The following is a 40,416-nucleotide window of genomic DNA, read 5'->3' as shown; positions in this document are numbered from 1 at the left end:
CTCTTATGCAAATATAGCCGCTAGATTTCCAAAAGGAGGATGCAAGACCAAGCCCTTCGGGGACACGAACATTTTTTACTACGAAAAAGAAAAACACACTAAAAAATAACCGCTGCCATCTTGCCCGTCATGCTTCGCGTCAATTATTGCACCGCTTTCGAGATCACAAAAGCCAAATGGATCGAAAAAGCATTAAAAATAAATGTTTAATCTTAAATATTAGAAATTATGGCAGGAACAGCAAAACAAAATGGAGTAGAAAAAAAGACTCCAGCAGCGAACACAAAAAATGGTGCAACATCAAAAACAACAACACCAGTGAAAACACTTGCACAAGAAGCAATTGACGTAAAAGTCACTAAATCTTTGGAAGAACGCATTACCAACTTTGAAAAGCTCAAAGGGTTAGCCAATCAAAGAGAGCGATTAACGACCACATTGGATGAGCTCAACAAGTTTAAATTCAATAACGGCGATAATTGTGTTTTTGCTCTTAAAGATGAAAATCATAAGGAGTTCAAAACATCTAATAATAATTTGATCCAGATTGTTACCGATGTTCTTCAGGAGACATTAACATCTCGAAAAACAGAGATTGAAAATGAAATTCTAAACTTTGATCTTTAAAAATTTTTTCTCAATAATCCTCTCACTTAATTGTGAGGGGATTTTTTATGTTTGTAGTTAAATACTCAAATCTTACCTCATTCACCCTTCACAAAATTACACTAAGTCAAAGCGAGTTTGCCTTATCTTAAATCTTTGCTTGGTTCATTTCGTTAAGAGCTGCATTTCTTATTTGATTTGCAATAGTGTGTTATGGGTGGTACACTTTCTATAGTGAAAGGAGATGCTTTATGCCAACAAATAAACCTAGAATTCAAGTAACACTTGACCAAGAAACAAATGGTTTGCTTTCTATGCTTGCTGATAATCAAGATCGTTCAATGTCTGCAACGGCGGCTGATTTAATACGTGAAGCTTTAGAACTTAGGGAAGACAAGCAGTTTTCTAAGATTAGTAATCAGCGCATTGCCGAAGATGATGGTCAGCGCCATAATCACAATGATGCTTGGGAATGACGCATGACTTTTCGCATTGAGTATCTTAGCTCTGTTATTTCAAAAGATATTCCCAAGCTTCCTAAATCTGCAAAAGCTCTTATTAAAAAAGCGATTGAAACACGTTTAACATTAGACCCTGTATCCTATGGTAAACCGTTACGATATGGCTTATCTGGGCAAAGACGTTTACGGGTTAGTGATTACAGAATAATTTATACCATCGATCATGATGAAAATATCGTCATTATTAATACAATTAAACATCGCAAAGATGTTTATGATTGAATAAATATGTATCGCCCCTGGCGATGAAGTTCATGTGAGTCATCCCAAGTATGGAATGGCTTTTTTTGTATCAGAATCCTTGTCTCTATCTGTCAAGAACCCTCGCTAAAGCGAGTAGCAAAGCTCTCAGCTAAAACTTTTTAAGTGCGTTTGAGTATCATTAGGCAAGGGTTGAACGATGAAATCTCAAGATAAAATCTGTAAAAAAACTTTTCGCTTCGGTTCTCAAAAATGACAGATACAGCCGCTTTGTAGCGACAATTCTTGTCGCCCCAAAAAAATTATGTTTTGGGGCGCAAGTTCATTTGGAGAGGCTTCTTACTCTAATAAGCAAACGTTCAGGCAAGCCGAGACTTAAACAACAACTTAAAAAAGGAAAAGTCTAATGACTAGATATGAGCAACCATTTCAAGAGTATTTTCAAAATGTCAAAGACATGCTTTTAGAACAATATGAAAGTTCTATAGATAGTGTGGATCAACGCCAGATTATAAAATCACATGATGTGAAGGAAAGCGTTCAACTCTGCGTACAAAAATTAGCAGTTCAGTATTCTTTGAGTGCAACTAAAGATGAATACCGTATCAAAACAGAACTTATTCAGTTTCAAAATGACCTTTTTAGAACCTCCCCAATAATAGCAGATGGATACGGTGTCAAAGGCACTGTTGTTATTACGCAAGGCATTGCAGCACTTTCAAAAGAAGATCAGGCGGCAATCATTCATAAAATAATCAATTTTGATGAGTTTTCAGAAGATAATGATCCGCATGGAGAGCATGATTTTGGGGCAATTGAACATGGAGGGGAAAAGATATTTTGGAAGATTGATTATTATAATATGAGCCTTGATATGGGTTCACCTGATGCGGCTGATCCTAAAGAAACTAAGCGTGTTTTAACGATCATGTTTGCATCCGAATATTAACAAGATTTCACCAACGAGCAGCCCGAAAAGGGCTGTTCCACGGTGCGATTTTGCATCGATCTATAAAGGAAAGCATAATGCGGATATTAACTGAAAATGATAAAATTACCGTTTTGAAAAGAGTATTGGAAGGATCATCTAAACGCCAAGAGGAATGGGAAAACTATGCACAAAAAGGATTGAGCGATACAGAACTAGAACAGTTTATAAAACAGATTTTAGGGATTGCAGGTGGAAGCGGTTGCAGAGATTCAATTCATGTTTCTTACCAAGGCTCAGGCTTGAAAATATGGGCAAGCTGTATATCCCAAAATCCAATGCACCCTTTAAAATGAATACCCTTATCCCTCGTAATATGGCATTCGAGGTACAAAAGGCGTTGAACAGCATTGTAAAGGAAAAAGGAAATATAGATCATTATGTTCGAAATGGACTTAAATATGTATCTACAGCGACCTTGTGGAAAGCACTTGCTGCAGAGCAAGTGGATGCCCTGGCATTATATTTAAAACAATTTGAACGTGGACAGGGAATTATAGTAGCAGATCAGACAGGAATAGGGAAAGGGAGACAGGCAGCAGCCGTATTACGTCACGCTGTAAAAAACGGATACTTACCTGTTTTCTTTACTAAGAAACCTGAACTTTTTTCTGATATGTATCGGGATTTAAAGGCCATTGGATTTTCAGACATTCATCCCTTTATTGTCAATACAGATACTAAGGGAAAAATCAAAGATGCCGATGGTAGTGTTGTGTTTTCTCCATTATCTGCCGATACCCAGTCAGCTTTACTAACCAAGGAAGACACCTATGACATTGAAAGCCCGGAAGCTATTGCCTGGCTTAAAAGAAATGCAATGTCAATGCCTAATCCAGAAGAAACCCCAACCTTAACTATTAAAAAAAGCATAGACTATTTACCTGTGGGCTATGATATGGTCTTTTGTACCTATTCACAGGTACAATCAGCACACCCGTACAAAAGAGATTGGATTGAGCAATTATGTATCAATGGCGTAGAAGGGAGTAAGAAGTATAAGAAAGTTGTATTCATTCTTGATGAATCCCATATGGCAGGAGGATTTGATTCTATTATTGGGAGATGGATGCGTAGTGTTTTACCGAATACTGTAGCCTGTTGTTTTTTAAGTGCCACGTTTGCGAAGTACCCTGAAGTCATGCCTTTTTACGCCAAGAAAACTGCCATTATGGAAACGGGTTTAAGTGACCCAAATTTTGTGAGTTCTATGGTGAGTGGTGGATTGGCGTTACAAGAAATTGTAGCCTCTAATCTGGCCGAAAGTGGGCAACTCATCAGGCGTCAACGCTCCAATGAAGGTATTAACATCGACTATATCGTATTAGATGAAGAACCGCAGCGTAGTAAACACCGTAAAAGTGTCAACCGCATCATAAAGTTGATGAACCGTGTAGTAGACTATGAAGCTACCTATATTACTCCTGAATTAAATCTAATTCACAGCCAAGCAAAGGCTATGGGAGAATTAGTAAAAAAGAAACCAAGAGCCCTTGGTGTTAAATCAGCACCCTTTTTCTCCAGGGTTTTCAATATTGTAGATCAGATGTTATTCGCATTAAAAGTACAAGATGCAGCACGAATTACCCTTGATATATTAAAACAAGATAAAAAGGTGGTCATTGCTTTCAAGTCTACTATGGGAACCTTTTTAAAAGACCTTAATGTTTCCAGTGGTGATGTGATACCCTTAGAAGAGTTGGATTTTGTTAGGACGATGGTAAAAAGTCTGGATGGTGTTTTTAACTATAACTACACCAATATTGATGGTACTAAAAGCAGACAGAAACTACAATTAGCCGAATTATCAGACCATGCGATAGCGGAATATCATGATATAAAGAGAGCCATGCTTTCTGAATCATCAGGGCTTATGGTATCACCAATTGACCAGCTTATTGATATCCTTACCCATACCAAAAAGCCAAAATCCATTGGAGGACATGACGGGGAGTATTTCAAAGTAGCGGAAGTGACCGGAAGAAACCAAAAGGTATATTTCGAAGGAGATGATGCTATCGTATCCTCTTTCCGTAGCGATGCTGAAAAATCATTCCGATTGTTCAATAGTGGAGATTATGACGTGCTACTCATCAATCAAAGTGGTAGTACAGGTTTTTCTGCACATTCCTCAAAAGATTTCAGAGATCAGCGACAACGACATATGATCATTCCACAGTTTGAGCTGGATGTGAATACGATGGTTCAAATTTTAGGAAGGGTAAACAGGACTTCACAAGTAAACTTGCCCGGATATTCATTTTTAACCAGTGACATTCCTATGGAGGTTCGCTTGATGACGATGATGAAAGCGAAATTAAAATCATTGGATGCCAATACTACAGGATCTCAAAACACCAATGATGATACCTTAAAGAGTGAAGATTTTCTGAATAAATATGGGGATAAAGTGGCGTGGCAATGGGTGGATGAACATCAGGAATTACTACCACAATTGGGATATCCAACGTACCATAGAAAGGTGGATAGTAAAACAGGAAATAGTTACTATGAACGTAATGAGACTAAAGAAGGTGCAATTCGTCAATTGACGGGTCGTGCAGGTTTACTTTTAGTGAAAGACCAGGAAAAGTTGTACAGTGAATTATTAGGAATGTACACCCAACAAATTATACTTGAAAAGCAAGAAGGAACGTATGATTTAGAAACGGAGTTCCTGCAATTAGATGCAGATGTCAAGAAACGATTTTTATATCAAAAGGGCAATGGAGGAAATACTCCTTTTGGAAAAGATACAGTGCGGGAACAATCTATCGTCAACAACCTTAATAGACCACTTACTAAGACTGAAATAGACAAACGTATTAAAGAAGTATTAGAAGGAAAAACCCCAAAAGATGGTAAACAGGAGTTGATAGATGCCATTGAAAAAGACTATCCAGAATTAATTGAGAAGCGGAAAGCTAAAAAACTCACCTCCATTGAAAAAACCCGTACGGAATTATCAAATCTGCCGGATTCCGGTTCAGGAAAGGATGAAAAGGAAAATGATAAGATTGCCAGTAAGAGGACAAAACTAACAGAGATTATAGAAGAAGAAACTAATGAGTTGAATTCTCTTGTCGCTAGATTAGAGCGTATCAAAACCGTTATTCTTCGGGCGATGAGTGCTTTTGAAATGGGTGATGTAGTAAAAGTCCCCAAAGTAGGTTCTATTACAGAACCTTCCTGGGGAATCTTCTTAGGAATTGCCATAGGAACATCAACAGGTAATCCTTATAAACTAAGTAATATTCGAATGCGATTTGCAGTTGCAGATCAGCGTAAAATACTAACCTACTCGTTGGTTTCAGAACAACAGGATTTTATCAATAGGATTTATCAGGAAAGTAAAGAGATTACAGAAGAGGAAAGAACAAATGTGCCTGGGCACTGGAATGAACTCATCAAAAAGGCATCATCTAAACGGGAGAAACGACAGATTCTGACAGAGAATATTGTAGCAGCTTCCAACGAAATAGGGTCGAAGAATAGATTGATCAAATACAATACAAAATCGGGAACCATTAAAAATGGCATACTGATGTCTTTTGACTTTGGCAAGGATGGGAATCATATGGCATTACTTCCTATATCATCAGCTCTTAAAGCTATAGAGATGTTACCATTGGATAACACCTTTTTAGACCACGCACAAGGGATTAAATTTAAACGTATCGGAGAAAACTATGTTCAGGTGTATATGAGTAAACGAGAACATTATAAGTTAGGGATTGATCCGAAGTTACGCCAATTAATCAGACGAGCAGAAGGGCAGAGTGAGGATGAGCTACCAGATTTTGTTCAAAACGCAGGAGATATGACAGGGGTGCTATCCCTTACAAAATTAGAAGCTTTCCTTGCAGAACTCGATACTCATGGCATTAAGATAGAAGGAGAAGCCAAAGAATTGGAAGATTGGGAAATTGAAAATCGAACAGATTGGGATGCCAGAACTACTGGAACTACTGGGAAATGGAAATACGAACTAGGTAGACCCTTTGGAGAGGGTAGTAATCCGAAATCTGGTTTTTTAGAGTATGAAGAACCGAAAGGAAACTATCCATTTGGAGTGGTCCTATATGAACGTAAGCTAACCGACAAAGAAAAATACTCTTTTACGCTGATTCCTATATTCAAAAATGTGGTTGTTCCCTATATAGAATGGAAAAACACGACTCAAGATACTCCTATCTATAAAGAATTTGAAGAAATCATAGATCAGACAAAGAAGGTTTCTATTCACGAAGCACAGGATGTATTAGGCTATTTTATCACTAACAATCCCCACGAAGACGGCAATCCTGAATTCGTATTTGGACGCTATAGCCCACAGCAATTAGGATTAGCGTGTTATGAAGATATGATTTCCGAAATCACTCCATTGGATGAAGTATTAGACAAACTTCGATTATACCATAAACTATTGGCTTCATAAACATAGGAACAACCGGACACAATTAATAGAAAGCACATGAAAAAAAGAATATTCACCTTAGACATACCTGAAATACAACAGCTTCCAAACTTTATGAAAATCCTTGACGATTTAAGTGTTGGTAACAATGTGTTTTTAGTAGGGATGAAAGGAACAGGCAAATCAAGATTACAGGAACAGGTAAGTTACTCCTATTTTGGGAGAAGGCGAAATGATCAAAAAGAACTGCCATACACGATCATTAATTGTAATCAATGGACTTCACCCATTGATATCATAGGTGGACAAACCTTAGACGGGTATCAGGAAGGTGCATTATCTAAAGCTTGGAGTGAAGGCAAGATTTTATTGCTGGATGAATTACCAAAATTAGATCCGAATACGGCAGGATTACTGAACTATGCCTTGGCAAAAACAGCAGATACCGATGCCGTTATTCTGAATGGCCAGAAAAGACCCATTAGAAAACATCCGGATTTCGGTTGTATAGCTTCAGGGAATACATTAGGTAAAGCGATTAGTCATTCCTATGTCGGAAATAATAAACAAGATGCTTCCTTATTAGACCGATTTAGTGGCAGTATTTATGAGATCGGCTTTAATGAAGCATTGGAACGACAAGTGGTTTATCCAGCCGTAGTATCGATTTGCATTAAGATACGAAACTCCATACTGGCATACGAAGGAGAAGGAAATATGGAGATGGATACCGAAGATATCATGACGCTAAGAACGATGATTAATATGCAACGCATTTATGAACTGGAGATGATGCGTGAGATGGGCATCAAAGATGCTAATGGTACGATTCACCACACTATTCTCAATGGGAAAACCTTAAAAGATTGTTTAGAAAGTTTCTTCTGGGCGATGAGTACTGAAAAAGCAGCTCGCATAAAAGATGACGTTGGATACGAAGATTTTATAAATAAGTATAAAGGGTCGGTAATGAAAGATGAATTTGTGGCAGAATATAATCGTAGAAAGTGATTGAGATGACAACTCCAAGGATACATACTAAAAGTAGTGAGGAAGGATATACGATAAACTATGCTTTTTATGAGAGCGTAATGTCTTTTCATGCTTTTGTAGATCAGCAAATACCAAAACTAAATCAGCGTAATGCACGGGCTTTTAGAGGTATTAATGATTGGGTGTCTTTGCAGATTAAAGCAAATTCTAATACCTATGGTTTCCCTCTTCCTAAGAATGTAGAAGAATTAAACAACCATAAAACATTTATGGGGATGCATATACTGGAAAAAATCCGACCTAAGATCAAATCAAAGCTACATTCTTTCTTACGGATGGCGGATTCACAAACGATAGCTAAGCCAAAACTTGCTTTCAATGATAAAGGGATTGGAGTATTTTCTTTTGATAGGGCAGCTTTAGGGTTATATCGAAGAATACCAATTATAGAAAGCAAAGAGAGTCCTTTAAAACAAAGTATAGAAAAACTAAAGATTGCCTTACACGTTGGAAATGTCGGGAGTTCTGTTAAGAAAGTATTTGCTCATTTTGAACAAAAAAAAGGAACCTATCCAGCATTAGAGCTATACCTAATGGGAGGAGGAAACGCAAAAATTGAAGGAGATGCCCTTATGTATGTTGGTGTTGCCTGCGGTGAGTTAGTAGATTATATGGAAGCCAGAGGAATACCAGTTGCCATTAATGTAGTTATAGCAACTTCATTTAACAAGCACATCATAGCAGGAATCATACGATTAAAACACTTCGAAGATCATCTGGACAAAAATCAATTGCTTTTACTGACAAGTGACCCCAAATACTTTAGATACAGGGGGTTTAAGGCATTAGTGTCATTAGGAGATTATTTCGGTTTTGACTTACCTGTAGGTTTAGGGACGCATTTCGAAGGTATGGACCAGTGTATTGTAAACACTATTACAAATAGCAGAGGAATGTCTTTTGGTCAGAGCTACTCCATAGAAGAATCGGTAAAGGAAATCATAAGCATCATCAAATCATATAAAGTAACCTTAAACGAATACGCATAGGATGGGAAGCAACATAGAAGAAACACTTGAAAAGAAGATCGTTGAAAAAATTATGAATAGAGCTATCGAGATTAACGATAGCTGTAAGGAACATTGTCGTGAGTTTAAAATTATGAAATCTAAGAAACATAAAAACACCCTCTTTCTAAGATGGCTAACTATCGATGTAAGCAATGTTGATCGTTTGTTTCAATGCTATCGGTATGAGTGTTTCGATGCGGACGGAACACCACAATACTGCTCGATTCATTACGCGAACCAAGAAGAAGCTAATGAATTTTTTAAAGGACTAAAACCCTTATATATCCAAGAATATGCAATAGACCATAAATCAAAATAAGCTATGTATAAAGTCAAAGATGTTACTCGCGAAGAATTAAAGAACCTACAAGTTCCCAATCAGGAAATGATAGAACGCTATCGAGGTAGTACACTAAATCCATTAGAAAGTTTTCAATTGATTAAGGAAAGTACAGAAGAGTTTACCAAAGATGATCCCGTAGCGAAAGAAGCAGATCAATTATTGTATTGGTTGATCTATCCAGATAAGCAAGAGAAGGAAATGAAACAAGTTCATGAAGAAGGAATAAAAGAGACAATGTCTCAAAAATCTTTTGAAGAAATGAAAATGAAGGAAAAAGAGCGAGTAAGGGAATTGGCATTGCTTGATTTGGAATTAGAACTAGAAATGGAATCCAAAAAGAAAACCGCATAATTATTTAAAACTAAAAGAGATGATAACGATTCAAGACCTATTAAAAATTGACCTAAACAAAATTGATAGTAAAAAAGTGAGATCCTTTGCTGAAGATGTTATAAAGGATTTTAAGGAAGCAGAGGATAAAGAAAAAGCAGCCGAAATATATCAGGGGAGTGTTGATAAGGTATATCAAATGATCAGCAAATATTCACCAGAAGCGTTGCCTTCTGCCTTGGAGAATCCTTGTGAAGATGTTACTGAAGTAAAAGATAAAAAGGCAAAAGAGAAGAAAAAGACTCAAAAAAAAGCAAATACCACTACCCAAAAGAAACCTTCCGAAACAGCTAAGAGTAAAAAAAAGAAAACCCCTACCTCAAAGCCTAAACAAGAGGCTACAAAGGCAGAAATCAATGAATTGGAGGAAGAAGTGAAGGTGTGTCGGGTAAAAATGAAAATGTACAGAGAAGAAAAACGAAAGTTAGAAGGGCCAAAACCCCAACCTACGCGATACGCTAAAATTAAAGGTCACTTTGTTTCATTAGGAAACCTAATTCCAAAAGGGTTAAAAGATGATTTGGAGGTTCAAAAGGAAGCTAATAAATTTTTAAGAAATGCGCATCGATCCCTGTTAAAAATTTATAAGATGAACGCTATAAAGGGACAAAAGGATAATGAAGAACTGAAGGAACGATATGAAAAAATCGAAGAAAAATTAGAACAATAATAAACGGTTAAAACAGAAAGTATGAAAATTGATAAAACAGTAGTAATCATAACAGGAGTTGGGTTAGCCATTGGATTTGCAGAAGCTTTGGTGTATTATAATCTCGGCACGAATGCCAATAGAAAAGAGTTCAAGTTTGGCATTCCTAAAGGAAAAGAACTTGCCAAAAATATGGGTGTAGTATTAGCGACATCTGCATTGACGGCATTGCTATCCTATCAAATCGAAAAATCAATAGAAGCCAAAACAGCGGGAAACCTTGTTGCAGCATAATTAAACATAACCTTTTTGAAATGAAAAAAATGAAAGAAGTAAAGTTTACTGTTTTTTTGGAGGCCAATGGCCTTAATAAAAATGATTTACCAAAACCACTAGTAGAGAAAATCAGTATTTTCTGGAAGCTACACAAACTCTTTGACGCTATCCAGGATTCAGACCGTAAGGAATTATTAGAGCAATTAGAGCAACTTGACTATGAAATCCTTGGCGATATAGAAGAAGAATACGAAGATCAGTTAGAAAATAATGATCGATTAGAGGAGCTTATGAAATCCCCTTTGGTTAAAGAATCTCTTAAAAAGAAAGTAAAAGCAAAGATACGTACCGATCAAACCATAGTACAAGAATTGGTTGCTATGGGGAGAACAAAAAATATTAGAAAATCAGAACTGATAGATATGGGTATAAAGGCAAAAATAGAAAGGGATGTCATTATTGGCAACTACATATTGAAAAGAATGTCAGTTTTCTTTCATGTATACAAAATTGTCTCCTTAAAAAAGTGATGGCTTAGTCTTGTAACGAATGTAAACAAATTAGAGATATGGGAGAAACAGCAGGAAAAGAGTATTCAGATTTACAACAAGGAATTGATAAGTTGGTTGGCAAATTTGGGGTGCCTAAAACTATAAAAATCATACGTCAATTATCGGGAACCACTAAGGTTCGGAAACATAAAAATCAGCGTATTAAGTTGATAACAGCTTTTGTGACTTCTGAAGCATTTAAAATTTTTGAAGTAGAACATAAAGAGTTAAATGGTAAGCTGACAAAACAGTTCAAAGAAGCTCGTATGGCAAGCTATCATATCCTAAATCAATTTACCAGATTAAGTTACAATGAGATAGGAAAGTATTTTGATCAAGGAAAGTTTGGAGCTTATTATCATATCAAAAGATGTAAAGAAACCCTATCTATTCCACAATTTAATAAATCCTTCGTTGGGCGATATGAAACTTTAGAAGAGAACCTTATTCAATTTATAGCAAAAATAAACTAAGAACACATGAAGAAAGAGTTAGAAAAAGAAGTGGTAGATGTATTAAAAAATCCAAACAATATAGGTTTTGAAGAGATACAAGATGAAGAACTTAGCCCATTAAATCAAGCAGTCATTGAAAAAGAAATAGCTGGAGTGGCAAAATCTGATGATTGGAATATATGGAAACCGGATAGACCGGGACAAAGGAATGACCCCAGAAGTGAAGAAGAAAATTCAAGAAAAGAAATGGAGCAAGAAAATTTTGAGGCGAGAAATGAAACACCTTTAGATGCACCAGAACAAGAAATTGGAGGAGGAAGTGAGGATGAGTCAAATATGGGTGATAAGAATTCGCATACTAATGATGATACGGAGAAGGAAGAATTTGAACTACCAACGGCTGCAGCCAAACAAGCTGCTGATAGTATTTTCGGAACGGTTAATAATCTCATTGATCTTGGAGGTGGATATTTTGTTAAGATCAAAAAGCATAAAGAGTTTTATGATTTTGATGAGATTATAGAATTAATTGATCTACAGAATGAAAAGAATGTAAAGCGGATAAAATTAGATAAGGAAGATAAAGCCTTACTAAAACCATTATTGGTTCAAATACTGAAAAGAAAAGCAAAAAAGCTTACTCCTGAAAAACAATTGATGGCTGTAGTATTATCGATTTTATTTAAAAAAGGGCGAGTGATTATGGAAATCAAAGCAGAAAATGATCTTTTAGTAGAAAGAATTTTGGATATCGTAAGAGAAGAGAAAGGGTATTCAGATCGGGATTTAGAATCAGATGACCCAAAAAAAGATATACTGGAAACAGCCTATGAGAACATCAATGGGGAACTAGAACCTAAACAAGAAGAAGAGCTATTAAAAGAAAAAGAAATTATTGACCCTGTTAGTGTTGAAGAACAATATGATGAAGAATCAAGAATGGAAAATGCGATTATGGAAGTGGCAGAAGATAGTGCAGAGTGATGAAGATATGATTACAAAATCTAGGACTAAGAAAAAAACTGCCAGAGGTAGAAAACCTATTGTCTATAGTAATGAGGACTTAGAACGAGATCCTTTTGTGATGCTTATTATTGGGGAAACCGGAGTTGGGAAAACATACCGCACCAATCAGGAGATCAAATATTATATGGCAGATAATCCGGAAATCGGTAAAAAAGGGAGAAAAGTTTTAGCATTTGATACGAATGGCCACGATTATCCTACTTTCCGTACCGTAAGCCCAAACTACATCAAAGCATTAACAAAGGTAGCTGTCAGAAGAATTCTTCCTTTTAATAGTGATGGGAATGCCATGAGCAATATAGAAAAGAGGGAAGTAGCAGAAAAGATCGTGAATCATTTTAAAAATGGACTTGTGGTACTGGATGATGTGGATAGTTATATGAGTGGAGCAAAAGGCCAGTCTATCATTGGAGCTTTAACTACAGTGAGACATAAAGGAATAGATATTTTGTTTTTACATCAATCTTTAGGTAAAGTTACAACGACACAATTTCAGGCATGCACCTGGATACGATTGCATCATCAACTTGACCCTATTACAAAATATAAAGAAAGAATCCCTAATTATTCGATTGTAAGAATAGCACAACTCATAATTAATGAACAGTACGATCTATGTTCTAAGGCTATGGATGAAGGTAGGTTTAAGACAGAAGATGAATATAAAAAACAGAGAAGTTTTTTTGTGTATATCGATATGCGCAGACGAAAAGTTAGTGGATGTACCAGAGCAGCCTATATCCGAGGGTGTAAACGGTTTATAGATCAGGAAGAAAAATCAACCATTCGTATGATGTTGAATGAACGAGATTTTTATGATAAACCCATTTATCCAAATCGAAATGCGGCTATTATTAAACTGATTGCAGATTACCTACGCTATCACGATGACAAATTTCATAGTCCAGTTTAAAACAAGATTAAAAGCTTAGAATAATCCAAATGAATAACTAATTCTTGGTACATTTATCTTTACTTATGACTATTAAAGTTGAGTAAGGAATTCTTTTTTTATAATTTTAATTTGGATAGCGTCGAATAACATTAATTATATTATAATCAAGAACATGAAATTTGAGAGAGCAATAAAATATGCATTAAATAGGGATACAGGAGAAGTAATTGATGCGAGTTTGATGTTTCAAGAGAGTAAGATTGCACATAAATATAGAGAGGCATACAATCGGGAAGAATTTGGTTTACATTGTTTGGAATGCGACAATCCACTGGTCATTTCTTCAAGTAAATATGATAAAATTTATTTACGACATTCTCCTGGTTCTTCAAATTGTATACTGAAAGATGAAAAATTCACATTAGAAGAAGAAAATCGCTACTATGATTGTCTAAAAAGTAAAGAGTCAGAGAGACATATCTTTCTTAAAAAAGTAATAGGAAAATATTTAAAGGATGTACCACAAATTCAAAATTTATGGATAGATAACAGATTTATTTATAACGATCAAGGAGATAAAAGAAAACCAGATATCTATTGTCAATATAAAGGAAAAGAAATAGTCTTTGAAATTCAACTATCGAATTTATCACAAAAGTACATTTTAAGCAGGTTTGATTTCTATAAACAAAAGGGAATATATCTTATCTGGATTCTTGATAATTTTGATGTGCTAGGCAATACACAAACTGAAAAAGATATAAAGTATCTATCCGTGCATCAGAACTACTTTAGATTTGATGATAAAGTTAAAGAGTTTAGGTTAAATTGTAAGTTCAAACAAACCCATCTATCCTCAGTTAATAAGTTTTATGATCAATGGAACGATGTAAATATAACATTGGATAAATTAACCTTTGATGAAAATAATAAAGAGGTTTATTTTTATAATTTTTTGAAGAATAAGGAGGATTTATTGATGATCCAAAGAAGGAATCAATTTAAAATCGATAAGAAAAAAAAGGAAATTGACAACCAGAGGAGAATAAATGAAGAGCAAGAAAAGATAACCTATAGGGTTTATGATTTTTTAGAAAAAATATCTGTTGAGAAAAAAAGAAAATATTCGGATTTTAAGGAGTTAAAGTATGAACTACAGTTATTTAAAGTATCAGAACTTGAATTGCTAAATAATCGATTACAGATAGACGAAAAAGAAAGATTGTTTAGGTGGGTACAAAATGGTGAGAATAGTGAATACGGATTTTTTGAATTTATATTGAATTCTAATATTCATTTTGATATCAATAAAACAGATAAAAATGGTAATGATGTTTTATATCATCTGTTTAAAAATGAAAACATTTATTCAAAAGAACAATTCTTAGAGCTTTTTTTTAAGAGAGGGTTTGTTTTTCTACAAAAACACGAAGCGATAGTCAAAAAGAGCTATGTCGAACAAGCAGATTACCAGCGTTTAATTTTAATTTGCCAACTAGCATCAAAAGTCCCTAAATGGCTACTTCAAGAATTATTTACGTTCAAATCACAACGTGTACTTTGTATAATTCATAGCTGCATCGAGAAACAAATTACAGGTTTTAAATTCAAGAATTGGATAGCCTTGTTGAATCACGCAATTTATAATTATCCTGAATATTGGAAATATATTGAGTCAACCCTAAAATCAACTGGCTTATTCAAGGAAGTAATTTCTTTAGATAAGAAAAAGACTTTTCAAAAAAAACTGAGTAATCATTCTCATAGTTCAGTAGAATATAATCAAGATTTTGCCCATCTTTATGGTCACTTATATCCTGAACTAATTTAAAGATACTTGTAATTACTAATTGTAGAGATATAAGTTGTAATCGTTAAGACTTAATCTGATAATTTTTTAGAATTAAATTAAATATAACCAAGCGATATTTTTAATCTGTTCTATACATAATAGACTTAAAAATGGATAAAGAGAAAGAGCCTACATACGAGGAACTAAAAAAAGAGAATGGTGTATTAAGGTCTGAACTCGATAAACGGAAAAAAAATAGCAAGTTTAAGAGAAAAACGGCCTTTTGGCTTGGTAGGACTTTTTTCGGATATTTTATAGGCAGAGACTTGAAAAGTTCAGTAGAGCTAGGAATTGATGAATATAACAGTACCAAAAAGATTTCATCTGAAAATCTATCAAATATTATTTCAAATATCATATGGCGGGTAACAAGAGTCAGTTTATTTACTGTTTTAATAGCACTACTTCCTTTTTTTATTTTGATAGCACAAACAAAGCTGTTGAGCAATCAGAATAACAAAATAGACAACCAAAATGTTCTAATCCAAAACCAAAATGACCTTATTCAGAACCAAAATAAACGATTAGATCAAGGAGTCTATCTACAGGAAGCTAACAGAAGATCATCTTTAGTTTATCAGTTTTCAAATGTTATGGATGCTATCAACGAAGAATTAAAAGATGAAAAGTTAAATCCAGATAGAAATTTGTCAAGGCAATTGGTAGGAAGAATCGTTTCTTTATCCAGAAGCCTGAAACCATACAGATATCTTACCAATGATACCCTTAGTTCATTAATAAGTCCTGAAAGATCTCAATTGCTGGTTAGTTTGGTTAATGCTGAATTAGGGGATTCCACTTATGAGAATATTTTTAGTGAAGGAGATTTTTCATATACAGAATTAAAAGATTACACCTTTAGATATATTCCTTTTGGAGGTATTCATTTTGATTATTCACATTTTGATAATGTGAATTTCATGTACTGTAACTTTACTGGTGCTACCTTAAATAATGTATTTTCTGATCATGTTAAATTTGAATATTGTGACTTTAATTCATTAACTATGAGAAATGCTCATTTTGAACACCTTGCAATTTTTACGTGTACCTTTAAAGAGGAAATACTTTTTAAGAACACTTATGTCAAGGATCTAAGATTTGAAGATACTAGCTCAAGAGTATCAAGTTTTGAAGACAATTTTTTTGAATCTTTGCTTATAATGAATTCCTATTCTACTTATTTTGATTACTCCTTTAACGAGAAAAGCGTTGCTAAATACTTCGGGAAAAATAAACCCGAAAAATATGATATACTGTCGGAAAACAAGAAAAATTTGATTTTTGATAATAATGCTATTGGCTTTTCAAATTCATATTTTCAACATATATCAACTGATGAAACTATATTCTCTAAATCCGGAAAAGACAAAGGGTTTAAATTTCAGAGGTTTTATCTTGAAAAGCTAAATCAAAAAGATACGATACATAATTTTTTAGATGTAAATGAATATTTATTAAAATATGAAAAAGAGCCTAAAGAATCCCTTGTTTTAATTGATACACTAAGAACGCCTGCGAAATATTTAAAGCGTTTAAAAAGCAATGGGTTAGATATCAATGGAAATAATTATTTGTCTTTTGATAGATTCATTAAAAACGTACAAGAACTTATTGATGTTGAAAAAGAACAAAGAAAAACGTATACTGTTGAATCTATAAATCTTTAATTAACGAATTTATGGATACATTATATAAGATTTGGTAACAATTAATAAAGCCTAAATTCGTTTTATCTATTAAGGGAAATTGAACATAAGTTATATGAATACAATGGGAATTGAAGAAACTTTACTAGCCTATCATAAAGAAACTGGAAAGAACCGCAATTATACAATTGTACCAGTGGATAAATTACCAAGTGATGCAAGAGAAGTTAGATCTGTCTGTTTAAATGGAACCTATATTCAATTTTATGAGAGGATAAATATAGAGCAAAACAGTAGCGAAATATTTTGGGTTTTAGAGTTTGTTAAAGAATACTAGTCAATTCAAGAAGTATAATTATCTTTCTAAAATTATTCAACATAGAATAACAAAAAATGATTTATTTTTGTTTAAGTTCAATAATAATAGTACATTATTCAAATGGGTATAAGCAGCTATAACGAATACAGATCACACCTGACTGAAATTGAATTAAAAAATTCACCTGAAGAACTTTATTTTGAAGGTAATTTTTGTTTAATATATGAGGGTCAAAGAGTTTCGGTTGTTGGTTCAAGAAAAGTTAGTCCAGAAGGTAAAGTTAGAGCCAAAATTATTACAAAGAAGCTTGTTGAAAAATCTATAACTGTAGTTAGCGGACTTGCTGAGGGAGTTGATACAATTGCTCATACCACTGCGATTGAGCAAGGAGGAAAGACTATTTCAGTATTGGGCACTCCTTTAGACAAGGTATATCCAAAAGAAAACAAAGATTTACTGGAGAGAATTAAAAAAGAACATCTTGCGATATCTCAATTTCCAATTAATTATCCTTCAAGACCTGCGAACTTTCCTATTAGAAATCGTACAATGGCTTTAATTAGTGATGCAACAATCATTATTGAAGCATCAGAAAAAAGTGGAACAAGACATCAGGGATGGGAAGCTTTAAGATTGGGTAGAACTGTTTTAATACTTGAAAACATTGCTATGGACAAATCATTAAAATGGCCATCAGAAATGATTGAATATGGTGCTCAAGTTTTGACTAGAGAAAACTTTGACGATATCCTGGATAATTTGCCTTTCCTAACTGCGAAAATGGATTATGCTTTCTAGTTTAGATTTTGCAACATTCTCCAGATATAGCCCTAAAGGTGGTTCTAAATATGCTCAAAAATCCAGAACGTTACGAGGATTATTAAAGAATGGTAATCCTGTAATGACTCAAAATGCTTTTAAAATTATTAAGGGAATTCCAGAACTTATGACCTATTTTGAGGGAAATCCAATTTTAGTCCCTGTGCCAAGAAGTTCACCTATAAAAGAGGGGGCATTATGGCCAACTAAAGTGATTACAGATGAATTAGTTAAATTAGGTTTAGGGAGTGGAGTTTCTACCTGTTTAAAAAGAATAAAATCTGTGCCTAAATCAAGTTTTCAAACGGGAGCTGATAATAGGCCATCCGTTCTAAATCATTATGAGAGTTTACAGGCGGACTTTGAATTTTTGGATTCAAATACAATGATACTTGTAGATGATGTTTTGACACTAGGAAGAACTACAATGGCTTGTGCTTCAAGATTAAGTGAAGCTTTTCCGAATGCTGAAATCAAAGTATTTGCTTTGATGAGAACAAGAGGGTTTGAAGATGTAAATAAATTAGTAGAACCTCGTTTTGGGACAATGACTTTTAATAAATATAGTGGAAAAGTTCAAATGCCTGATTAGTTGTTAAATACATCTTCCACTAATATAAGTAGTTAGAATCAAGCAATGTGATTTTTTGGACACTAGATTTTATGAAAAAAATAATTACCGATTTAATCACACAACTTCTCCACTTTTTTGCGGGCTATTCTGAAATTGTATGACTTTGATTTTGAAATAACGTGTGATGTTTTCGATATATCAATTAATAAACTAATATAGAATAGATCATCTCCAGAATCTTGCAATTCTGTTTTTATTCGATTTAAAACCTCTTGTACGGATTCATATCCATCACTATTATTTGAAAGATTGGAAATGTATGTCTCTGTAAATGTCTTCCCAAAATTACCTTCAAAACCTTCTGATGGTTGGACATAAAAAAGTTCATACAGTTCTTCCAGAATATCATAATTTTCTACAACATTATAATTTGTAAAATTATTATCGGCTAATATTCTCAATAATCCTTTATTAACTACATTTATCATTTGCCTGATAGCATCATTTTCCTTCCAGTAAAACAATACTCTAAGAGCATTAGATGTGTGTATATTATCTCCGGAGTCCAAGTATTCACGTGCAAGTCTTGTACAAAGAGCCTGTTCTTCCTTTCTTTCAGTTAATAGGTCTACAGCAGACCAACAAATACTACTTTGAATATTTGTGCAACAATCTATTAATGCACTGCTATCGAGTGATTTTTCTATATATAGCTTAAGCTTTTCACTTCTATTCATGTTGTCATTCAGATTAGTTAAATAACTGCGTATTTGCGGATAAGTTTGTTCTAGACTATGTTCTAAAGCATAATCAATGTGCCATGATAAGACAAAAGCGGATAGTTCTTTATTTAGAATGTTATCAATAATTTTGTTATCAACAAGGGTTTTGTCATTAATTTTATCGAATAGATTTTGAAAGTTTTGATCTCCGTAATATGCAATTCCCATATTATAAAATGGAATACATTCTAATAAAAAAGATTGTTCTAGATCTAATGGAAAATGATCCAAAAAGAAGAATACCACTCGTAATTTTTCTATATCTGGGTGTAACTGAAATTTTGATGATCCCTTCCATATGATAAGCCTTTCAAGATCAATACTTTTAGCAGTTTTTTTGCACCACTCCGAAATGATTAATTTTTGATTTTCTGATACAGTATATACTTTCTTTTCTCTATTATAACGCTCGCGTAAGACCATTATTTGGTTAAACCTATAAAATTCGTTAACTTTTAATTCATTTCGTATTTGATCAAATTGAGTCAATTCATACACATTGCATAAATCTTGTAAGATAGCTAAAGAAGTAACTAATTCTCCACTGTTGTTATTTTCATTGTACCAAGTATCTGTCAAATTATGAATAATATCAAAAGTCATAGAAATAATATCATTTTCGATAAAGATTTCTTCAATTTCTTCAATTAGCTGTTCTGGTCGGAACAGTATATCAAAATTAGATTGTATCCTGTTTTTTAGATCCCTTTCTAAATTTAACTGGTCTTCTTCTGTCCATAATTTTTCTTTGAATTCCACCCCGTTATCTTTCATTAGACCCTCAAATCTTCTTGCTAATTCTTTATCATTTCGATTATTAATCATATTTCTGAACCCCTCGATTGATTCATCGGGCACTCCTTGGATTATTCGCTCACTAACTATTTCAAGTGAATCTGTGCTAATTATGTAGCATATAAAAAATCGAATTTTATCAAAGGGAAAGTTGTCTAAAAGATTTAGTATAACTTCTTGATCTACTTGACTTGACTTAATAATAGTTGTGATGAGATTACGGTATCTACGAAGAGGTATTTCGTTATCGATATTCGATAAGAATCTGATTATAAAGTTAGAATCTATTTGTATAAACTTAATACATTTCTCAGCAAAACCTTGTACAAAGGAATCAGTGTTTGGTAATGAAATACGAGGTTGTTTTTTAAAAAAATGTTGTGTGATAGTAAGAAAATTTTCTGGTGATTCTAATTTCAAGATTAATCCTTGTAACATATAATCATTTCTTCTATCGATATCTTCTGGAAATGCTCTCGGCATTACCTTGTGCGCCCTTAAAAACTCATTATGAAGAAACTCAAAGAATCTATCTATATTTTCATAATCTTCGATAAGTGATAACAAACTGCTATTGATATGATTTCCGGTATCCTTTGAAAATATTTCAAAAATAGAATCTAAATAATTGTCATCATTTTTTGCAAGTTTCCGTATGGTAATACAATCAACAATACTTGCTTTGATAGCAATATGATAATCTGGATCTCTAAGGCAATCAATTAAAAATTCTTTTATCTCTTCAATCTTATTTTCTGGGATGATGAAATAAGACAATAGGTTTATTGCTGAAATTAGTGCCCTTTGATGATTGGTTTTATCATGTATTTCATTTTTAAGATAAGTAAGGTTTTTTGGGACGCTTCCAAATGATGAAATTTCGGGTACACTAAAACTATTTCTGGTATCAATCCAAAGTGTTTTTTTCTTGCATTGGGTATCAAAATACTTTTTAAAAACAGATTCTCTTATGCCTGTATAAATTCTGTCTCCTTCAGCTTTAAATAATAATTCAGGTTCGTGATCTATTAGCCAATCAATTATACCATCAAATTTAGTAGTGGTATGATCCATGATATTAATAAGGAAACTTATGGTATTAAATAGGGATGGGTTTGTTTTTCCTGTATTTTCAATCTGAATTATATCAATAATATCATCGGTTTCGAGTTCTGAGATCATTAATGCTGCAAAATATTCCTGAATGTTACGATGCACAAAATACCAATCATCTGAATCGGGAATCTTATCAATTAAAGGGTTTTGCATAAATTGACTAAGATCAGAGGAATTAGTGTTGGTTATTTTCAAAAGCTGATCTTGGGTAAATACATTGGATTTCCTTAGTTCATTTATTAAAGAGATTTTTTTGCAATAGCTTTTAATCAATGTGATATTTAGACCTTTTCTTATTTGTTTATACTTTGTATCAATGGATAACCTTTTGTCTATATAATTTTCCCATAACATTGCTGTATTGGTTGGTAGTTTCTGGTGGGTGTTAATGTATTCACTAAGTACTTCAATTTGGAAAGGGTTTCTAAGAAAGGTTGAAATGTTTGAGTTGAAATCAAAATCATCAATGATTGGTCCACACAGTTTTTTTAATAATGATTTTCCCTCTGAGGGAATCAATTCTTTTAAATAAAAAACTTTAAAACCTGATATAGTTTTAACAATACTTTCATAGATGTTAGTTCTGCAACTGATTACAATACTAAATTGTTTGTTTTCGTTTTCTAGGATTGTTATAAAGTTCTCCAATTTAGAAATGAAGTCCTGAATATCTTGTATTTCATCAATTCCGTCAAAAATGAATGTAATATTGTCGACACTTTTCCACTTATAATATATGAATCTTTCTATTGTGTTTTGGGTAGTGAAATTTTTAAATTTCTGATAAACAGGTATTCTTTCATCAGTGCAGTCATCCCATATTTCTTGTGCCAAATGTTCAAGTTCATATGTTTTTCCCAATCCTGCATTGCCTAGTATTATTACTTTACTATTTTTTTCTTCTTTAGCAATAGTGGATAAGTGTTGAGGGTTGTTTTTACTATGGGATAAAAAACTGTATGGATTATTAATCGAAAGGTTAACATCATAATCCCTAGTAATATAAATTTCTTGGGGTTTTATATTACCTATAAACTTTAATATGTGTTTATCTGTAAGGTTTTTTTTGGATAATGTAGCTGTAGATAGAACTTCATCTAGCTCCTCCTTTGAGTTTACATTAATAATATTAAAATTGATAATTGAATCCTTAATATTTTTAAAAACTGTATATGGATTAGAAGAAAATAGATGTTTTAAAACCCTTTTTATCATTTTTCTTTTTTGTATTTAACCTTCGCTCCTTTTTCTACATCTTTAATATCTAGGTTTCCATTACCAGTTACGGTTGCATCGATCTCCGAACCAGATATCCTCGAAATTGTAGTACTACTACCTCCAGATAATTGTTTTTCAAATAAAATCGCTAGAACAGATATTGTCTGCGTAATTAAAACTACAATAGGTTCATAACCTGAGTCCTTTTTGTACCATAAGTAAATAGCTATAAATACAATCACATTCAATCCGAGTAGAATGTATTTTATTAAGTTTTTCATTTTTCTTTTAATTTTTACAATTTATTATTCCTACTTAATATACTAGAATATTATATGATGTAAATAGAAAATGGTTTTTCTTTTATAAAATTATTTGCTGTTTTTCTTTTATTACCTAATTCAAAGCTTATACAAATGGATGATGTATTCTATTTATGATACCTTTTTTGACATTTTTAGTGTATTTGCATCCATATTTTCCACGTCTAAAATTGGAGCATCCATAAAATGAACTTGATTTTTCTTTATTTTCTCTTATTTGTAATGTTCCATCTTTACATCTTGAACATCTTTTTATTTTCTTTCCGATTTTTAAAGTGTTTATTCAAGAAATAAACCATAACCAATAATACATAGTAAAAGGATTTTCATGTGTTAGGGAATAGTTTTTTGGAGTTACTTTGTTGTCCGTTATGGTGTCTAGAGTATTTTCTTCCATTTCTTTTTCAAAAATGCTATTATCATTCTAAAGAGTGATAATTCAACATTTTCAATATTCAATATGAAAATTAATTACTGGGTTTCATTTTCAAATAGGTTTTTGACCATAAGTCCCATATTGATTCCAATTACTGTTTCTAAAAAGCCAAGAGCATACCCAAAATTTTCCATAGGTTCAATTGTTTGCAATCTAATTAAATAAAACAACACGAAAACAAAAATGATAGGTAGGAAAAAGGATATCGAGGCATAGATGAAACTTACCTTTTTTGACTTTTTAAGGGATTTGTATTTACTACCAATTATAAATTTATATACCATTGCCAGAATTGTAGTAAAAAGAGGCAAAAGTATTGATATGGCAGTTTCAAAATCTTCAGCACTTAAATACTCTTTCTGTTTAAGAATGAATAAGTATCCTATGATTAATAAGTGCGTTCCTATGAAAAAGTAACTTAAAAAAACTTTAATTTTATTTTCTTTCATTTTTCAGGTGTTTTTCAAATTTATTGTAAAGCTCATATCCAAAGGCTCTTAATTGTTTTTCATATATACTGTTTTCAAAATCTATTCCTTTGGAATTCATGAAATTTTGTGAAGGTTCTTTTCCAGGTCTTTTTTTTATGTACTTCCCATCCAAAATAAAAAGCAAGTTAATTTTCATTGTTTGATCAGAAAAATCTTCAATCCAAACATCATATATCAATTGAACGTTTTCCCAGACACCATCATTTTTTGATATAAGACCATTAACACGAGATAAATAAACTTCTTTTGTTAGTCTCACCACATTAAGTTTGTTTTTATCTTTATACTCCTTAAAATTAAGGTGAAAGAAAGTGTATAATTTATTTTCAAAAAACCTTTCAACATATTCTTTTCTATCTCCAATAGAAAGAATAACAGAACGTTCATTTAGAAATGAATTTGGGGAAAGCCTAAAGCTATATCTCCCTATTGGTATTGCGTAGTATTTAGAAGATAAAGGGTAGGAAGCTCTTTTGCCAATAATAGAAGCTATAGTATGAATTTCATTATTTTTTGGGATAAAAAAATGATATCCTAGAAAGTTTCTATGTTGTCTATGTGCTCTATGAAGTGCTATTTTCGAAATTAGATACTTTGTTTTAAAAATTAGACTTTCTAACCGAGTGTTATATTTAATTGATAACAGTACTTTTTTCTCAACTTTTCTGTTAGGTATAAATAGAATTGGTTCCGAGTAAGTTCCAATAGATAGATTAAAAATAATTTCTTCAGCTTTACTGTTTAATGTATTCTTATATCTTTCGAAGATCGTTTTTTTATTCAATCCGCGAAAGATTTTAATGATTTCGCTACAAACTAAATTTAATTCTATTAATGAATTATATTGGGTATTATCTTTTAAGGATGCGGATATGGAAATAATACCATCGTTCTCGTATACAGAATAAAACAATAAAAGGCTATCTAAGGTAATGACTTTGTTTTTGTAGTTGATTTCAATAGACTGATTGACAATGTCTAACTTCTCCTTGAAATTAGGTTTTTCTTGAGACCAGCCATTGATATTCAAAACAATTAATAAAAAGAACACTTTTAACTTCCCCATGCTTCAATAAAACTTAAGGTATTTGATTATATTTTTTCAGAAAAAACGATATAAGGAGGGGTTGACTACATTAAGAAATAATAAATATAAACAATTAATTTAGTTGACTGTCAATATGTTATGAATTTATTTAGGATTAAGTTTTATTCATTTTTTATTATAATTGTATGGGGCTATATTTCATAGTCTAATGATCACCTTTGTGATATTCTGGATTTAGTAGAAAAAAGTTTTACTACACTTCACAATTCGGGGCATCCCATCAGTTCCACATTCCTCATTTTTTTGAAACCGCGTAGTAAAAAACGTGCGTGTTTTTTTCAAATTACCTCCCGAATTTAGCCTTTCAACGGTTTAGAGACCGCGCCAAATATTCACGTAAAACAAAATGAAATGGCAGACACAAAAGATTTAGACTACTCCGCCTTATTAACAGTTGGTGCAGTTATGGTAGTCGCAGGGATTGCAGTAGGAACATTCTACGTAGCCCCAATGCTTGCAAAAAGAAAAGCTAAAAAGCTTGCAGCAATTAAAAAACCACAAATCCAAAACAACAAAGCATAACCCTTTAGAGAGTGAGGTGGCAGTGCCACTTTTGTTATGAAAAAGTAAAGGATTTTGAAGGTTGTAATATGTAAAACATCACACTACAGTTGTGATATAAAACACAATAGAAATGAGCGATTATAATGATGAATTAATGCGTTATCAGGACGATGCAGAAGAGCGTTATGATAATTATGACGGTATGGAAATGTATGATGACGAAGAAGATGATTTTGATAGTGGGATGGATGGACTCGAAGATGATTACGATGGGTATGATGATGAATTTGATGATGATGAAGGGTATATAGATCAGTATGATGATGAGGACTATGATAATTATTCCCGTGCTTCCATTGGAAAGATAGACCCTAATGACCGTACCCTAACAGTGACGATTAAAAACACCACCGATGAGGCAAAGACCGCTGTTATCTTCGGAGGAAACCAGGAGTCCCAACAACCCGATGGAGTCACAGTTGAAGTAGAAGAATCCAGCCATAAAGAGGTGCGAGAAGAAAGTAAGAGTAACCCCTTTAAGATTGTCGGACTGAAATACTCAGTAAGCAACGCCTTACAATTTGACAATGTATTGAAGATTGTGAACAAGACCGCTTCAGGGACGATTACCACCAGAGTATGGCAGCCTAGAAACTCCAGCTCTCCACAGAATTTTGATAAAAACATGGTGGATTCAGGTGGATTTGCCATGAATGTGAGTGGTCAAAGCTCGATACAGTTAACGATCAATCCAAACACGACCTCCGTATTTACTTTTACCATCCGTGCTAGAGCAAACATGGGCAACTTGTTGGAAGGTCGTAATGTAGCTGAACTCTCTCGTACTCCCCGTATGACCGGACTACCTCAAATTGACATGCGGTATCAAAGACGACCCAGAGCGTTTGGATTACGACCACGAAGGGTACGAAAACGCAAAAGTGGACCAAGAACAATTGGTAAAGCCACTTCACGTCTGAAAAGACGAAGATGATAACTTTTTTTGTTTTCCAATAGGATACAGTCAATATAGCATGATGATGCATTGGCTGTATCTGCTTTGGAATTTTTAATCAAAGGAGCCTATGAAACATTCAAAAAAACAAAAGGAGTTCGCACAAAACAGTATAGACTATATCGTGTATAATAATCCTGTTCCGGTACGAAAGCTACTGTATGATTGTGGTTATGAATCCCCAAAAAATATACACCATCTGGTAGAAGCCACTAAAGAATTGGTGAAGAAAAACGGAAAATCCATCATTACCCAATTGTTAGCGGTACACCCAGATAAAAAAGCGATCCTTGCCTTACAAACCACGGATAAAAAGAAAGGAAGTTGTAACGCCTGTAGTAATGATAGTTACCAAGAGGAGGATAATTTTTGTGGTTCTTGTGGACATTCCAATTACAATGGTTCGGGTGATGAAGACAGCTTTTTAGATCAGTTTACAGATCTCCCTGATGCAAAACTAGAGAAGTACTATACCCGTATTGTAAAGAAATCCAATAGTACCCCTGAAGATCAAAAGCTTGCCAGTGAGGTACAGGTGGTATGGAATGAATTACGACAAAGACGGCTTTTACAATCAGAGGATAGCCAGGAAAACACAAAAGATACGACACCCGCAGCACAGCAACATCCCCCATTTAAACGAGAGGAATTATTACTGATCGGCATGAGTTTTTTGGGAGGTTTTGTCGTTTGCTCCGTATTAAAAAAATAAATCAGATATGAACCGAAAACAACAAGATTATAACCAAGCGATCAATTTGATTAGCCATTTGATCCTGACCAAACCCCAGAGTGTAGTTTCTCTATTGAGAGACTATGGGGTTGGCTTTAGCACTATTCCCAACCGGAAACAGCTTATTGGCGCGGTAGTAGAACTAATGAAGGATCGTGATCCTAAATTTATCGATGACCTGGGGGATTTAGTCACTGTGCATATTCAAAAAAACGGAAAAGAAATGCTCCAGTTACAAGATCTCAATTACAGTTCTTATGTAGATGAAGAGGATGAAGATGAATTCTGGGGTGCATTGGCCAAAGGAGCTATTGGTATTGTAGGAAGCCTCTTTGGAGGAGGAAAAAAAAAGAAAAGAAGAAGGGCTGCTAACCATGCTGCTGCACAGGCAGCTTCCAAAGCTGAAGCCCAAAAAGCCTCCCAACAAGCACAACGCGCCAGAATGGATATGGAACGCCGGATGCAGGAAATGCAAGCGCGACAACGGGAACGGGAAGAGCGACAGCGTGCAGAGATGCGTAGGCAGCAAGAAGAACAAAAACGAAAAGAAGAAGCCCGGATCAGGGAAATGAAAGAAGCAGCCAAGAAATCTAAAAACAACATCCTTATGATTGCAGGGGGATTGGGGGTTATTGCCATTGTAGGTATAGGGATGGTGGTTTCCAAAAAATCCAGTCCCGTACCGATCGCTTATGCTCCCCCGGTTGCCCCTATAGCTCGATAAGAATATGCCACTATAAATCCTCTTTTGTATGAACCCTTTTGCTACCCAGTATGATCTCTATGCCAGTGAGACGGATTACAATCCGTTTTTACACCATATGGTGAGAAGGCATCTTAGGAAACGAAAAAAACGAAAACGGAATCGTCGCAGGGCACTTAGTATGGCTCCCCGAAAACGCTCGCAAACGATTGGACTTCCATTTGGAGGAAGACGAGGAAGAAATAGAGCAAGACCAGTAGAGCGAAGATTTGTGAAACCTGTAAAGAGGCACGTGCCTCCATTTAGCATGACGATCCCAAGACAGAAACCCCATTGGGGATCTACTGTCAGAAACAAACCTATGAGGCGTACTGATCATCAGGGTCGCAATAGCGTAGCAAAACCCTACCCGATCCTACAACCACTGGTATCAAAAAAGGGTACACTGAGCAAGGTCGAAGAGCCAAAACGCAAAAAACTAAAAATGATCACCCGGAATTTCCCGGCATCACGAAGTGCTGCTAATCCAGGGATTAGCAGTGGAAGAAATGCAAAATATCAACCCGTGGGCATAGGGAATCAACAAGAAGCCATATCCTCTACGAAAGAGGCAACCGAAAAAAAAGAGCAAGGAAAAAAGGACAAAGCTACCATGCTAAAAATAGGAGTTACGGCAGTAGTAGCACTCGCAGCAGTTTGGTTTTTTACTTCCCGTATTGCCAACACAAAACAGAAATCATATGGACATACTCGCTAAAATTACAGAACAGGAATTTACAGCACCTGCAGAAATCCCATTAGGGTTTTTGTATGCTTCAATAAAAAATGTGGGAGACACGGCTGTTATGGTTAACGGTGTCAACTTAAACCCCGGAGAAGCCAAAGGATACCCTTTTGTAGGGAAACCCTATAGTGCCATTCCTTTTGATACGCAAGATTCTAGGTTACGGGTACTATATGTGCTTTAGGGGATTTGGTTAGTAGTTGATAGTTGATAGTTGAAAAATATAAAATTACAATGGTATGATTGCAGGAGAAACAGAATACGTATTAGAAGATCAGTTACACGATGATTTTTTTGGGAATAAGGAAAAACGAAAGAAACGTCGTGCAGCCCGTAGAGCCAGACGAAAGGCAAGAAGAGCAAAACGCAGATCAGATCCCAAACGAATCGCACGTCGGGAAAGACGCAGGACTTTATTTTCCAAGTTAGGGGAAGCCTATCGTGATATTGGTGGTGGGCAGGCTATTGGAGGCGCAGTAGATACGCTTTTAAATAAACCCATCCCCACAGATCCTATGTCAGAAGGAGAAACTCCAAAAGATTTTTCTCTTGGATTAGGTACAGATACCAAAGATGCTCATCAAAAAGAAAAGAAACCTAATTATACTCCCTATATCATTGGAGGAGCTGTACTTCTTGGACTAGGGGTTGTTGGGGTTATGGTCTATAAAACGAATCAACGCAACTATGTACGGATCACCAAACAATAAATAAAATCGTATGATTATTCCCATTCCTGCCAATAGAGAAGCGTTTACCATTGCCCTTACCATCAGGGCAAAACACGCTATGCCCGTAGGAATCATGGTATATGATCCAAACCATCCCAATACCCATTATTTCCGAAGAAAAGTACAACTGGACAGAGGACAAGAACGGAATATTCAAATTCCATTACCTGTCACAGCGGAGTATTTGGAACTGGAGCTATATGATAAAAGAGGCTACACAGAAGAAGGGATTACCATTGTAGATTTTAGGATCAAAAAAATGATTTCTCCACAGATATGGGCAAGTCCGGAGCAGCAGCGGTATATGGATTTCTCCATACAATTTGCTCAAAAAGCAGGATATGTTCCCGCAGGGTTTTATGATAGCCCTGATGGAGAATTTCTGTTCCAATATCTGCCCGACATTGTAGATGCCTATGGAAACGAATTGATTACCCCAGCCCGTACCCATCGGAGAATGCCAAGGGTGCAGATCTCCATGCGGTTATTTAAAACCTTTAGCATTCCGGTACGGGTAGCCATTTTATCCCATGAAGGGTGTCATTGGTTTTTAAACACCAGAAGTCAACAAACAGCAGACTTGTGTGGCATCCGACACTACCTCGATTATGGGTTTCCAAAGATCGAAGCGGTATATGCTGCGACAAAAATCTTTAGTCTTTACCCTGAACTTATTGGTGCAGCACAAGTGCAACGCACCAAAGATATTATTGCTTTTATCGATCAATATACTCTGGCAGCATGAAAAAAAGTACAGAAATACTAGTACTCACTACAGGCATTGGATTGGCTGCTCTTTGGGCGTTGTATGAAAAAAGGCGAAACCAGAACACTTCAGAAGAAACTGTTATAAAAACAGATCTTTCAGTGGAAGCTGAAGATGATTTTATAGCACCGGATATCCTTACCCAACCCTTATCAGTACTTTCTTCTAAACAATCACTACCCCAACGATTTGTAACTCCTAAGCCGAAGTTGATAAAGAAAATACAACAGCCTATAGTACGTACTGATGATTTCTATACAGGTTTAGAACAAAACTACGATACTACCCAGGTAACCATTACCAATACTTCCGATATCAAGCGGGAAGTGCATCTGTGGAGTGGTCATAAAAAGCCTCCGGTAAGTCCTGCACTTCCAGGAGATCTGCCTAAACATATCATCCGTACCCTTAGTACGAGTAGCTCCCAGGGAACAGGCATTTACCCGCAAGGAATGCTAGTGAATCCGTTTAATGGGTATACCTATCTCGCTAATCAATTATCGGATAATATCACTGTTTTAGATAGGAATGGAGTTGTAAAAATGATTTCCATCTCACCTATTTCAAATTCGGTCTCTGACCGATCGCCGGTAGATCTGACCGTTCATACTGATGCTGATTCCCCAAACTACGGGAAGGTCTATACGGCGAATATTCTAAACAATACCGTGAGTGTGATCACTACAAATCTGGAGGTTGTAAAAACAATTCCTGTAGGCATACGTCCTATTGGAGTTACGTTTAACCCTTTTAGTAAACAAGTATATGTAGCTAACATTGCTGACAACACGGTAACTATTATCGATACTGTTACAGAAATGGTGATTGCTACAGTGGGTGTTGGTAAATCCCCTCGTAGTATTGTGATCCATCCTGACAATGGACATACCTATGTGCTGAATTCCGGGGATGATAGCATTACTGTTCTGGATGCCAATCTTATGGTGATCACCACAATTCCAGATATTGGAGACACACCCACTACCGGAGTATATCACCCTGTAAACAACCATCTCTATGTAGTGTCTTCAGGAACAAATACCGTAATCCCTATTGATCTGGATACTAATATTCCCAAAGCGGCCATTGCTGTAGGAGCGAATCCCTATAAAATCGCATATCACCCTACCCGTAAACTTATGTATGTAGGGAATCGTGATGATGATACCTTTTCCCTTATTGATACTTCTGATATGGTACTAACAACCCTGTCCCTGGGCAAGGTGAATACAGGAATTGCCATTGATATAAAAAATGATCGCATGTATAGTAGTAATCCCACATCAGGGAGTATTTCGCTGATTACCTATAGTAAAGATAGCAGCGCAGTGACCATTAATGAAGGATATATTGAAAAACAGGAAGATTTCAGGTTTAACCCCGCTATGGTGGAACACGTAAAGTTTGTACTATCCGGTATAGAACGCTTTACGGTATTACAAGTACAAGAGGTCAGTATGAGTGGAGCGATAGACACCTATCCTATCTCTTTATCCAGGTATAGCCATCCACAGAATTTCGGAAGTGTATACGAGGTATCAGGTCTGAAGGGAACTATTCTTAACGGACAAAACGGTTGGTTGTTTCAAATTGCCCCCAAACAAACCATTACTCTAATAACCTATTACTATCAAATCAAAAGAGGACAATTCCTTGATGAAGGTGTAGTGGTAAAAAAATAATGATATGAGAAAAACTATTGAAATCGCACTGGCAGAATATGGAATTACAGAACGTATTGGTAGCACCCATAACCCCAGAATCCTCCAATATTTTAAGGATACCGGAAACCAATGGGTACAAGATGATGAAACGGCCTGGTGCAGTTGCTTCGCCAATTGGATTGCCTTACAATCAGGTTATGCCTGTAGCGGGAAACTAGATGCTCGTTCCTGGTTATCAGTAGGAAAACCTACATACACCCCAACCAAAGGGGATGTTGTCATTTTTTGGCGGGAACGCAAAAGCAGTTGGAAAGGTCATGTTGGATTTTATATCGGGTATAGTGCCGATGGTAAACAGATTTATTGTTTAGGAGGCAATCAGAATAATCAGGTTTCTATTAAAGCATATCCTGCAAATCGCTTGTTAGGTTTTCGGGAAATACACCACAAGGAGTCTGACCTACCCTTTAATCCTATAGGTAATGCAGCATAATATATCATCATATGAAAACAGAAATAACGTTTATCGCAGGTTTTTCTATTGGAGTACTGGCAGGTGCGCTGCTAATGATACTAACAGAACCTAAACCAAGAAGGAAACGGAGATCTGGTAAAACAACCATGAATACTCCAGAGCAAAAAGAATAGCAATGAAAATGAAAAAGCATATTTAAATCTTAAACCGATACAATCCTATGCCTATTGAAATTGATATACAAAACAAGAAGTTTCTGGTTCCGGAGTCCGGTGACCCTTGCGAGCTTTGGGTTACCTATTTCAATAGTTTACAAAAAACAGTGGGTAGTACCAATGCAAAGATGCTTTGGTTAGTGACCTGGAAATCCAATGGTAATGCGAGCTGTACGACCAATTCCGATTTTAACCACTGGCTAAAGAAAAACGGAATCGATGTTTCCAGTGCAGCTACCAGGACTATTGCAGATATCTCAAAGATGGGTAGCAACCTGTCAGGCTTAGGAAAAAACCTAACGGGGCTACTTTCCTGGGGAATACCGCTAACGCTAGGATTTTTATTGGTGGTGATAGGAAGTATACTCTGGAAAAGCTCAAAACAAATGGATATTAAGGATGTAGCGATGCGTACACCTATAGGAAGAAGTACCAAAGGAGCTTTACAATTACTCAGAAGATGAACACGATAAAGAAATTACAAATAGCAGGAGGTGTCGTCGCTATAGCCTGGGCAGGATCACTCTACCATAGATCGAGAACACGTAAACGGGATCGGTTTACTAAAGACCTGTTGGGAGCATTGACTCAAAGGTTACATCCTGTTACCAAAGGGTTACCTACTGAAGTTGCTTTTGATGTGCATTATGCTCAAAAAGTACTCCAGCATTTGCCGGGACGTATCGCGGTATTAAAAAAAAGTGTCGCTAAACGTATGGCCACGCAATTGCATTCAGGATTTCGTCCGTGGTATATGGGAGGAGACAATGAAGAAATGATCTATAGTGTCCTTAGAAACCTTAAAGATAAAGTGCAGGCATCACAGCTTGCCAAAGCATACCAGGACACCTATAAGGTGAACTTGATAGAACAGTTACAAAACCATTTTGATACCCAAGAAATAAAAAAGGTATTGAGCATTATACGAAGATTACCAAAGTATAGAACCGTATAAAACCAGAACAGATGCAGATGACAAAAAACATACGATGGGGGATAGCAGGATTAGGAGTAGCGGGACTAGGGATCGGAGCATATTTCCTGTTTTTTAAACCAAAGAAAGATGCGAATGATGGATTTGATCTTTCCATAGTTCCACGAACTTCAAAGAAGGGAGGAATTAAGACTACACCCGGCGAGGCAGTAGAAGAACCCAATTGGAAAAACCCTTATGATATGAATTATATAAGTGATGTAAAAAAATGGCTTAGAGGAAAAGGGATTCAGGAACTATTCCCAGGGGCAGCCTCTTCGTATGCAAAGACCTTAAAAAATGCAAAAGGGAAATTTAACGATGATGAAGCAGCCGTACAACGAATATTTAAAAGATTACGAGATAAAACTCAGGTGGCCAGTATCTCAAAAGCCTTCTGGCAACAGTATAAAACCGATATGTGGCAATACCTGAATAGTTTTTTAAGCAAAAAAGAAATGGAAACCTATGTCCACAAGCCTGTACGAAAATTACCCAACTACAAGGTGTCATAGACACCGTTTAATCATTCTACTGTAAATAACTACGATATAAAAAATGAAAAAGAAAGCTGTTATACAAAAACAAAAATCCACCGATACTACGCTATGGATTGCTATCACAGGTATTGTTATTCTGGGAGGTGCAGCCTACCTATGGTATAGAAAACGAAAAGAAAATAATGAGGATCTCATGCTACTTGACACTGCTGATGCTACTTCCGAAAGAACCCCTAAAACAGTGGTTCGGTCACGATTTCGGTGTGCTAATACCCAGTATCCATTGGAGTATGGAACATGTCATGCAGATGTGGAGCTGCTGCAACGATACCTGAAAATTTATAACGAAGACCTGGGGCGTTCCGGAAAGAATAAAGACGGAGTGGATGGCAAGTTTGGTAGTAAAACGGTCAAGGCAGCACGAAAGCGTTTAGGCAAGGATGCTTTTACTAAAGAAGATATAGAAGGAATGAAACTAAGTTTAAAAATGATCAAATCATGATGATAGATAAAAGTACACAGCAAGCCTTATGGATTGCAGGAACGATTGCAGGAGTTAGTATGCTGACTTATTACCTGTTTCGAAACCCTAAAAAACCCATAGCAAAAAAAGAGGTATCACAGATACCCACTGAACCAGAATTTATACCTAAACCCAAAATTCCTAAAACGACTCGACTTCAGAAGATCAAGCCGGACATAAAGAAAGTACAAGCTGAAGAACATCACATTTTCCCTTTACAAAAAGGAAGCTCGGGTAAGGAAGTAGAACGCCTTCAAATATGGTTATTACGAAATCACGGGTGGAAAGGTACGGTAACCGGAACGTATGATACACAAACCGAAACATTGGTCAAAAAAAGTTTAAAAAGGGATACCGTAGATCAGCTTACTTATGAAAAACATAAAATGGAAATCCCTATTCATCAGCAAATACAGCTATAAACTATGGCACAACAGAAAAGAAATATTAAAAACTACCTGGATGCTCTGATTGATAAGGATGGGATAAAAACAGAGGTGACCATCACCCTGACCAACCAGACCTTAATCAAAATCGTATTGAGCCTTTTGGTATCTGGGATTGCAGTAGTAATGATTTCCCACCTAATCAAAAACTATTTCCCCAATATGCAATTGGCAGCCATCCAAAAAGAAGTGATACACCTTAAAAAAAATCTTAAATAAAAAACATATGGAAGCAGTATTTCAAAACATCATAGGATATCTCAATGCACTGGATTGGGGATATATCATCACCTTTATTTTAATTTCCTATGCCATCAATCATTATAGGGTAACCCAGTGGATCGTCAATGGGCTTGGGATAAGTATTCGTACCCGATATCGGGTACTGATCATAGGAATTGTATATGCGGTGTTTATCTTTTTTATACGTGGATATCGACTTATGGGAGTGGAACGGCTCTTACAATCTTTTGTATTTGCAGTGGTGTTTCACAAGTTTATCCTGGAGCTACTATTAGAGCGCATATTTCCGAAGAAAGAGCAACCTCAAAACAACACAGAACAGTTATGAAACTATCGAAATGGATACTACCACTATCCGTTGGTATAGTGGTATTGGGGATTTTGTTTATATGGATCATTCCGGGAGAAGAACAAGGATTTGATACCCAGGATACCCAGAGAATGAAAGAGATGGAGCATCATAATGAAATGCTGATCGAGGTCAATGGCATTTTGGATGAAAAAATATTTCTACTGGAAATACAGGCGGATAGTCTTAAGGAATTGATTGTAAATGATCAAAGGGTAATTACAGCATTAAAAACCAGAAAAGATGAAAAAATACGTGTTATGGATCGGTATACTGATGATGAGTTATACCGGTATTTCGCAAGATTTAGTACCCAAAGTACTGCTGGTCAAGAATAAAAAACACTTCTGTTTTACCATAGCACAGTCCAGGGAACTGGCTAAGCTATTGGAGTTAGGAAACTATAATGATTCGTTAGTGACTCAGCTGTCCATCACGAACTGGAGGTTGCACTACCTGACCTATCAAAAAGATAGTGTGATCGATCTTCAAAAAACACAACTGAAGAACTATGTCAGTATCGTAAGCAATAACAAGGAAAGTATGGATATAATGACTCGTACCCTCAAAAGAAAAGACAAAAGAATCAAACGCAGTAGACTACATAAGATTTTATTAACGGGAAGTATCCTGGTAGTCACTACTTTATTAATCAGTAACTAAAATACTATGAATGCAGGATATCAAAGTGATGCACTAGAAATCACTAAAAACTTTCAGGAGGTCTTTGCCATTCCTGATGAGCATATTAATATTAATAGAGTGTTCTACCTGGAGAACCGTAACCGATATGCAGTTATCAATGGCAATATGGTAACAGGGTATGACATACGGCTTCGCAGAACCGGAGGCCCGGGGAATATTGGAACCGCAGTGATCAAACTCCCTAAACCTATAACGGCGGATATTGGCATATTTGCCTGGAACGCCTTTACTAATGTAGGGGATCATTTCTATTGCCAGATGAATGATCAGGGGATAGTCACCATAGGAGGGACTACACAATTTGCTACCGATGAAGTGATTATAAAAGTGCCTCCTTACCTGGCTAAAGTACCGTTGGAATTTGATGATATCATTCAATTTTAAAAAACTGAAAATTCAATGGCTGTATTGACCCCTAAAGAACGTTTTGTAATTCGGTATTACTTGCACGCTAAAAAAGCAGCAAAAACCTCTGGTATTCCTGTGGTCTTTGCACTGGCGCAAAGCGCATTGGAATCCGGATGGGGGAAATCCATCAAAGGCAATATGATGTTTGGAATTAAAAAAGGGTCAGGAAAGAATTATGGGGGATGGTCGCAAGGTCAAACCCAATTGATCACCACAACCGAATACTCGTCTTTACCGACACGGCACTTCCCGTTTATTTATCCGGGATATCCAATTCAAACCTCCAGTGGAAAATGGAAGTATAAAGTCAAAGATGTATTTAGAGCCTATCCCAGTCCATTTTACTCTTTTGTGGATTGGGCAGGATTACTTTTTAAAAACGCCAGATATAAATATGCATTAGAACATAAGAAAAACCCATATCGTTTTGCAAAGGAAGTAGCAAAAGCAGGATATGCCACAGATCCTAATTATGCGGTAAAGATCAAACGCTTGATGAAAGAAATACAGCAGATTATAGTGCTGAAAAAACTCAACAAGAAGAAGATGTTATTCGCACCTATTATAATTATGGTGGTTGGTGCTATAGTGGTAGCTGTAGCAGTACTTAAGAGTAACCCAAAATAAAAACCTTATGGAATATTTGAAATTAGCAGCTGTCGTGATTACAGCTCATGGTTTTTGGAAAGCCATAGAAACCGTATTGCAGTTTCGTACGCAAAAGAAGCTTAAAAAAGCAGAAACGCAAAACCTTACGGTACAGGCGAATGATATTGTGATCAATAATTTATTGCAATGGTCTGAAAAGATGGAGAAACGGATTGAAGAACTCGAAAAGGACAATACCGAAATGAAGCAGGTTATTATCAAACAACGGGATCGCATCAATGAATTAAAGAAATACATTGATCAACTGGAAGATCAATTACGCAGCTATCAAAAAAACAAAAAATAACATGGATAAGGAGAATACACAGAATAATACGCTTTTTAAGTTGTTTTTAATGGTGAGTATTATCAACCTGGGGTTTAGTATTTATATGAAATCCAAAGCAGTAGAAGCTAAAAAGAAGAATTGTAATTGTAGTAAGTAGTACTGGTGTTCAAAAACAAGCAACATATCATATGGGGAGTATCGGCAGTATCTATTGCTGTGATGGGTGCAATAGTATGGAGAACCACCAAAGCAAAACAAAAAATTGATCTGAAGAAATTTGATAGCCCCGATAGTCCGGGATCTGGTCGTTGCATGGATAGACAGTTTATCCGAATGCTTCAGAAACTGGAAAAGAAAAGCAAATATCCCATATTTAGAAATATCAACTCCGGAGCTAGAACTGCGTATTGGAATACTAAAGTGGGTGGAGTGTCTAATTCATCTCATAAAATACCTACTTGTAAAGCTGCGGATATCAGTATGCCTACCAAATCCATTAGAAATAAAATTGTGGTGGCTGCAAAATTAGTTGGATTTAAACGTATTGGGGTGGGGAAAACTTTTGTGCATCTGGATAGTGACGATTCTAAATCACAATATGTAGCCTGGGGATATCCTAAAGGAGCGAAACCTCCGATTAATCCGTTTGTGTAGAAAAAAACAAGCCTCAATTAAGAGGCTTATTTTATATGAATGTACTGAATAAAGCTTTATAAATATTTGAACTATTCAAATTTAAAATTTATTCTATAATCTTCGAGGGCGAATATAATTATCATGTTTTAATAATTTAAAACTTAACATTATATTCTCCATTTCTGATTGATATTTATTAAACTCTACAGATTTACCGCAAAATGTTAAAACAAATACTTTGTTATTCACAATTAAGCTGTGTTGAAGAACGGTTAAATCAACATTGTTTTCTGTTAACGTATAAACTATCCTATGAATTTTTAAATTATTATTGTCTATTGTTTCGCTTTTAGTTATTGTAGCAATTTTTGCAACCTCTATATTAGAATACTTTATATGCTCTTTAAGAGAAATGTTATAATCATGTATAACTAAATTTATATTCTCTATAAAATTATCTGTTTCAGATGTTTTTTCAGTAAACAACATAAATTCTGTTCGATCTACTTTGCTTTTATCTAATTTTAAATTACTTGGATAAAGTATAGAAAAAGCATCAGTTTTGAACTGCTTTATTTCAGACACTTGCGTTTGACAACTTAATATAGAGCTTACAAAACAAAGCAAGTATATTTTCTTGGTTATAATATTTCTCATTTCTTTTAAATATTAAAAATAGAATTAATTTGATAAGCAAAAATCATTAAATAAATTATTATATGCCTCATAATATTAATAATAAATACCAATCTTTTTTTATCAACAGGAGCATCTTTAATTTTTTCTTCACTTCCTATAAAAAATAAAATTAAAGCTTCAAAACTATAATGATTTAAAATAATTAGAAAGCTATAAAATAAAAGATCATAAAAAATTTTATTGATTAAATAAAATTCATTGAGGTATAAAATCTGTACTAATAAAAATATAATTAAAGATATAATTAAAGATATAATTATTTTTCTATTAATTCTTAAACCACCAACTAAATAATAGTAAATTAAAAAATTAATTACTCCAAAAAATAGCATATAAAGTATTTCCATTTATTTATTTTTTTATGTTACTTGATGAATAAGAGAAACCATATTTAACTCCAGCACCAAATCCATAATGAACTTGAGCTTTAAAGTTTATTGCACCATCTTGTTTTGTTGTAGCTTCTAATGTTCCACCAGCATGAGCACTTACAAAAGTTGCTCCTCTAGTAACACCTATTTTAGCTCCTCCAATAACAGGGAAAGCATCGGGAATAGTTATAGATGTATTTGTTGTAATTTTCGCAACATATCCACCAACATTTCCGCTAACGATAGAACCTTCTTTTCCATTTTTTTTAGAATAAGTTCCAATTGCTCCATCTATTTTACCCTCAAATAGAGTTGCTTCAATTTTTGTTTCGACTAAATCATTTTTAGATGTAGCCTTTGCTTTAAGACCATGTATAGATGCTTCACCAGCTAAAACGCCAGTTTCGGATTTATCTTGATAACCTCCGCTAAATCCAGATAGTTCACCGCTAAGTTTTGTTCCATAACCATCATAATTTTCAATTTCTCCTTGAGCTTTAAATCCATAAGCTCTCTCCCCCCCATCTAAAGGTTCAACATGAGCACCTTGAGCACTTCCGGTTGCTTTTGTATTATTACTAAAAAAATTAGCTATTTTAGTCATAATTCCAACACAATCAACTCCTGGAGGGCAATTTCCATCTGGATCAACAAAATAAGCCGGATTATTCATTGCATAAGCATAAGTAGAGTTATGAATTTGACCTGTAGCATCGGCAAGAGCATCTATTACAAACCATCGACCTAAAGAAGGGTCATAATTTCTTGCTCCAAAGTCATAAGTGTTTAAGTCTAGTTCTTCTGAATATTCTTTTCCACCAAAACCATAGTTATGTTTTCTACCATTTACAGCAAAATTATATCCAGAATGTAACATTCCGAAGGGATAATAATTTTTCTCTTCAACGATCTCTGAAACTGTAGAAGGGTTTACTCGCCTAACACTAATATCATCAAACCAAACAGTTCCTCCTCCATCATTATCCAATCTTATATTGATTGTACGAATATTGGCAGGCACCAGTACTTTCTTCTCTAGATAAACCCAGTTGTTTTTTTGTGTAGTTTCTATAGCATCTACATTAGTAAAATAACCTGTCTCTCCTTGTTTCTTCATAAAAAAGAAGATCCCAGAATTTGGGCTGTCACTATAAATCCATCCCGAAAAAATAT

At 34.9% G+C, this 40,416-nt stretch carries 52 protein-coding genes; 45 read left to right on the top strand and 7 right to left on the bottom strand.

Going from position 1 to position 40,416, the window contains the following annotated elements:
- Window positions 1-228: 228 nt before the first annotated feature.
- The 21 genes from Z054_RS0126065 (at window position 229) to Z054_RS29355 (ending at window position 18,612) form a co-directional block, all read left to right on the top strand.
- Window positions 229-627, top strand: coding sequence for a hypothetical protein (locus Z054_RS0126065; protein WP_024772934.1), 399 nt, complete (start codon window positions 229-231; stop codon window positions 625-627).
- Window positions 628-857: 230 nt separating this feature from the next.
- Complete coding sequence (locus tag Z054_RS0126060; protein ID WP_024772933.1) at window positions 858-1,082, top strand: hypothetical protein; 225 nt, start codon at window positions 858-860, stop codon at window positions 1,080-1,082.
- Window positions 1,083-1,085: 3 nt separating this feature from the next.
- Window positions 1,086-1,349: a type II toxin-antitoxin system RelE family toxin gene (locus tag Z054_RS0126055; RefSeq protein WP_024772932.1), complete on the top strand. Its 264-nt coding sequence runs from the start codon at window positions 1,086-1,088 to the stop codon at window positions 1,347-1,349.
- Window positions 1,350-1,734: 385 nt separating this feature from the next.
- Window positions 1,735-2,277, top strand: a complete 543-nt coding sequence (locus Z054_RS0126050; RefSeq protein WP_206538815.1) for a DUF3768 domain-containing protein — start codon at window positions 1,735-1,737, stop codon at window positions 2,275-2,277.
- A gap of 77 nt (window positions 2,278-2,354) precedes the next feature.
- Complete coding sequence (locus tag Z054_RS31425) at window positions 2,355-2,612, top strand: hypothetical protein (RefSeq protein WP_024772930.1); 258 nt, start codon at window positions 2,355-2,357, stop codon at window positions 2,610-2,612.
- On the top strand, window positions 2,609-6,754 hold the full coding sequence (locus tag Z054_RS0126040) for a strawberry notch C-terminal domain-containing protein (RefSeq protein WP_241461460.1): 4,146 nt from the start codon (window positions 2,609-2,611) through the stop codon (window positions 6,752-6,754). Before Z054_RS31425 ends, Z054_RS0126040 begins: the two co-directional genes overlap by 4 nt.
- Window positions 6,755-6,790: 36 nt before the next feature.
- A complete protein-coding gene (locus Z054_RS0126035; protein ID WP_024772928.1) occupies window positions 6,791-7,744 on the top strand; it encodes an AAA family ATPase in 954 nt (317 codons plus the stop codon).
- A 5-nt stretch (window positions 7,745-7,749) separates the two neighbouring features.
- Entirely contained in the window at window positions 7,750-8,775 is a 1,026-nt protein-coding gene (locus Z054_RS0126030; RefSeq protein ID WP_024772927.1) for a DUF7192 family protein, read from the top strand.
- 1 nt (window position 8,776) lies between these two features.
- Window positions 8,777-9,115, top strand: a complete 339-nt coding sequence (locus Z054_RS0126025) for a hypothetical protein (protein WP_024772926.1) — start codon at window positions 8,777-8,779, stop codon at window positions 9,113-9,115.
- Window positions 9,116-9,118: 3 nt separating this feature from the next.
- A complete protein-coding gene (locus tag Z054_RS0126020; RefSeq protein WP_024772925.1) occupies window positions 9,119-9,490 on the top strand; it encodes a hypothetical protein in 372 nt (123 codons plus the stop codon).
- A 19-nt stretch (window positions 9,491-9,509) separates the two neighbouring features.
- On the top strand, window positions 9,510-10,199 hold the full coding sequence (locus Z054_RS30640; RefSeq protein ID WP_024772924.1) for a hypothetical protein: 690 nt from the start codon (window positions 9,510-9,512) through the stop codon (window positions 10,197-10,199).
- Between the two features lie 21 nt (window positions 10,200-10,220).
- Window positions 10,221-10,472, top strand: a complete 252-nt coding sequence (locus Z054_RS0126010) for a hypothetical protein (RefSeq protein ID WP_316929954.1) — start codon at window positions 10,221-10,223, stop codon at window positions 10,470-10,472.
- A gap of 20 nt (window positions 10,473-10,492) precedes the next feature.
- On the top strand, window positions 10,493-10,984 hold the full coding sequence (locus tag Z054_RS0126005; protein ID WP_051473930.1) for a hypothetical protein: 492 nt from the start codon (window positions 10,493-10,495) through the stop codon (window positions 10,982-10,984).
- A 38-nt stretch (window positions 10,985-11,022) separates the two neighbouring features.
- Entirely contained in the window at window positions 11,023-11,478 is a 456-nt protein-coding gene (locus Z054_RS0126000) for a hypothetical protein (protein ID WP_024772921.1), read from the top strand.
- A 6-nt stretch (window positions 11,479-11,484) separates the two neighbouring features.
- Window positions 11,485-12,444: a hypothetical protein gene (locus tag Z054_RS0125995; protein ID WP_024772920.1), complete on the top strand. Its 960-nt coding sequence runs from the start codon at window positions 11,485-11,487 to the stop codon at window positions 12,442-12,444.
- Complete coding sequence (locus tag Z054_RS0125990) at window positions 12,383-13,399, top strand: ATP-binding protein (protein ID WP_241461459.1); 1,017 nt, start codon at window positions 12,383-12,385, stop codon at window positions 13,397-13,399. The genes Z054_RS0125995 and Z054_RS0125990 overlap by 62 nt, the downstream gene beginning before the upstream one ends.
- Window positions 13,400-13,553: 154 nt before the next feature.
- Window positions 13,554-15,212 carry a DUF6035 family protein gene (locus Z054_RS0125985; protein WP_024772918.1) on the top strand — a complete coding sequence of 553 codons (1,659 nt, stop codon included), beginning with the start codon at window positions 13,554-13,556 and terminating at the stop codon, window positions 15,210-15,212.
- Between the two features lie 131 nt (window positions 15,213-15,343).
- On the top strand, window positions 15,344-16,903 hold the full coding sequence (locus Z054_RS0125980) for a pentapeptide repeat-containing protein (protein ID WP_024772917.1): 1,560 nt from the start codon (window positions 15,344-15,346) through the stop codon (window positions 16,901-16,903).
- Window positions 16,904-16,997: 94 nt separating this feature from the next.
- Window positions 16,998-17,219 (top strand): hypothetical protein, encoded by a 222-nt coding sequence (locus Z054_RS0125975; RefSeq protein ID WP_024772916.1) that lies wholly within the window; start codon window positions 16,998-17,000, stop codon window positions 17,217-17,219.
- A 102-nt stretch (window positions 17,220-17,321) separates the two neighbouring features.
- Window positions 17,322-17,999 (top strand): DNA-processing protein DprA, encoded by a 678-nt coding sequence (locus Z054_RS0125970; RefSeq protein ID WP_024772915.1) that lies wholly within the window; start codon window positions 17,322-17,324, stop codon window positions 17,997-17,999.
- Window positions 17,989-18,612 carry a hypothetical protein gene (locus Z054_RS29355; RefSeq protein WP_024772914.1) on the top strand — a complete coding sequence of 208 codons (624 nt, stop codon included), beginning with the start codon at window positions 17,989-17,991 and terminating at the stop codon, window positions 18,610-18,612. Before Z054_RS0125970 ends, Z054_RS29355 begins: the two co-directional genes overlap by 11 nt.
- Before the next feature lie 92 nt (window positions 18,613-18,704).
- Here the strand turns inward: Z054_RS29355 and Z054_RS0125960 are convergent, their stop codons facing one another.
- The 4 genes from Z054_RS0125960 to Z054_RS0125945 all read right to left on the bottom strand — a co-directional run bounded on the left by Z054_RS0125960 (window position 18,705) and on the right by Z054_RS0125945 (window position 24,821).
- Window positions 18,705-22,502 carry an NACHT domain-containing protein gene (locus tag Z054_RS0125960; RefSeq protein WP_024772913.1) on the bottom strand — a complete coding sequence of 1,266 codons (3,798 nt, stop codon included), beginning with the start codon at window positions 22,500-22,502 and terminating at the stop codon, window positions 18,705-18,707.
- A complete protein-coding gene (locus tag Z054_RS0125955) occupies window positions 22,499-22,786 on the bottom strand; it encodes a hypothetical protein (RefSeq protein WP_024772912.1) in 288 nt (95 codons plus the stop codon). The genes Z054_RS0125960 and Z054_RS0125955 overlap by 4 nt, the downstream gene beginning before the upstream one ends.
- 513 nt (window positions 22,787-23,299) lie before the next feature.
- The gene (locus tag Z054_RS0125950; RefSeq protein ID WP_024772911.1) at window positions 23,300-23,713 is read right to left on the bottom strand and encodes a hypothetical protein; all 414 of its coding nucleotides are present in this window, start codon (window positions 23,711-23,713) and stop codon (window positions 23,300-23,302) included.
- Window positions 23,700-24,821: a hypothetical protein gene (locus tag Z054_RS0125945; protein WP_024772910.1), complete on the bottom strand. Its 1,122-nt coding sequence runs from the start codon at window positions 24,819-24,821 to the stop codon at window positions 23,700-23,702. Before Z054_RS0125945 ends, Z054_RS0125950 begins: the two co-directional genes overlap by 14 nt.
- Window positions 24,822-25,214: 393 nt before the next feature.
- Between Z054_RS0125945 and Z054_RS32175 the strand changes: the two genes are divergently transcribed.
- From Z054_RS32175 to Z054_RS0125835, 24 genes are all read left to right on the top strand, one after another.
- Window positions 25,215-25,385: a hypothetical protein gene (locus Z054_RS32175; protein ID WP_167549792.1), complete on the top strand. Its 171-nt coding sequence runs from the start codon at window positions 25,215-25,217 to the stop codon at window positions 25,383-25,385.
- 112 nt (window positions 25,386-25,497) lie between these two features.
- Entirely contained in the window at window positions 25,498-26,361 is an 864-nt protein-coding gene (locus tag Z054_RS0125935) for a hypothetical protein (RefSeq protein WP_024772909.1), read from the top strand.
- 91 nt (window positions 26,362-26,452) lie between these two features.
- The gene (locus Z054_RS0125930) at window positions 26,453-27,094 is read left to right on the top strand and encodes a hypothetical protein (RefSeq protein WP_024772908.1); all 642 of its coding nucleotides are present in this window, start codon (window positions 26,453-26,455) and stop codon (window positions 27,092-27,094) included.
- A gap of 7 nt (window positions 27,095-27,101) precedes the next feature.
- Window positions 27,102-27,839, top strand: coding sequence for a hypothetical protein (locus Z054_RS0125925; RefSeq protein ID WP_024772907.1), 738 nt, complete (start codon window positions 27,102-27,104; stop codon window positions 27,837-27,839).
- 28 nt (window positions 27,840-27,867) lie between these two features.
- A complete protein-coding gene (locus Z054_RS0125920; RefSeq protein ID WP_024772906.1) occupies window positions 27,868-28,575 on the top strand; it encodes a hypothetical protein in 708 nt (235 codons plus the stop codon).
- Window positions 28,559-28,786, top strand: a complete 228-nt coding sequence (locus tag Z054_RS0125915; protein WP_024772905.1) for a hypothetical protein — start codon at window positions 28,559-28,561, stop codon at window positions 28,784-28,786. Before Z054_RS0125920 ends, Z054_RS0125915 begins: the two co-directional genes overlap by 17 nt.
- A 55-nt stretch (window positions 28,787-28,841) precedes the next feature.
- Window positions 28,842-29,312 (top strand): hypothetical protein, encoded by a 471-nt coding sequence (locus Z054_RS0125910; protein WP_024772904.1) that lies wholly within the window; start codon window positions 28,842-28,844, stop codon window positions 29,310-29,312.
- A gap of 10 nt (window positions 29,313-29,322) precedes the next feature.
- Window positions 29,323-30,078, top strand: coding sequence for a hypothetical protein (locus tag Z054_RS0125905; protein WP_024772903.1), 756 nt, complete (start codon window positions 29,323-29,325; stop codon window positions 30,076-30,078).
- Entirely contained in the window at window positions 30,075-31,781 is a 1,707-nt protein-coding gene (locus tag Z054_RS30635; protein ID WP_024772902.1) for a YncE family protein, read from the top strand. Before Z054_RS0125905 ends, Z054_RS30635 begins: the two co-directional genes overlap by 4 nt.
- Window positions 31,782-31,785: 4 nt before the next feature.
- Window positions 31,786-32,256, top strand: a complete 471-nt coding sequence (locus Z054_RS0125895) for a TIGR02594 family protein (RefSeq protein WP_024772901.1) — start codon at window positions 31,786-31,788, stop codon at window positions 32,254-32,256.
- 11 nt (window positions 32,257-32,267) lie between these two features.
- Window positions 32,268-32,411: a hypothetical protein gene (locus Z054_RS31950; protein WP_161635345.1), complete on the top strand. Its 144-nt coding sequence runs from the start codon at window positions 32,268-32,270 to the stop codon at window positions 32,409-32,411.
- A gap of 47 nt (window positions 32,412-32,458) precedes the next feature.
- Window positions 32,459-32,917 (top strand): hypothetical protein, encoded by a 459-nt coding sequence (locus tag Z054_RS0125885; protein WP_024772900.1) that lies wholly within the window; start codon window positions 32,459-32,461, stop codon window positions 32,915-32,917.
- Window positions 32,914-33,408: a hypothetical protein gene (locus Z054_RS0125880; protein WP_024772899.1), complete on the top strand. Its 495-nt coding sequence runs from the start codon at window positions 32,914-32,916 to the stop codon at window positions 33,406-33,408. The genes Z054_RS0125885 and Z054_RS0125880 overlap by 4 nt, the downstream gene beginning before the upstream one ends.
- Before the next feature lie 17 nt (window positions 33,409-33,425).
- Complete coding sequence (locus tag Z054_RS0125875; protein ID WP_051473928.1) at window positions 33,426-33,941, top strand: hypothetical protein; 516 nt, start codon at window positions 33,426-33,428, stop codon at window positions 33,939-33,941.
- A gap of 43 nt (window positions 33,942-33,984) precedes the next feature.
- The gene (locus Z054_RS0125870; RefSeq protein ID WP_024772897.1) at window positions 33,985-34,428 is read left to right on the top strand and encodes a peptidoglycan-binding domain-containing protein; all 444 of its coding nucleotides are present in this window, start codon (window positions 33,985-33,987) and stop codon (window positions 34,426-34,428) included.
- The gene (locus Z054_RS0125865; protein WP_035093627.1) at window positions 34,425-34,871 is read left to right on the top strand and encodes a hypothetical protein; all 447 of its coding nucleotides are present in this window, start codon (window positions 34,425-34,427) and stop codon (window positions 34,869-34,871) included. The genes Z054_RS0125870 and Z054_RS0125865 overlap by 4 nt, the downstream gene beginning before the upstream one ends.
- A 3-nt stretch (window positions 34,872-34,874) precedes the next feature.
- Window positions 34,875-35,114: a hypothetical protein gene (locus Z054_RS29345; RefSeq protein WP_035093625.1), complete on the top strand. Its 240-nt coding sequence runs from the start codon at window positions 34,875-34,877 to the stop codon at window positions 35,112-35,114.
- 7 nt (window positions 35,115-35,121) lie between these two features.
- Window positions 35,122-35,466, top strand: a complete 345-nt coding sequence (locus tag Z054_RS31180) for a hypothetical protein (protein WP_084050606.1) — start codon at window positions 35,122-35,124, stop codon at window positions 35,464-35,466.
- On the top strand, window positions 35,463-35,825 hold the full coding sequence (locus Z054_RS31175) for a hypothetical protein (protein WP_084050604.1): 363 nt from the start codon (window positions 35,463-35,465) through the stop codon (window positions 35,823-35,825). The genes Z054_RS31180 and Z054_RS31175 overlap by 4 nt, the downstream gene beginning before the upstream one ends.
- A gap of 331 nt (window positions 35,826-36,156) precedes the next feature.
- A complete protein-coding gene (locus tag Z054_RS0125850) occupies window positions 36,157-36,576 on the top strand; it encodes a hypothetical protein (RefSeq protein WP_024772894.1) in 420 nt (139 codons plus the stop codon).
- Between the two features lie 15 nt (window positions 36,577-36,591).
- Window positions 36,592-37,227, top strand: a complete 636-nt coding sequence (locus tag Z054_RS0125845) for a glycoside hydrolase family 73 protein (protein WP_051473926.1) — start codon at window positions 36,592-36,594, stop codon at window positions 37,225-37,227.
- 7 nt (window positions 37,228-37,234) lie between these two features.
- On the top strand, window positions 37,235-37,555 hold the full coding sequence (locus tag Z054_RS0125840) for a hypothetical protein (RefSeq protein ID WP_024772892.1): 321 nt from the start codon (window positions 37,235-37,237) through the stop codon (window positions 37,553-37,555).
- 1 nt (window position 37,556) lies between these two features.
- Window positions 37,557-37,694 carry a hypothetical protein gene (locus Z054_RS31945; RefSeq protein ID WP_161635344.1) on the top strand — a complete coding sequence of 46 codons (138 nt, stop codon included), beginning with the start codon at window positions 37,557-37,559 and terminating at the stop codon, window positions 37,692-37,694.
- A gap of 5 nt (window positions 37,695-37,699) precedes the next feature.
- Window positions 37,700-38,191: a D-Ala-D-Ala carboxypeptidase family metallohydrolase gene (locus Z054_RS0125835; protein ID WP_316929953.1), complete on the top strand. Its 492-nt coding sequence runs from the start codon at window positions 37,700-37,702 to the stop codon at window positions 38,189-38,191.
- Between the two features lie 93 nt (window positions 38,192-38,284).
- Here the strand turns inward: Z054_RS0125835 and Z054_RS0125830 are convergent, their stop codons facing one another.
- From Z054_RS0125830 to Z054_RS30630, 3 genes are all read right to left on the bottom strand, one after another.
- Window positions 38,285-38,830, bottom strand: coding sequence for a hypothetical protein (locus tag Z054_RS0125830; RefSeq protein ID WP_152538681.1), 546 nt, complete (start codon window positions 38,828-38,830; stop codon window positions 38,285-38,287).
- Window positions 38,831-38,835: 5 nt separating this feature from the next.
- Window positions 38,836-39,219: a hypothetical protein gene (locus Z054_RS0125825; RefSeq protein WP_152538680.1), complete on the bottom strand. Its 384-nt coding sequence runs from the start codon at window positions 39,217-39,219 to the stop codon at window positions 38,836-38,838.
- A gap of 4 nt (window positions 39,220-39,223) precedes the next feature.
- A partial coding sequence (locus Z054_RS30630) for an RHS repeat-associated core domain-containing protein (RefSeq protein WP_161635343.1) occupies window positions 39,224-40,416 on the bottom strand: 1,193 nt, incomplete at its 5' end.

It is taken from the genome of Aquimarina macrocephali JAMB N27 (assembly GCF_000520995.1).
Taxonomy (GTDB): domain Bacteria; phylum Bacteroidota; class Bacteroidia; order Flavobacteriales; family Flavobacteriaceae; genus Aquimarina; species Aquimarina macrocephali.
Note: the sequence above shows the minus strand (reverse complement) of the source record. Positions and strands in the feature narration are given on the sequence as shown.

What these genes read in the sequence shown, in the direction of transcription:
- Z054_RS0126065 (WP_024772934.1), top strand. Translation starts at nt 229, where the DNA reads ATGGCAGGAACAGCAAAACAAAATGGAGTAGAAAAAAAGACTCCAGCA.
- Z054_RS0126060 (WP_024772933.1), top strand. Translation starts at nt 858, where the DNA reads ATGCCAACAAATAAACCTAGAATTCAAGTAACACTTGACCAAGAAACA.
- Z054_RS0126055 (WP_024772932.1), top strand. Translation starts at nt 1,086, where the DNA reads ATGACTTTTCGCATTGAGTATCTTAGCTCTGTTATTTCAAAAGATATT.
- Z054_RS0126050 (WP_206538815.1), top strand. Translation starts at nt 1,735, where the DNA reads ATGACTAGATATGAGCAACCATTTCAAGAGTATTTTCAAAATGTCAAA.
- Z054_RS31425 (WP_024772930.1), top strand. Translation starts at nt 2,355, where the DNA reads ATGCGGATATTAACTGAAAATGATAAAATTACCGTTTTGAAAAGAGTA.
- Z054_RS0126040 (WP_241461460.1), top strand. Translation starts at nt 2,609, where the DNA reads ATGAATACCCTTATCCCTCGTAATATGGCATTCGAGGTACAAAAGGCG.
- Z054_RS0126035 (WP_024772928.1), top strand. Translation starts at nt 6,791, where the DNA reads ATGAAAAAAAGAATATTCACCTTAGACATACCTGAAATACAACAGCTT.
- Z054_RS0126030 (WP_024772927.1), top strand. Translation starts at nt 7,750, where the DNA reads ATGACAACTCCAAGGATACATACTAAAAGTAGTGAGGAAGGATATACG.
- Z054_RS0126025 (WP_024772926.1), top strand. Translation starts at nt 8,777, where the DNA reads ATGGGAAGCAACATAGAAGAAACACTTGAAAAGAAGATCGTTGAAAAA.
- Z054_RS0126020 (WP_024772925.1), top strand. Translation starts at nt 9,119, where the DNA reads ATGTATAAAGTCAAAGATGTTACTCGCGAAGAATTAAAGAACCTACAA.
- Z054_RS30640 (WP_024772924.1), top strand. Translation starts at nt 9,510, where the DNA reads ATGATAACGATTCAAGACCTATTAAAAATTGACCTAAACAAAATTGAT.
- Z054_RS0126010 (WP_316929954.1), top strand. Translation starts at nt 10,221, where the DNA reads ATGAAAATTGATAAAACAGTAGTAATCATAACAGGAGTTGGGTTAGCC.
- Z054_RS0126005 (WP_051473930.1), top strand. Translation starts at nt 10,493, where the DNA reads ATGAAAAAAATGAAAGAAGTAAAGTTTACTGTTTTTTTGGAGGCCAAT.
- Z054_RS0126000 (WP_024772921.1), top strand. Translation starts at nt 11,023, where the DNA reads ATGGGAGAAACAGCAGGAAAAGAGTATTCAGATTTACAACAAGGAATT.
- Z054_RS0125995 (WP_024772920.1), top strand. Translation starts at nt 11,485, where the DNA reads ATGAAGAAAGAGTTAGAAAAAGAAGTGGTAGATGTATTAAAAAATCCA.
- Z054_RS0125990 (WP_241461459.1), top strand. Translation starts at nt 12,383, where the DNA reads ATGATGAAGAATCAAGAATGGAAAATGCGATTATGGAAGTGGCAGAAG.
- Z054_RS0125985 (WP_024772918.1), top strand. Translation starts at nt 13,554, where the DNA reads ATGAAATTTGAGAGAGCAATAAAATATGCATTAAATAGGGATACAGGA.
- Z054_RS0125980 (WP_024772917.1), top strand. Translation starts at nt 15,344, where the DNA reads ATGGATAAAGAGAAAGAGCCTACATACGAGGAACTAAAAAAAGAGAAT.
- Z054_RS0125975 (WP_024772916.1), top strand. Translation starts at nt 16,998, where the DNA reads ATGAATACAATGGGAATTGAAGAAACTTTACTAGCCTATCATAAAGAA.
- Z054_RS0125970 (WP_024772915.1), top strand. Translation starts at nt 17,322, where the DNA reads ATGGGTATAAGCAGCTATAACGAATACAGATCACACCTGACTGAAATT.
- Z054_RS29355 (WP_024772914.1), top strand. Translation starts at nt 17,989, where the DNA reads ATGCTTTCTAGTTTAGATTTTGCAACATTCTCCAGATATAGCCCTAAA.
- Z054_RS0125960 (WP_024772913.1), bottom strand. Translation starts at nt 22,502, where the DNA reads ATGATAAAAAGGGTTTTAAAACATCTATTTTCTTCTAATCCATATACA.
- Z054_RS0125955 (WP_024772912.1), bottom strand. Translation starts at nt 22,786, where the DNA reads ATGAAAAACTTAATAAAATACATTCTACTCGGATTGAATGTGATTGTA.
- Z054_RS0125950 (WP_024772911.1), bottom strand. Translation starts at nt 23,713, where the DNA reads ATGAAAGAAAATAAAATTAAAGTTTTTTTAAGTTACTTTTTCATAGGA.
- Z054_RS0125945 (WP_024772910.1), bottom strand. Translation starts at nt 24,821, where the DNA reads ATGGGGAAGTTAAAAGTGTTCTTTTTATTAATTGTTTTGAATATCAAT.
- Z054_RS32175 (WP_167549792.1), top strand. Translation starts at nt 25,215, where the DNA reads ATGGCAGACACAAAAGATTTAGACTACTCCGCCTTATTAACAGTTGGT.
- Z054_RS0125935 (WP_024772909.1), top strand. Translation starts at nt 25,498, where the DNA reads ATGAGCGATTATAATGATGAATTAATGCGTTATCAGGACGATGCAGAA.
- Z054_RS0125930 (WP_024772908.1), top strand. Translation starts at nt 26,453, where the DNA reads ATGAAACATTCAAAAAAACAAAAGGAGTTCGCACAAAACAGTATAGAC.
- Z054_RS0125925 (WP_024772907.1), top strand. Translation starts at nt 27,102, where the DNA reads ATGAACCGAAAACAACAAGATTATAACCAAGCGATCAATTTGATTAGC.
- Z054_RS0125920 (WP_024772906.1), top strand. Translation starts at nt 27,868, where the DNA reads ATGAACCCTTTTGCTACCCAGTATGATCTCTATGCCAGTGAGACGGAT.
- Z054_RS0125915 (WP_024772905.1), top strand. Translation starts at nt 28,559, where the DNA reads ATGGACATACTCGCTAAAATTACAGAACAGGAATTTACAGCACCTGCA.
- Z054_RS0125910 (WP_024772904.1), top strand. Translation starts at nt 28,842, where the DNA reads ATGATTGCAGGAGAAACAGAATACGTATTAGAAGATCAGTTACACGAT.
- Z054_RS0125905 (WP_024772903.1), top strand. Translation starts at nt 29,323, where the DNA reads ATGATTATTCCCATTCCTGCCAATAGAGAAGCGTTTACCATTGCCCTT.
- Z054_RS30635 (WP_024772902.1), top strand. Translation starts at nt 30,075, where the DNA reads ATGAAAAAAAGTACAGAAATACTAGTACTCACTACAGGCATTGGATTG.
- Z054_RS0125895 (WP_024772901.1), top strand. Translation starts at nt 31,786, where the DNA reads ATGAGAAAAACTATTGAAATCGCACTGGCAGAATATGGAATTACAGAA.
- Z054_RS31950 (WP_161635345.1), top strand. Translation starts at nt 32,268, where the DNA reads ATGAAAACAGAAATAACGTTTATCGCAGGTTTTTCTATTGGAGTACTG.
- Z054_RS0125885 (WP_024772900.1), top strand. Translation starts at nt 32,459, where the DNA reads ATGCCTATTGAAATTGATATACAAAACAAGAAGTTTCTGGTTCCGGAG.
- Z054_RS0125880 (WP_024772899.1), top strand. Translation starts at nt 32,914, where the DNA reads ATGAACACGATAAAGAAATTACAAATAGCAGGAGGTGTCGTCGCTATA.
- Z054_RS0125875 (WP_051473928.1), top strand. Translation starts at nt 33,426, where the DNA reads ATGACAAAAAACATACGATGGGGGATAGCAGGATTAGGAGTAGCGGGA.
- Z054_RS0125870 (WP_024772897.1), top strand. Translation starts at nt 33,985, where the DNA reads ATGAAAAAGAAAGCTGTTATACAAAAACAAAAATCCACCGATACTACG.
- Z054_RS0125865 (WP_035093627.1), top strand. Translation starts at nt 34,425, where the DNA reads ATGATGATAGATAAAAGTACACAGCAAGCCTTATGGATTGCAGGAACG.
- Z054_RS29345 (WP_035093625.1), top strand. Translation starts at nt 34,875, where the DNA reads ATGGCACAACAGAAAAGAAATATTAAAAACTACCTGGATGCTCTGATT.
- Z054_RS31180 (WP_084050606.1), top strand. Translation starts at nt 35,122, where the DNA reads ATGGAAGCAGTATTTCAAAACATCATAGGATATCTCAATGCACTGGAT.
- Z054_RS31175 (WP_084050604.1), top strand. Translation starts at nt 35,463, where the DNA reads ATGAAACTATCGAAATGGATACTACCACTATCCGTTGGTATAGTGGTA.
- Z054_RS0125850 (WP_024772894.1), top strand. Translation starts at nt 36,157, where the DNA reads ATGAATGCAGGATATCAAAGTGATGCACTAGAAATCACTAAAAACTTT.
- Z054_RS0125845 (WP_051473926.1), top strand. Translation starts at nt 36,592, where the DNA reads ATGGCTGTATTGACCCCTAAAGAACGTTTTGTAATTCGGTATTACTTG.
- Z054_RS0125840 (WP_024772892.1), top strand. Translation starts at nt 37,235, where the DNA reads ATGGAATATTTGAAATTAGCAGCTGTCGTGATTACAGCTCATGGTTTT.
- Z054_RS31945 (WP_161635344.1), top strand. Translation starts at nt 37,557, where the DNA reads ATGGATAAGGAGAATACACAGAATAATACGCTTTTTAAGTTGTTTTTA.
- Z054_RS0125830 (WP_152538681.1), bottom strand. Translation starts at nt 38,830, where the DNA reads ATGAGAAATATTATAACCAAGAAAATATACTTGCTTTGTTTTGTAAGC.
- Z054_RS0125825 (WP_152538680.1), bottom strand. Translation starts at nt 39,219, where the DNA reads ATGGAAATACTTTATATGCTATTTTTTGGAGTAATTAATTTTTTAATT.